This window comes from Streptomyces sp. NPDC032472 (assembly GCF_040636955.1).
Classification (GTDB): Bacteria; Actinomycetota; Actinomycetes; order Streptomycetales; family Streptomycetaceae; genus Streptomyces.
The window spans coordinates 1-57,671 of the sequence record NZ_JBEZVK010000009.1 but is presented as its reverse complement, the minus strand read 5'-3'; the positions used below and the strand labels follow the sequence as shown (position 1 = coordinate 57,671).

The window sequence follows — 57,671 nt, the reverse complement described above, 5'->3', positions numbered from 1 at the left end:
CCTGTACCTGCTCGCCCTCCCGCCCACCGACTCCGTCACCGACGGCTTCCTCCCCGCCGCGGCCCGGCTCGGCCTGGCCGTCACCGTGCTGACCGACCGGCCCGACGCCCACCGCGAGCGCTACGGCGACGCCGTCGAGGTCCTGGAGTGCGACGTGCGCGACTTCCGGGCCGTCATCACCCGGATCGCGACGCACCACAAGCCCGACGCCGTGTTCTCCAACAGCGACCACCTCCAGGTGCAGGCCGCCTTGGCCGCCGAGTACTTCGGCCTGCCCGGCAAGGACTGGCGGGCCGCGCTGCGGGTGAAGGACAAGGCGCACATGCGCCGCCACCTCACCGCCTCCGGCACCGACTCCGTGTGGTCCCTGGAACTCGCCCCCGGGGAACTGCCCGACGCCGCCGAGGTCCCCTACCCCTGTGTGCTCAAGCCGCGCGAGGGCGTGGCCAGCGAGAACGTGGTCATGGTCCACGGACCTGAGGACCTGCTCCTGCAGTGCAAGGAGATACAGGGGAGGCGGCCCGGTGTGCCCCTGGTCGTGGAGGAGCACCTCGCCGGCCGGCTGTACACGCTGGAGACCCTCGGCGACGGCGCCGTCCGCCACGTCCTGGGCGGATTCCGCACCGAACTGACCCCGCCGCCGTTCTTCATCGAGCAGCAGCTGACCTTCGTCCCCGCCCACCCCGAGCCGATCGCCGCCCAGGTCCTCGCCCAGCTCGACGCCCTCGGCATCGGCTTCGGCATCTGCCACACGGAGTTCGTGGTGCACGAGGGCCGCGCCCGCATCATCGAGGTCAACTACCGGGCCATCGGCGACCAGTGCGACCTGCTGCTCGCCGATCTGCTCGGCATCCCGCTCTTCGAACTGGTGCTGCGGACCCACCTCGGCGAGCCGCTCCCGGCCGACCTGGGCGCCCGCCGCGACGGTGCCGCCCGGATCTCGTGGCCGATGGCCGACCGCACCGGCACGCTGACCGCCGCTCCCGCCGCCACCGACCGCGAGGTGGGCGGCGTACGGCTGACGTACCGGCCGATGCGCCCCGTCGGGGAGTGGCGCGAGCTGGCCCACACCCACCGCGACTACCTCGGCGCCGTCCGGGTCGTCGGCACCGGCCAGGAGGCCGTCAACCGCGTCCACGCCGACTTCCTCGCCACCGGGCGCTGGGAGATCACGCCGTGACCCGCGCCGCCACGGCCGCCATGGCCGCCATGGCCGTCGCTCCCAGCGCCCCCGTCGCTCCCGGCGCCCCCGTCGCTCCCGGCGCCCCCGTCGCTCCCGGCGCCCCCGTCGCCGCCGAAGAGACCTTGCTGCTGCGGGTGCTGAGCGCCTTCATCCGCGAGGACGTCGTGGGCCTGCGGACCCGCTCGACCGCGGTCGAGCGCGAGGACGGCCGCTGGCTGCGCCTGCCCCTGCCCCTGCCCGACGGCGGGGACGGGGGCGCCCTGCTCGTCCCCGTCCGCGCGGACGGCTTCCAGGGTGAGGACGCCGCCCGGCTGCCGCTGCTGGTCCGCGAACCGGACGGGCGCCGACTCACCGGATCCGAGGCGGTCCTCGGCGCCCTCACCGCCCTCGCCGACCCCCTCGACCTTCCCGGTTTCGATGCCTTCGCCGAGGAGTGCCGCCAGACACTGGCCACCATGCGGCTGCACGACCGTACGGCCCACGAGGTCTTCGACGACCTGACCGCCCGCTACGGCGGCGACCCCGCCGACTGGACCGGTCCGGCCGCCTCCCTCGCGTACGACACCCTCGCCGCCCGCCTCGACCACCCGGTCTACCCCACCGCGCGCGGCCGCTCCGGCCTGGACGACGAGCAGCTGCGGGCCTACGCACCCGAGTTCCACCCCCGCTTCGGCCTGCGCTGGCTCGCCGTACCGCGGGAGGCGCTCACCCTGCCCGGCGGCCCCGCGGCACTGCCCGCGAGCTGGCCCTCGCCCGCCGGCCTCGGCCTGCCCGAACTGGCCCACACCCACCTCGCGCTCCCGGTCCACCCGCTCACCCTCGGCGCCCCGCTGCGCGACGCGCTGCGCGAGGCGGGCCTGGAGGGCGCGGCCGTCCTCGCCGACGGGCCGTACCTCGACGCCGTACCGACCCTGTCGATGCGTACGGTCGGCCTCGTCGGCGAGCCGGAGCTGCACCTGAAGCTGCCGCTGGCCACCGCCACCCTGGGGCTGCGCAACCGGCGCACCATCAAGCCCGTCACCCTGGCCCACGGCGCCGCCGGACAGCGGGTGGTGGAGGCGGTCATCGCGCGGGAGCCGCGGTTCAAGGACGCCGTCCTGCACGCCGACGAGACGGTCTACGCCCACGCCGGGCACGAGCTGCTCGCGGTCCTGTGCCGCCGCTACCCGGCCGGCCTCGACCGCGCCGTCGTGCTGCCGCTGGCCGCGCTGCTGGCCACCGCCCCGGGCGGGCGGCTGGTCATCGACCACCTGGCCGACCGCTTCCACGGCGGCGACCCGGTGGCCCTGCTCGACACCTGCCTCACCCTGCTGCTCGACTGGCAGGCCACGCTCTACGGCTACGGCATCGCCCTGGCCTCCCACCAGCAGAACGTCTCCCTGGTGCTCGACCGCACCCCGCAGGACGGCCGCACCCGGCTGCGGCTGCTGTTCAAGGACGACGACAGCCCCCGCTTCCACGTGCCGCGACTGCGGCAGACCCTGGGCGCGGAGGCCGACGAGCTGCTGGCCCCCTTCCAGGACCCGCGGATGCTGGGCGAGGACCACCGGGCCGTCACCGACATGCTCACCACCATCACCCTCCACCTCTGCGCGGGCTCGTACGCCTTCGGGCTGGCCGAGCACGGCCGCACCGCCTCGCCGGAGGCCGTGCTGGGACTCGTACGCGAACGGCTGGCCGAGGCCGCCGAGCGGCTCGGGACGGCCCCCGGGGAGCCGGGCGCGGTGCTGCGGGAGCGGGTGCTGGACGCCGCCGAGCTGCCGGTGAAGGCCATGGTCACCGCCGGAACGCTGCTCACCAAGGAGCGCTCGGGCGCCTCAGACGTCAACACGCACTACACGACCGGCCCCAACTACCTGCGACGGCGAGGGAGGGACCTGCGATGAGTGCCACGGCGGCCGCGGTTTCGGTGGTCACCGCGGTGAGGGCGGCGACGCCGCCGCCGGACCCGGCGGAGGGTGATCCGGCGCCGTCCCGGCCGATGCGGTCCCGGCCGATGCCGCTTCGGCCGGCGCCGTTACGGCCGACGCTGGGGCGGCGGCAGGTGCATGCGGTCGCCGGGTGCTTCTTCGTGGCGTCCTTCGCCGCCCTCGGGCTGCCCCCGTACCTCACCGAGATCCTGCCCGGGCTCGGCGACCGCACCGCCCACTGGGCGGGCGTGCTGTACGTCCTGCCGACCGTGTTCGCCGGCCTCGGCGCCCCGCTGTGGGGCCGGCTCGCGGACCGGTTCGGCCGCAAGCGGCTGCTGCTGCGGGCCCAGCTCGGGCTCGCCCTGTCCTTCGTACTGGCCGGGTGGGCCGACTCCCTGGCCGCCTTCACCCTGGCCCTGGCGCTCCAGGGCGTCCTCGGCGGCACCTACGCCGCGTCCAACGGCTATCTGGGCGCCACCCTGGAGGGCTCGGAGCTGTCCCGAGCACTCACCCTGACGCAGGGCGCGGCGCGGGCGGCCCTCCTCGCCGCGCCGATGGCCGTCGGAGCGCTGTCGCCCTGGCTGTCGCCGCACCGGCAGTACGCCCTGCTCGCGATCCTGCCGCTGACCGCAGCGGTGCTGGTCGCGGCCCTGCCGGAGTCGCGGGGGCGGGGGCCGGCTGCTGCTGCCGAGGCGGCTGGAGCGGCTGAGGCGGGCGGAGCAGCTGATGCGGCCCGGGCGGCGGAAGTGGCGGGGGTAGCCGAGGAGCCCTCCCCGGTGTCGGAACTCCGCGCTCTCTACGCCCTCGAATTCGCCTTCGTCTTCTCCACCGTCATCTCCTACCCCTACCTGATCCGGCTGATCGACGAGCGCATACCCGGCACCTCCCCCTTCCTCTCCGGTGTCCTCTTCGCCCTCCCGCACCTCGTCTACCTGCTGGCGGCGATGGCGGTGCACCCCGCCTGCCACCGCCGCCCCCGGCTCGGCCTGGCGCTGGGATTCACCTGCATCGCGCTCGGCCTGGCCGGGCACGGCGCGGCCGACAGCCTGGTCGCGCTGACCGCCGTACGACTGCTGCTCGGCGCGGGCATGACCCTCGGGCTCGTGTGCCTGTCCGTGCTGGCCGCCGCATGCGCCAGGGGACGCGCCCCGGGCCGGCTGTTCGGCTCGCGGGAGTTCTTCTCCAAGGCGGGCGCCGTCGCCGCCGGGGTGGCCGCCGCCGTCGGCACCGGCCACCACGGCCCGGCCGCGCCCGTGCTCACCGGCGGCGCCGCGGCCGCGCTGACCGCGTGCGCCCTCGCCCTGCCCCGCTCTCGTAGCGGTCTCCGTTCCATCCGCACCCGCTGGAGCCGTTGATGCCCCCGCTGAACAAGTCGCTCGCCGCCGTCCCCGCGCCCGCCGGGCATACCGCCGGCGCCGCCCCCGCCGCGTCCGCGGGCCCCGTCGGCCTGCCGAGCGCCGACGCCGTCGTCGCGCACACCCTCCTCAACTGCCTGCTGCGCGAGGTGTCCGGCCCGGAGCACCAGAGCGCCGTCTCCGACGGACACCTGCTGCTGCGCCTGCCCCGCCGCGGCGTGCTGTTGCGGGTCGCCTTGCGCCGCACCTCCCTGCTGGGCGCCCACCGGTTCACCGGCCCGGTGCTGGAGCAGCGCGGCGAGGCCTGGACGGAGATCGACTGGCGCTGCCTGGCCGAGTACACCCAGGACGAGCTGTCGCTGCGTACGGGCGTACGGAACGAGGAGTTCCTGGACCAGATCGCGTCCAGCCACGAGGCCGTCGCCGCGGCCCTGGCGGCCCGCGGCGGCTCCCCGGCCACGGGCCGGGCCGCCGCCGAGGACGCCGGAGCCGACGCCGGCTGCGCCGCCGATGACGACGCCGATGCCGTCCTGGCGACGTACCTCGCCTCGGAGCAGTCCCTCCTCTTCGGCCACCGCTTCCACCCCACCCCCAAGGCGCGCAGCGGCGATGCCGCCTCCTGGCTTTCGTACGCGCCCGAGGCGGGCGCCGCCTTCCCCCTGCGCCACCTCGCCGTACGCGCCCACCTGATCGCCGAGGAGTCCGTCGAGGACGGCGCCACCGCCCCCCTGGACCGGCTGCGCCCCGACGTCCCGGAGGGCTACCGGCTGCTGCCGGCCCACCCCTGGCAGTACGAGATGCTCCGCGAACACCCCTCCCTGCGGGCCGCCTTCGACCGCGGCGACATCCTGGACCTCGGCCGGGGCGGGGAGCGCTTCGCCGCCACCGCGTCCGTCCGCACCCTCTACGACGGCGAGACCTTCCTGAAGTTCAGCCTGAACGTCCGGATCACCAACTGCCTGCGCAAGAACGCCAGTTACGAACTGTCCGGCGCCGTCGCCCTGACCCGCCTGCTGCAGCCGGCGCTGACCGACCTGGCGGCCCGCTTCCCCGGCAGCGCCATGCTCCACGAGCCCGCCTACCGCAGCCTCGCCCTGCCCGGCCCGGACGGGACCGCGGACCGTTCGCTCCTCGAAGGGTTCGGGGTGATCGTCCGCGAGGGCCTGTCGCGCCGGCTCCTGCCGGGTGCGACCCCGCTGCTCGCCGCCGCCGTCGCCGACGAGTACCCGACGGGCCCAGGCCACATCTCCCGCCTGCCGGCGGGCGCCGGCCCGCGGACGGCCCTCGCCTGGTGGACGGCGTACCTCAGGCTCCTGGTCCCGCCGGTCCTGGCCGCCTACTTCGACCACGGCCTGGTGCTCGAACCCCACCTCCAGAACGTCGTCGTCTGCGTCGACGACGAGGGCATGCCCGCCCAGGTGCTCTTCCGCGACCTGGAGGGCACCAAGCTGCTGCCCGAGCGGCACGCCGCCCTCCTCGCCTCGCTGCCCGCCGAGGTCGCGGGCCCCATGACGTACGACGCCCAGCGCGGCTGGGACCGGGTCGTGTACTGCCTGCTGGCCAACCACGTCGCCGAGATGCTCGCGGCCCTCGCCGACCTGCACCCGCAGACCGAGACCGCGCTGTGGGCCAGGGTCCGCGCCACCCTCCAGGCGTACGCCGACCGCAGCGGCTGTCCGCCGCGCCTGGCAGCCCTGCTGGCCGGCGTACCCCTGCCGGCGAAGGCCAATCTCCTGACCCGCTGGGAGCGCAAGGCCGACCGCGAGGCCGGCTACGTACGCCTCGCGTCGCCGTTCGCGGAGGCGGTCCTCTCGCAGGCGGCGCACGACGAGTCCACCTGGAGCGAGACCCGATGACGACGCCCACCGACTCGGTCAAGGACCGCATCCTGTCCCTGGACCCCGCGGACCTGCCCGCCTACGTCTACGACCTCGCGGCGCTGCGCGAGCACGCGGCGTCGGTACGGGCGGCCCTGCCGGCGGGCGTCGAGCTGTACTACGCGGCCAAGGCCAACCCGGAGGCGGAGCTGCTGGCGGCGCTCGGCCCGTACGTGGACGGCTACGAGGTCTCCTCGGGCGGCGAACTCGCCCACGTGGCCAAGGCCGTACCGGGCCGCCCGCTGGCCTTCGGCGGCCCGGGCAAGACGCCGGCGGAGCTGGCGGCTGCGCTGGAGGCGGGCGTGGCCCGCCACCACGTGGAGAGCCTCCACGACCTCCGCGTGCTGGCGACCCTGTCGGCCCGCAGCACCGCCCCCGGATCGCGCATCGGGATCCTCCTGCGCGTGAACCTCCCCCTCGCCGGCTCCTGCCTCGCGGGCAGCTCGCTGGCGATGGGCGGCCGCCCGACCCCCTTCGGCCTGGACCCGGCCGACGCCGAAACCGCGGCGTCCCTCCTCTCGGCCGACACCTGGCCGCACCTCGAACTCCTGGGCGTCCACGCGCACCTGGCCAGCGGCCTGGAGGCCGCAGCCCTCCTGGCAGCCGCCGAGTCGATCGTCACCTGGTCCAAGGCCCTCTCCGCCCGCCACGGCTTCGCCCTCCGCGAGGTGAACGTGGGCGGCGGCATGCACGTGTCGTACGCGGCCCCGGACGTCCTGTTCGACTGGCAGGCGTACGGCGAGGGCCTGGCCCGCATCACGGCCGCCCACCCCGGCCTGACGCTCCGCATCGAACCGGGCCGGGCCCTGACCGCCTACTGCGGCTGGTACGCCACCGAGGTACTGGACGTGAAGGACAGCCACGGCGAGGCCTTCGCCGTGGTCCGCGGCGGCACCCACCACCTGCGCACCCCGGCCACCAAGGGCCACGACCAGCCCTGCTCCGTCCTCCCGTACGAGCCCTGGCCGCGCCCCTGGCCCCGGCCGGCCACCGACCGCCCCGAGACCACCCTCACCGGCCAACTCTGCACCCCGAAGGACCTCCTGGCCCGCAACGTCCCGGCCCCGGGCCTGCGCGCGGGCGACCGCGTGGCCTTCGCCCTGGCCGGCGCCTACGCCTGGAACATCTCCCACCACGACTTCCTCATGCACCCCCACCCCACCCACCACTTCCTCAACGCGTAACCGCCGTCAGTGGGCGCCGCTAGTCTGCGGCGATGGGAGCGAAGACGGCGCTGTTGGCGTACTCGGACGGGAATGCCGCCTCGGCACTACGGGCGGCGGGGGAGCCGGCAGCCGAGGAGACGGCCGCATTGGTGGCCCGGGTTTTCCCGGGCCGGGCGGCTGAGCCGGCCGGGGGGGAGGTCCTGGGGGAGGCGACGTACCCGGCGGAGCGCCTCACGTACGCGGGGAGCTTTCCGAGCCTCTGCGACCGGCACCTGATGTTCGTCCGCCCGTCCGAGGTACCCGTGCACCTGCTGGAGGCCGCGGCGGGGCGTCGCGTGATCCTGCACGCGATGCACAGCGTCAACGACTGGCTCGCCTTCGCGGTCTGGGAGGAGGAGCCGTACGCGCTGCCCTTCCATCCCCTGGAACTCGGCGACGAAGCCCTCCGCGCCTTCTTCGGCTTCCTCCTCGAAGGCTGCGCATCCCCCGAAGACGTGGACCCGGACTGGATCCCCCTCCTCGGCTTTCGCCGTGCCGACGGCATCTGAGTTGGCGGCGTACGGACGGGGGCCGGTCGACGAGGTTGCTCCCGTTCTCGAGCGGGTTCTGCGACCGCCGTTCGGGGATGAGGCTGCCTGGCGGCAACTCTGGCACCTCCTGGCCACCGAAGGGCGCACGGTCTGCGCGGCCGGCTTCGCCGCCCTTCCGTACCTGCGGGACATCGCTCGCGTCGGCGACGCGGCCGCGATGGACCGGGCGCTGGACCTGGCCGGCGCGATCGTGGCCGGAGTCCACCAGGACCACGGCGCCGACGAGCTCGTCCGGGACATGGCACCCGTGATCGCCGAGCTCCGGCGGATGCTCGCCCTGCGCATCGAGGGCGGCAGCCGTTCACCGGCGACCGCGATGGCCCTCTTCAGGGCGGAGCTCGCGTTCGCGGGCGCGAGTGGCTGGAGCGTGGCCGAGTTCGACTTCGAAGACGGCTTCTACACCGTGAGCTGCCCTCACTGCGACCTGCCCGTCACCGTCGCGATCGGTGTTCACGGCCGGTACTCGGGCTATCGGGACTGGGACGAAGGAGACGTCCGCCGCCGCCCTCTCCGTCCCGTGCCCGCTGATGAACTCGGCGGCTTGGGCCGGCGAATGCACGACACGGCTCGCGCCCTCGGGCTCGCCGAGGTGGCCGAAGGGCTCACGTATCTCTTCGGCCGTGCCGAGTGCCCGGACTGTGCCAGCACCTTCGTCGTCGCTGATCAACACGCCGCGGATATCGACCCCCCTCGCTCACTCGACGGCCCGGTGCCGGCCGGCGGCTGGTGACGGAGCCGGCAGAGCCGGTCGAGATCCGGGGGAGAGGGGGCGTTGTCACGATGGCTGGGCCTTTGCCGAGGGGTGGGGGCTTTGTCGGGAGTTGAGGAGTTTCTGCGTGGCAGCGATCAAGAAGGCCGTCGTGGTGGCCGGGGTGGCCGTCGGGCTCGTGGTGGGGGCCGCCGGGGCGTCGAGTGCGGCCGGGTTCTCCGGGATGAGCAAGGAGAAGTGGGACCGGGTCCTGTTCGGGATGACCCGGCAGGAGGTGCTCGACATCGTCGGGCCGACCGCCTGCGCGGACGACAACAAGCCGGCGACCGCGGAGTCGACCGCGCGCTCGTTCACCTGCTGGGCGAACGGTATCGAGGAGTGGGCGCCGTACTCCCACCTCACCTTCAATGACAGCGGCAAGCTCTACATGAAGTCCTTCTCCCGGATGAGCCTGCCCGCGGCCCCGTCCATGACGGCCGCCCAGTACAAGAAGGTCACCGTCGGCATGACCGAGGAGCAGGTGCTCAAGACGGTCGGCAAGAACTCGTGCGTGGTGACCGACGTGGCCCAGCCGGCCTTCCCGTCCACCGCCGGTGCCACGTCCACGCTGACGTGCTGGACCGGCAAGGGCACGGGGATCATCGCCCCGGAGGGCTGGTTCTACTTCAAGGACGGCAAGGTCACCGAAAAGCACCAGCGTGACGTCGTGAGCCGCCCGCCCTTCGGCGGATAAGCGCCCTTTCGTATGTACGTTTACGCAGCAGGAGACCCGTCCATGAAGATGAAGAAGTACCTCGCCGCGTTCGCAGCGACCGGCAGCATTCTCGCCGGCGGTGTCGCCTTCGCCTCGCCGGCCGCAGCCGTCAGCTCGTGCGGCGAGAGCTCCGGGTCCGTGGAGATCGCCTTTCCGGGCAAGAAGCCGCAGTCGCTCTACTCGTTCATGAACTGCGCCGACGTGTCGAACGGGAAGGTGTCGGCCTGGACCTGGACCAACTGGCAGATGATGGTCGACGTGGCCGAGGACCGGGGCAAGCGGTTCACCTCGTTCAAGGTCACCACGCGGCTGGAGAAGCGCGAGTGGGGCGGCACCGACACGGTCGTGACCACCACCACCTGTGACCTGACCAAGATGGTGAACGACAACCTGGGCTGGGCGGCGCTGGAGAAGGAGAACAAGTGCCTCGCTCCGTCCGCGACGTACGACAAGAACATGTGGTGGTCCTCGGACTCCAGCGTGTCGTACGACATCGAGGGTGACGACAAGGGCGTCATCACCAAGCAGCTCACCGGTTCGCCGCTGCTGTTCGGCTGATGTGACATGACAAGGCCAGGGGCCTGACCGCTCGTGCGGTCAGGCCCCTGGTTGTTTATCGGTGCGTGGCTCTCTCTAGCGGGTGAACGCCTTGGCCGCCTGGCGGCGGGACGGTTCGAAGGCGTCGACCGTGCCGGCGCCCTTGCCGGGGGCCTCGTTCCATTCGCGGATCTTGCGGGCCACGTTCTTGATCTTCGGGTGGCCGGGCTTCAGGGCGATGTGGAAGTGCGACTCCTTGGCCGTCTTCTCGTCGCCGCCCCAGGCCACGGTGCCGTCGAGCTCCGTGAGGATGTCGCGGACGATGACCAGCTCGTGCGGGTACAGCCCGCCCTGGGCGCCGGTCGGGTAGGACTGGGGCCGGATGGCGATCGCCGTGCCCGAGAGGTAGTTCGACTCGTACGGCTGGGCCACCTTGCGGTCGCCGGAGTGGCCGGTGACCTCGCCCTGGCGCAGCGAGTCGACCTCGTAGTGGAAGCGGCGGGCCACGTGCAGCAGGATCGCGGCCACGTCGCCGTCCAGGACGGGGACGGAGACCTGGCTGCCCTCGATCAGGTGGGTGGGGACCGACTTGACCACCGGCCAGCCGTTGGCCGTGCTGTTGCCCTTCCAGGACGACGGGTCGTTCGCCGGCTTCGGGGCGGCCGTGGCGGTGCCGGGGGTACCGATGCTCCACAGGGCCGCGGCGCCGGCGACGCCCGCCGCGGTGCCGACGAAGCGGCGGCGCGACAGGTCGCGGATGGGGTTGCTCATGCCTTCTGTTCCCTCTGTTGTGTCTCTTGTGCCGCCTGGACGCGCCGGGCGGACAGTGTGCGGCTGATGCGGGCCACCCCGGTCACCGCGGTCATGGCGAGGCAGACCGCGGTGAGCACGGCGAGGCCCGTGACGGTGGGGTTGACCCATGAGGGGACGAGGTCGTGCTCGGCGTTGCACCAGTTGTGCAGCGGGAACAGCGGATCGTTCTGGTGGGCCGCGACGAACGCGCTGTCGTACTGGTCCTCACCGCAGGTCTCGCCCATGTCCATGCCGCCCAGCCCGGCGAAGGCGCCGGCCAGGTACGCGCCGGTTGTGGCCGCGCCCGCCATCAGCGCTCCGCCGGCCCACAGACCGGGCGCCCGCCAGGCGCGGGCCCGGACGGCCCGGAACACGAGAACGCCTCCCTTGACCAGGCCGTACAGCAGGGCGCAGGCGAATATCCACGCCAGGACGACGATCACGTCTTCTCCTCCGTCTGGGGGACTCCGTGCAGGGAGGAGTCCGTTACTTCTCCTGCTCCATGATCTTCTTGAACACGTCCACGTAGCCGTCGACGAACGGATTCAGCTTGCTGTCGGGAATCACGTTCGGGACGAGGATGGCTCCGCCCTGCGTGTAGAAGAGGGCCTGGCGCATGGTCTGGAGGATGTCGTCCGAGAGCATGCCTTCGAGCATGTGGTTGGCCGAGGCCCGGACGACGTCCATGCTGCCCTGGTAGCGCTTCTGGTAGAAGTCACGGAAGCGACGCCCGTAGCCCGAGGCCTGCGTGTAGTAGGAGCGGAAGAGCTTGTTGATCGGCTGGTCCTTGATGCCTGCGGCCGTGCCGATCAGGTAGCCGTCCACGTCCTCCAGCAGGTCGCCGAAGCTGAACGAGGAGGAGACGTTGATCTTGGCCAGGCGCTCCTGGCAGAACGTGTACCCCGAGGCGTAGGAGTCGGAGGCCTGCCGCCACTCGATGTAGAAGGTGCACAGGTCGCCGCCCCAGCCGGCGAAGTCGCCGCGGTTCGCCGACTTGCCCGAGATGGAGCCCTTGGAGATCACGGTGTTGGCGCAGGCCGCGAGGTGGTCGAGGTTGATGTCCACGCCGTAGCCAGGGTCCTTGAAGTCCTCCATCCGCTTCCCGACCTCCTTCTCCGCGAACTTGAGCCAGTCCGAGTCGGCTTCGTACAGCAGCAGCCACCAGCCGTTCCTGGTGCCGAGCGTGGGGCCGTACTCGCTGTTGTACTTGGGGGAGCGAAGGAACTCGCAGACGAGCTCGTTCGGGTTGCCCTTGCCGTACCGCACCGCGGCGGCGTACAGGGCGTCGATGTAGTCGAGCATCTTGTCGACCGGGGAGCTGGCCCCGCCGATGCCGTCCTTGCCCACGCCCGTGTCATTGCCGCGCATGACGTCGCGGTCGAGGTCGAAGGAGTCGCCGTTTGCGCTGAACTTGAACTCCTTGATCTGCGTGAACGACCAGTTCTTCGGCATGGCGAAGCCGAGGTTGCCGGAGAAGCCCCAGGACATGCCGGAGACGAACGAGTACCGGGCGTAGGCCTCGTCACTGACGCGCTGGCAGACGTTGCGGGAGCCGTAGACACCCGCGATGTACCGCTTGCCCTTGGCGCTGAGGGCGGCCTGGATGCCGTGGAAGTACGGGATGATGTTGGAAGTGATCTCCGGGTCCGTGGCGTCGTAGTCCACGGCGAAGTAGATGACCGAGCCGCGGTTGAACTTGTACACCGACTCGGCCCGGTCGTGCGCCTTCGAGGCGTGCTTGTAGCCCTCGGCGTACGTGAAGTGCTCCAACTTGCGGGCGTGGTACTGGGAGATCGGGAAGACCCGCATGCCGCCGGCGAAGATCTGGTCGAGCTCGCCGGGCTGGAGCTCCTTGTCCAGGTCGTACTTGGGGTCGAGGACCTCCTCGTCCAGGTAGCGCCCCACGACCTCGTAGCCGGCTTCCTTGAGGGCCTTGGCGCGGGCGGTGGTGATGGTGAACCGGGTGTCGCAGGCGTTGGCCTTCCGGTCCGGGTTGCCCATGGAGACCAGGAGCTGGCACCAGGTGTCGTAGTCGCCCCGCCCGTTCACGCGTTCCAGGCAGGAGAACTCCTGGAACGCCTTCACGGCCTTCTCCAGCCCGCCCCCGTACGAGGAGGTGAAGGAGACGGCGGCGATGTCATCGCCGTCCTTGTACTTCAGGTCGTTGAACACACAGGCCGCGGAGAAGAGCTGCACGAAGATCCCGGAGGAGCCAGGGCCTACCTCGTGGGCCTTCAGACCGTTCTGGGTCGTCGGACCCATGTTGCCCGACGCGGCGTCGTCGGCGACGCCGAATTCGTACTGGAGCGCCCTCATCAGCGACTTCTGCACGTCACGCGAGTAGAGGCCGTCGCACGGGCCTATGTTGAACGAGGAGCGCTTGTGGTAACGGCCGTTGAGCCACCGCTGGATTTCGCGGACCTTCTCCGTGCCGCCGGCTACCACGACGTAGGCGTCCATGGTCAGCAGCGCCTTGAAGATCTTGGGCTGCACCATGCCGTTGGTCTCGTCGAGACCCATGTTCGACTTCAGCTGCTTGACGGCCGTCATCGTGGTGATGCTGTACTGGCCGTCCCCGGCCCCGCCCCAGTACCCCTTGCAGAACAGGGCGTGGCCGAGGATGTTCACGATGTTCTTGTTGGAGAACCCGGCGCCGATGTCGCCGAGGGCCGCCAGCTTCGCCTCCGTCGTCGGGCCGAAGCTGTCCGACGGGGTGGCGATGCCCAGTTCTATCTGGAGGGCCCGGGTGAGGGAGAGCATGGTGGGCCAGCCGGTCTGGCCGTTCTCCGGGCACGGGTTGTAGCCCGCCTTGCCCGCGTAGGTCTTGTTGACCCACTGCTGTGCTTCCAGGACTTTCTTGTCCACGTGATTCCCTGTGTTCCTCGTGTCGGCCGTGTCGGCCTTGTGGCAGGCGCGGGCCGCAGCCACCCCCGGTCGGGGCGGGCGCGGCCCGTGGTCGTGCGGTGGTCGGGCGGGGCGCGTCAGCGGCGCGGGGTGAAGGCCACCACGTCGCCCGCACGCTCCTCGCCCGTGGGGAGCTGGCCGTGGGAGTCCGTGCGGATGTAGACGCGGTGCAGCCAGCGGTCCTTGCCGTCCCAGCGCGGGGTGAACGGGGTCCGGGCGTGCGTGGTGCGGAAGTTGTCGATGATCAGCACGTCGCCCGGGACCAGGGAGACGGCCTCGGTGACCTCGTCCAGCGCGTCCGAGAGCCTGGCGACGGCCTCGGCGTCCGCGCCCGCGTTCGGCTTCAGCAGCTCGCGGTCGTAGCCGAGCAGCGGGTCCTCGCGGTCGCCGTACAGCGGCTTGACGTTCGCGATGGCGCCCGGGTCCTCGACCCCGCCGCGGAAGGCCACGTCGACCTCGCACGGCTGCTCGTTGTCGTACAGGCGCTCCACCGTCTCCGCGTCGAGGAGCTTGATCGCCTTGCGGATCGAGCCCACGAGGGTCTTCGCGGTGCGCTCGTGGTCGGCGCGGGAGCACGCCAGCATCACGTAGTTCGGCTGGAGCGTGTGGTACGCCATCTCCGTGTGGAACTCCAGCAGCGTCTCGCTGGTCTCCGACGACAGGTGGTGGGCGCCCGGCGACGGGTAGACGTCGTGGTAGACGGTGCCCGAACGCAGCTCCGCGTAGCCGGTGTGCAGGCCGAGGCGGCGGCCGAACAGGCCGAGGAAGGCCTCCATGTTCAGGCGGCCGCGCTCCACCGGGGCCGGGGTGCTCGTCGGCGTGGCCGGCAGGTCCTCGTCGGCCTCGACGGGCAGGCCGCGCAGCACGAGGTAGCCGTCCTCGTTGCCGCCCCGGTTGAAGGCGTCCAGCGCGTCCGCGACCTCCTGCGGCAGCTCGGCGGAGAGCTTCCCGGCCACCTCCAGGAACTGGTACAGGTCGGCCCGCGGTACGTCGGGGAGCTTCGACGCCAGGTCGAGGAGAGCCTCCCGGTGTGCGGTCACGTCGATGATCGTCATGTCCTGTTCTCCTTCTTCTGGTGGGCGCGGGCGTACTGGAACAGCAGCTCCGCGCCGATCTCGGTCGCCAGGACCGACGTGATCCCGGCGTGGTCGTAGAGCGGCGAGACCTCCATGACGTCGAAGCCGATCGGGTTGAGGTCGCCGATGGTCCGCAGCAGCGCCAGGACCTCGCGGGAGGTCGGACCGCCGGGGGCCGGCGTACCGGTGCCGGGGGCGAAGGCCGGGTCCACGACGTCGATGTCGACGGAGACGTAGACCGGCAGGTCGCCCACCCGCTCCCGGATCAGCCGGGCCGCGCCCGCCGCCCCGAGCTCGGCGAACTCGTCCGCCGTGACGATCCGGACGCCGTGGCCGCGCGCGTAGTCGAGGCTGTCCGGCTTGGGGTTGTGGCCCCGGATGCCGAGCTGGACCATGGCCTCCGGCCGGATCAGCCCCTCCTCGATGCCGTGCCGGAAGGGGGTCCCGTGGTGGAACTCGCCGCCGATCATGGCGGGGTTGGTGTCCGAATGCGCGTCCAGGTGGACCACGGCCACCGGCCCGTGCTGCTCGTGCACGGCGCGCAGCGCCGCCAGGGTCAGCGAGTGGTCGCCGCCGAGCATCAGGAAGGCCGCGTTGTCCTTGAGCAGGCAGGTCAGGTGCCGCTGGGCGGTCTCCATCGCGATGTGCTGGTTGAACGGCGTCAGGTCGATGTCGCCGGCGTCCACGCACTTGATCAGGTCGAAGACGCCCGGGCCGCGGTCGATGCCGACGCCGTGGATCAGCCCCGACTCCGCGCGGATCTCCCGCGGCCCGAACCGGGCGCCGGGGCGGTAGCTGGTGCCGCCGTCGTACGGCGCGCCGATGACCACGACGTCGTTGCCCTTCGGCGCCCGGTCCAGCGGCAGGCGCATGAAGGTGGGGAGCTGGGCATACCGGGGGGAGATGTGCGAGTCGATCCGCTGGGAACCGATCCGCGGGACCTCGGTCATCGCCGTCCTTCCTTCCGTGTGTGGATGCGGATGCGGGCGGCCGCCGCGCGGGCCGTGGCCAGGGCCGCCGCCGCGTCGGCGCCGTGCGCGTACACGAAGCCGACCGAGGCGGAGTTGTCGAGGCGGGTCGCGACGCGGTCGCCGGGCTCGGCGTGCAGGTGCACCGAGGCGCCGAGGGACTCGGCCTCGGGGATGCCGGAGACACCGGTGAACTCACCGGGTTCGTCGGGGAAGAGCACGTGGACGGCGGCGCCGGCGGCGCCCCCGGCACCGGGCAGGCCCGGCTCGGGGGCGGCGCCGAGGGCCAGCAGCTTGGCGTCCAGGTGCGGGTTGGTCCCGCACACGTCGGTGACCATCGTGGAGATCATGTGCGCGGGCAGCCGCGGGTTGACCTCGACGATCCGCGGGCCGTCCGCGGTCACCATCACCTCGGTGTGCGCCGGGCCCTGCCGGTAGCCGATCGCCTTCAGGGCCCGGTCCACGCAGCCGCGGAGCTCCTCCCAGGTGCCGGCGTCCAGCGCCAGCGGGAAGGAGTGGCCCTCCTCCAGCAGGGTGGTGCGGTGCAGGTCCTTGGAGGTGGCGCCGAAGAAGTGCGTGTTCCCGCCCACGGTCATCGACTCCACGGAGACCTCGAACCCGCTCGCGTACTCCTCGAACAGGACGTGGCCCGGGCGGGGCTGGCCGCGCAGGGACTTCCGTACGGCCGACAGCTCCCGCCAGGCCGCGGCCGCGTCGGCGGCCGTGGTGCACTTGCGCACCCCGTAGCTGATCGCCTCCGACGGCGGCTTGGCGATGCAGGGCAGCCCGACGTGCGCGAGCGCCTCCTCCAGCTCCGCCTCCTCGGTGACCAGGCGCCACCGCAGGTTGGCCGGGTCCCCGTCGAGCGCGGCGCGCAGAAGGTGCTTGTGGTTGGCGGCCCGTACGGCCTGAAGTCCCTGCGAGGGCAGGCCCAGGTGCTCGGCCGCCCGGGCCGTGGCCTCGGTGTGGTAGTCGGAGAACGACATCACGCCGTCGACCAGCGGGGCGCCGGAGGCGTCGCCGAGCGCGGCCGCGATGGCCCGCCAGTCGTGCGTGTCGACGTGCAGGACCCGGTCCACGTTCGACAGCGGGTGCTCGGAGAACGGGCGGCCCCCGGTGTACCAGTCCTCGCCCTGGACCAGCAGCCAGATCTCCGCGCCGTGGGCGCGGGCCGCCTGGATGCCGTCGTAGAAGGCGGCGTGGAGCATGGACTCCACCAGCGCCAGCCGCTTGCCCGCGAAACCGGTGTACGCGCTCGCGCTCATCCCCGCAGCCCCTTGAAGTGCGCGGCGACGAGCGAGACCACCTCGGCGACGGGGACCTGGTCCGGGTCCTCGCCGGCGACGACGATCCGGTCGAACAGCTCCTGGACCACCAGGGTCTTGGCGTTGGCCACGTCGGCCTCGCCGACCCCCGCGTCCAGCAGGAGCAGCGAGAACGCGGACGTGGTCCCGGACCCCTCGTGGACGCCGAGCTTGGGCCGGTTCACGGTCTCGGCCGGCAGCAGCTGCGCCATGGCGGCCCGCAGCACCCACTTGTCCCGCCCGTACCGGCGCTTGAGCCCGGCCTCCAGGCCGGTCAGCAGGTCCAGCACGTCGCGGTCCCAGTACGGGTGGGTGGACCAGTGCCCGGCCACCGCCGAGAGCACCGGGCTCATCTCGTTCAGCCCGTCGAAGGTGGCCATGTCGTGCGCGACGGCCGTGTCCAGCTTCGGCAGCCGGTCCTCGCGGTGCATGCCGCCGAGCGGGATGTCGGCCCCGTACCCGGTCAGCACGCGCCGGGCCGGACCGTCCAGGGTCCGGTAGAGGGCGGTGAGCGGCAGCAGGTACTCGATCACGTCCGGGTCCAGGGACTCGGCGGCGTGGATCGTGTGCGGCAGCTGCGCCAGCAGCTCCGCCACCGGGATGGTGATCTCCCGGTGCTCCGAGCCCAGATGGTCGGCGACCACCCTGGCCTGCGGGAACTCGTCCGAGGTGTCGGTGCCCATGGAGAGCGTGTCGAGCGGGCCGGCCACGGCCGCGTGGGCGAGGGCGGCGACCCCGGAGGAGTCGATGCCGCCGGAGAGCACCACCAGCGGGCGCTCCGTGCCCGCGAGGCGGCGCTCGACCGCCGTGCGCAGCGCGGTGCGGACCTGCTCGACGGCCGTGTCCTCGTCGACGATGCGCCGGGACACCGGCGGCACCCACGTCGGGTGGGCGAGCACCGAGCCCGTGGCGATGTCGATCTCCAAGGCGGTGCCGGCGGGCACCTGGTACAGGCCCGGCAGCCGGCGGATCCGCCGGGCCCCCGATATCGGGAAGCCGAGCTGGCCGTCGGAGGGCGCGGCGAGCACCTTGGCCTCGGTCGCGGCCAGCACGTGGCCGGGCACGGGCCGGGTGTACAGCGGTACGGAGCCGGCGTGGTCGGTGGCGAGCAGGACGCGCTGCTCCTGGCAGAGCACCGCCGCGTACCGGCCGTTGAGCAGCCGGAAGGCGTGCAGCCTGTACGTCTCGAACAGGCTCAGCACCAGCTCGGCGTCGGAGGCGCCCGCCCCCGAAGAGGCGGCGAGTACGGAGCGGATCTCGTCGCGGTTGTAGAGCTCGCCGGCGAGCCACAGGACCGCGTCGCCGCCGCGCGCGACCGCGCCGTCGGCCGAGGCGCCCGGGTGGACCAGGGTCGCCTCGACGGTCAGGGAGCGCAGGCGCTCGGCGGTACGGGTGTGCCGGCCCCGCGTTGCGAAGGCCGCCGTGGGGCCCTGGTCCCCGCCCGTGCGGGCGGAGACCAGGAAGCCGTAGGCGGCAGGGAAAACCTGCTCAGCCATGTCAGACCTTCAGCGCCCCGAAGCCGCCGGCGCTGAAGTCGTAGTTGACCGGGACCTCGATGAGGTACGGGCGGCCCAGCTCGGCACCCTTGCGCAGGGCGGCCAGCAGCTCCTCGCGGGTGGCGGCCTTGGTGGCCTCCACGCCGTTGGCCTGCGCCAGCTGGACGAAGTCCACGCCGGTGAACTTCACGGCCGGGTCGTGGCTGCGGTGGTGGCCGATGTTCTGGTACAGCTCGATCAGGCCGTTGGTGTCGTTGTTGACGACGACGGTGACGATCGGCAGGTTCAGGCGGGCGATGGTCTCCAGGTCCGCGCTGTTGGAGTGGAAGCCGCCGTCGCCCGCGATGAGGAAGGTCGGCTGCTCCGGGCGGGCCATCTGGGCGCCGATCGCGGCCGGGATGCCGTAGCCGAAGCTGGAGCAGCCTGCCGAGGTCAGGAAGCCGAACGGCTGGTCGGCGCGGGCGAACAGCACGCCGTAGTGGCGGAAGAAGCCGATGTCGGACACGATCGTGCCCTCGCCCGGCTTGGCGATCTCGGCCATGACGGTGTTCATGGAGTCCATCACCTGGTGGACGCGCATGCCGTCCTCGTAGTGCTTGGGGTCCGCCAGGAACTCGGCGATGCGCTCGCGCAGCGGCGCGATGTCGTGGCGGTCCTTCGCGGCGAGCCCGCCGGTGGCGGCGTCCAGGTGCTCGACGAAGGCCAGGACGTCGGTGACGACGTCGACGTCCGGGCGGTAGATCCGCGGCACCGGGTTGGCGGTGGGGGAGATGCGGACGGTCTTCTTCTCGATGCCGCGCTCCCACATCGAGGGGCGCAGGTCCTCGGCGTAGTCGTAGCCGATGGTCAGGATGACGTCGGCGGGACCGAAGAGGGTCTCCAGCGCCGGGAACGACAGGATGCCGTCCATGTAGCCGGTGACGGCGCCGTAGTTCAGCTCGTGGCCGTGCGGGAGCACGCCCTTGGCGATGTACGTGGTGATGACCGGGATGTTCAGGCGCTCGGCGAGGGCGCGGATGGCCGGGACGGCACCGGCGCGGATGGCGGCGGCGCCGACCACGAACACCGGGTTCTTCGCGTCCTTGACCATCTCGGCGGCCTGGTCGGCGGCCGACTCCCAGCCGGGCTGGACCGCGCCGATCGGCTTCTCGGGGGTCCGGGCCGGGCCGTGGTCCTTCGTGATGTCGATGCCCTCGGAGGAGCCGAGGAGGTCGACGGGCAGGGAGATGAACGAGGGGCCGACCGGCTCCGTCATCGCCGCGGAGACCGCGGAGTCCACCAGGTCGGTGATCTCCGCCGGGCGCTCCAGCTCGACGGCGTACTTCGTCATCGGCTCGGCGATCTTCACCAGGTCGAGGCACTGGTGGGTGTCGTTCGGGAAGATGTCGTGCGACTCGGACTGCGCCGCCAGGGCGATGACCGGGGAGCGGTCCAGCATCGAGGTGGCCATGCCGGTCGACAGGTTGGTCATGCCGGGGCCGAGGGTCGCCCAGCAGGCCTGCGGGCGGCCGGTGATGCGGGCCAGGACGTCGGCGGCGACGCCGGCGGTGAACTCGTGGCGGGTGAGGATGAACTCCACGCCGTCCTGCTCGTCGAACAGGATCGACGCCGCTTCGCGGCCGACGACGCCGAACACCTTCTCGACGCCGTGCTCCTTCAGGCGCTTGAGAAGAGCGTGGGCCGCGGTCGGGTGCTCGCTGGGGCCGGTGGATACGCGGGACATGTAAAACCAGTCTCCTGTCCGAATTTCGGTGTGGTGGGGCCACCTTGGGCTGCCGGTCTCTTTCCGGGCTCTCGTTCCGGTATCCGGGAGCGGACGGAGAGTGACGAAAGAGTGGAGCGGACCAGGATCCATGCGTGAAAACAGATGTTGTGGTGGATGAGTGGCCAACTCCCGAGCACGCGAGGGAAGTCGGCTGGGACGCGCTGGCGGGCGCGGAGGACTTCTTCCTCACCCCGCCCTGGATGCGGGTGCTGCACGATTCGTCCGGCGCCTGGATGCGGTACCTCACCGCCCGCGCCGGCGGTGAACTGCTGGCCGGGCTCCCGCTGGTGCTCGCGACCCGGGAGTCGCCCTGGTCCCTCGGCCGCACCGACCTGCTGATCGCGCACTGCGCCGCCGAGCAGATGGCGGGCGCCGCGGAGGTGTCGGCGGCCTTCGGCGACCTCGACCGGCTGATGCCCTCGATGATGCTGGGCGGCCGCCACCTGGGCCGCACCCGCCTGCTGCTCGGCCCCGGCGCCGACGCGGAGACCGTCCACCTCATGGCCGAGCGGGCCGAGCGCACCGCCGCCGCGGAGGGCTGCCGCTCGGTGTGCTTCCCGTACGTGGACTCCCGCGACACCCTCCAGCAGCAGGTCCTCGCCGAGCGCGGCTACACCTCGCACGTGTCGGGGGAGTTCGCCACCCTCACGCTGCCGGGAGGGGACTTCACCGACTACGCGATGAGCCTGCCCGCCGCCCGTTCCCGCCGGGTACGGTCCGAGCGCCGCCGCATCGAGGCCTGCGGGGCGGAGATCACCCTCGCCCCGCTCGACCCGGCCGACATCCCCCGCCTCGCCGCGCTCGAGACCCAGCTGTTCGCCAAGTACGGCATGGCCGGCTGGGACCCGCGCCGCTCGGAGGCGGTCCTGGAGGCCGCCCACCGGCAGCTGGGGGACCGGGCCCTGGTCTCCAAGGCCGTCCTCGACGGCGAGATCGCCGGCTTCGGGCTGATCCTGGAGCACGGCGAGGACTGGTTCGCCCACCGCGCCGGCTTCGACTACGCCGCCCAGGCCCAGGCCAGGCTGCCCCTGTACTACGAGCTCCTCTACTACACCGTCGCCGACCGGGCGCCCGCGGCCGGCGTGCGCCGGGTCCACTACGGCATCGGCTCCACGGAGGCGAAGGTCTCCCGCGGCTGCGCCCTCTCCCGCCAGTACCTCTACGTCAAGGAGCTCCCCGCATGACCGGCTGGAACGCGGCGATCGGATCGGTGGTCAACCCGTCCACCCGGCGCGGAGGGCGGCTGGAGATGGTCGCCTCCGCCGACGTCGACTCCCTCGACCCCGCCCGCACCTACTACGTGTGGTCCTGGCTGCTGCAGCGCGCCCTGAACCGCACCCTGATGGCCTTCGGCACCGACCCGGAGCGGGCGGAGGTCGTCCCCGACCTCGCCGAGGGTCCGGGCGAGGTCTCCGCCGACGGGCTGACCTGGACCTACCGGCTGAAGCGGGGCATCCGCTTCGAGACCGGCGAGGAGATCACCTCCCACGACGTCGCGTACGCCGTGGAGCGGGTGTTCGCCCAGCACGTCCTGCCCGGCGGCCCCACGTACCTCACCGACCTCCTCGACCACGAGGGCTACCGCGGACCGTACGACGGGCAGCGCTGCCCGGCCGTGGAGCGGCCCGACGACCACACCGTCCGCTTCCGCCTCAGCCGGCCCTTCGCGGACTTCGACTACCTGATGGCCCAGCCGAACACGGCGCCCGTGCCCGAACACCGCGACACCCGCGAGGCGTACGGGTCGCGGCCGGTCTGCTCCGGCCCGTACCGGATCCACCGCTACGAGCCCGGCCGCCTGCTGCACCTGGTGCGCAACAACGCCTGGGAGCGGAGCACCGACCCGGTCCGGCCCGCCCTGCCCGACGAGCTGACCGTGGCCTTCGGGGTCGAGGTCAACGAGATGGACGACCGCCTCCTCGCCGGCGAGTTCCACGTGGACGTGGAGGGCCGCGGCATCCAGCACGCCGCGCGCGACCGGATCCTCGCCGACCCGGCGCTGCGGGCGCAGGCCGACAACCCGGCCACCGGCTTCCTGCAGTACATCACCGTGCAGACCGCCGTCCCGCCCTTCGACAACCTGCACGCCCGCCGCGCCGTCTTCTACGCCGCCGACAAGGCCGCACTGCTCGACGCCCGCGGCGGCGACGGCGTCGGCGGCTCCCTCGCCACCGGCCTGATCCCGCCCAACCTGCCCGCACACAGCAGCCAGGACCGCTACCCGTCCGGGCCCCGCCTCACCGGCGACCTGGACGCGGCGCGCGCCGAACTGGCCGCGGCCGGGCTGCCGGACGGCTTCGAGACCGTGATCGCCACCCAGCCCGGCAAGTTCGAGCTGGTCGCCCGCACCCTCGCCACCAGCCTGGGCCGCGTCGGCATCCGGGCCCGGGTGGAGGTCCTCGACACCGCCTCCTACTACCGCACCGGCCTGGGCAGCCCGCAGACCGTCCGCAGGCTCGGCCTCGGCCTCGGCGTCACCGACTGGGGCGCCGACTACCCCACCGAGTACGGCTTCCTGGCCCCGCTCGTCGACGGCCGGCAGATCAAGCGCGGCGGCGGCAACTTCAACTTCGCCGAGCTCGACGACCCGCTGGTGCGCACCCTCATCGACGAGGCCTGCACCACGACCGGGGCCGCGGCCCGCCGCGCGGTGTGGCGCCGGATCGAGAAGGCCGTGATGGACCGCGCCGTCATGCTGCCGATGGCCCACGACCGGACGCTGCACTACCGCCACCCCGACCTGACGAACGTCTACGTCCACCCCGCCTTCGGCCTCTACGACATCCAGGCCATGGGAGTACTCCGATGAACCTCGACGCCACCCTCCTCGACCCCACCCTCCTCGACCTCACCCCCCTCGACCCCGCCGACCGCAACGCCGTCGACGACGTCTTCGAGCTGCGCACCCTCGTCCACCGGGCCGACACGCCCCACCTGCCCGCCCCCTGCCTCGCCGACTTCACCGGATCGCTGATGGTCCCGCCCCCGGCCACCCGGGTCGAGGAGTGGGCGGGCCGCGACGGCTCGGGGCGGTGCGTGGCCTCCGTACGCCTGGAGTTCCCGCAGGAGGAGAACACCGAGGCCGTCACCGCGGCCGTCCTCGCCGTCCACCCGGCCCTGCGCCGACAGGGTGCCGGGCGCCGCCTCGTGGAGTTCGTACGGGACCGGGCCGGGGCGGCGCAGCGCTCGCGGATCCTCTTCACCGCCGACTCCGGTCCCGCGGGGCCGGCCGGCGACACCGGCACCGCACCGGCGCACCACCTGGCCGCGGCGATCGGCGCGCGGCCGGTGTGGACCCTCGACCACCTGCGCCTCGACGTCGCGGACGCGCCGCTGCCGCAGCCGCTGCCGGAGTCGATGTCCGTCCGGTACTGGGGCAGCGAGGTCCCCGAGGAGCTGGTGGAACAAGCCGCCCGGCTGGAGGCCGCACTGTCGGCCACCGCCCCGACCGGGGACCCGGGATGGCAGCCGCAGCCCGCCGCGATCTCCCGCATCCGGGACTTCGAGCGCATGCGGATCACCCGCGGCCGGCGCGCCCACCAGTGCGCGATCCTCGACCGCACCACCGGCCGGATGGCCGCCTGGACGGCGCTGTCGATGACCCGCGCCAACCCGGACAACGCCCTCCAGGCGATCACCATCGTGGACCCCGCGCACCGCGGCCTCGGCCTCGGCCGCCAGGTGAAGGCCCACAACCTCGCCCGCGCCCGCGCCGCGGAGCCCCGGCTGGCCCACGTCGACACCTGGAACGCCTCGGGCAACGCGCACATGCTGCGCGTCAACGCAGGCTTCGGCTTCGTGCCGGCCGGCGCCCGGTGGGCCTGGGAGCTGAGCACCGCGCGATGACCCCCCAGTTCGGGCGGCTCCTCGCCGCCCACACCGCCTCCCAGTTCGGCTTCAGGATCGCGCAGACCGCCTTCCCGCTGACCGCGCTGGCCGCCTGCGGGGCCTCGGCGGCGCAGGCGGCGGCGCTGATGGCGGTGCAGACCGCCGGCTTCCTGCTCGTCGGGCTGCCCGCCGGGTCCTGGGTCGACCGCTGCCGCAAGGTCCCCGTCATGGTCGCCGCGGACGGGGCGCGGTGCGCCACCGCCCTGTGCGTCGCCCTGGCGTGGGCCGCGGGCCGCCTCGAACTGGGACTGCTGTACGCGGCCGCGTTCGCCGTCGGGGTGGCCTCGGTGTTCTTCGACGTCGCGGCCCAGTCGGCGGTCCCCGCGCTGCTGCCCGCCGGGGACCTGGTCAGGGGCAACGCCCGGCTGTCCGCGGCGGAGTCCACCGCGGCCGTCCTCGGCCCGGTACTCGCCGGCACCCTGGCCTGGACCGCCGCCCCCCTGGGCTTCGCCCTCTCCGCCCTGAGCTACGCCATCTCGGCCGCCTCCCTCCTGCTCACCGTCCAGCTCCGCCGGCGTTTGAGGCGAACGGGGTCCGGGGCGGAGCCCCGAACCCCCCGGCCCCGCCGGCGTTTGAGGCGAAGGGGCTCCGAGGCGGAGCCCCGAACCTCCCAGCCCCGCCGGCGTTTGAGGCGAAGGGGCTCCGGGGCGCAGCCCCGGGAAACGGAGAAAGGGCGGGGCGGGGAGGAGCCCCGCGCAGCGGCCCCGAACCCCCGCCCGCCGGCGCAAGCCGGAGTCTGGCGGGACGTCGCCGAAGGCCTCCGCTTCGTGGCGGCCCACCCCACCCTGCGCCGCATCGCAGCCGCGACCGGCCTGTTCAACGCGGCCTGGTCCGCGGTGGCCGCCCTCCTGATCGCCCTCATGCTCGCGCACGGCCTCTCCCGCACAGCGGCCGGCACGGTCATGGCCGCACTCGGCGCAGGCGGCCTGGCCGGCTCGTTCACCGTACGGCGCCTCGCACAGCGGCTCGGGCCCGGCCGGTCCATCACCGTCGGGTTGATGCTGCCCGCCCCCTTCGCCCTCCTCGCCGGCTTCACCGGCCGCGTCCCGGTCTGGGCCACCGCGGTCGCGCTGTTCGGCGTGGGCGCCGGGGCGGTGGTGTACAACGTGGCCCAGATCAGCCTGCGCCAGTCGGTGACCCCGCCGGAGCTGCTCGGCCGGGTCAACGCCACCCTGCGCACCCTGGTGTGGGGGATGATCCCGCTCGGCGCGGCCCTGGCCTCCGCCGCCACCCGCATCGCGGATCCGGCCGACGTCGTCCTCGCGGGCGGCGGCGCGGCCGCCTGCGCCTGGGTGGTGCTGCTGCGGCTGCGGCTTCCCGAGAGCCGGACGGAGAGTCCGGAAAGAGCAGCGGAACCTAGCGTGGGTGGCACCGCAGAGGACGCCGTGGCCGCGTCCTCGCGGTGAGCCTCCCCGGTCCGCGACCAGGACGGGGAGCCGGGCCGTCCCGGCACTTCCACACCCCCGGTGGAGTGCCGGGACGGCCCTTTTCCGGGTGTCAGCGGGCGGAGGCGAGCGGCAGGGTGACCGCCGAGGCCGCCGGGTCGAGCGTCACGCGGGTCCCCGCCGGGTACCGAAGGGTGTGGTCGCGGTCGGTCGAGGTGAGGACGATCCCGATGCGGTGCCCGGCCGGCACGATGTGCTCGGTCGGCTCCAGGTCCCAGCGGAAGGTGTACGCCTTCCCCGGCTCGACCGGGCTCTGCCAGGCGGCGCTGGTGCGGTTGCGGACGTCCGTCCACCCCCGCGTGATGATCTTGAACGGCTTGTCCTCCCGGCTGAACTCCTTCAGCGGGCGGCACCCGGTGTTGCCCGGGGCGCTGTCGCCGAAGCACCAGTTCTCCTGGCCGGCGTTCAGCTTCACCGGATAGTTCGCCGGGCCGTAGTCGACGAGGAACGCCGACAGGTACGGGGAGGGGCCCTCCACCCCCGCCCGCACGGAGATCCTCGGGGTGCCGGAGATCCGCGTGGCCTCCTTCAGCGGCTCCGTGAGATAGGCGAGCCGCGCCGGGTCCTCGCTTTCCGGGGCGGTGGCCAGCTGGTCGCCGCTGCGCGACGGGTCGTCCGTCCACACGCGCGCCTGCGGGCCCTGCAGGGCGCCGAGCCCCAGCGTCCGGTCGAGGGCGCCGCGGGCGGGCCACCCGCGGTACGCGTCCCACGCGCCCGACGGGCGCTGCACCTGCACCCTCGGCTCGCCGTCGGCGCCGGAGCGCAGGCCCATCAGCTCCTGGTCGAACCACTTGTGGACCGAGTCCAGCCACGCCTGGCGGCGGATGTCCAGCGGGTCGTCGTGCTGGCCCTGGGTGAGCCACAGCCGGGACTTCACGCCCGAGCGCTGGAGCTTCGACCACAGGTCCAGGCTCTGCTTGGGGCGGACGTTCCAGTCGTTCAGCCCGGCCACCAGGAACACCGAGGCGCGGATCCGGTCGGTGCGCGAGCCGAAGTCGCGCTCCCGCCAGAAGGCGTTGAGGTCGCCGTTCTCGTGCCCCATCCGGGCCTGCACGTCCGCGACCGCCTTGGCGCAGGCCTCGGGCCGGTCGCGGGTCAAGACCAGCTTTACGTGCATGTCGGCGTCGTTGCCGGGGTAGCCCTTGGGGCCGACGTTCCCGCCGTTCGCGCGGTAGTAGTCGTACCAGTCGGACACCGGCAGCATCGGCACGACGGTCTTCAGGCCGCGCACGCCGGTGGTGGCGGTGGCCAGCGCGAGGGTGCCCTTGTAGCTGGTGCCGGTCATCGCGGCGGTGCCGGTGGACCAGCCGGTGGCCCTGGCCTCGGTGCCGCTGTCGTCGACGGCCGTGGTGGCGCCGGCCCGGCCGTTCAACCAGTCCACCACCTTCGTCATCGCCTTGACCTCCTCGGGGGAGACGGTGCCGGGGCAGCCGGTGGAGCCGCCGGTGCCGAGCGTGGAGACCGCGAGGGTGGCGTAGCCGCGCGAGACGAAGTAGTTGTCCCAGTACGGCGGGTACTGGTCGACGTCCCTGGCGGCCTCGCCCGGCGCCCAGGGGGCCAGCTGCGGGGTGCCGGTGACGTCGGCGGGGTGGAAGTCGGCCTTCGCGAAGCCGCCGTGGTACGGGGAGGCCTCGATGATGGCCGGGACCTTGCGGGGGGTGTCCGGGCGGATCACCTGGACCCGGACCTTGTCCTTGCGGCCGTCGCCGTCGGTGTCCGTGTCCGTGGTCACGAACACCGTTTCGCGTATGGCCTTGCTGAAGTCGTGCACCGGCTGCGTGCCCTGTGCCTGCTGTGCGTACGCCATGGCCGGCGTTCCGGTGAGCAGGGAGGCAACGGTTGCGGTGAACACGACGGTACGTCGTGCGATTTGCATGGATGCACTCTCGGTAGAGGCTGGGACGAGGGGTCGCGCGCGGCGGAGCCGGGGCGGTCGGCCCGGCCGGGCCGCACGGACGACCCGCTGGCGAACCTGCGCGCAGCGGCGGCCGGTTCGCGGTGGGGCCACCCCAACACGTCCCCCGGCACAAGATCAAGTACCCGGGCGGGCCGGGAGAGCACCGGGAGACCGGCGAGAGAGCCCGGAGACGGCCCCTGCCTACCCTGACCGACATGTCTGACCATGCGGTTGACCAGAACGTCTCCTCCCGCCGCAGAACGGGCCGGGGCAAGCGCGCGGGCGCAGCCGTGGCGGCCGCGGCCGTGCTCGGCGCGGGAGCGTACGCGGGCCACCGCTTCCTCTCCCCGGCGCCGCAGGACAAGGACGTGGCCGCGGCCGCGGGCCACCTCCAGCAGTTCCTCGACGCGTGGGCGGCGAACCGGCCCGCGGACGCGGCGGGCCTGACCGATTCGCCGGACAGTGCCGTGTCGTTGCTGCAGTCGGTGATGAAGAACCTCGCGCCGACGAAGGCCGTCATCACCGCGGACCGCGACCAGGCGTCGAAGGGCGGGAAGGGCGGGAAGGGCGCCGTCAGGGTGCCGTTCAAGGTCTCGCTGCAGACCGCGGGCGCCGGGGAGCTGGTGTACGACTCCGAGGCGAAGGTGGTCAAGGACGGCGCCGGAGCCTGGAAGGTGCAGTTCTCCACGCCCGTGGTCCACCCGCAGATGGAGGCCGGCCAGACCCTCGCGCTCGCGGCGAACACCGGCCGCGGCCGGATCCTCGACAAGGACGGCGCCCCGCTGGAGGCCGCGTCCCTGACCGGGGCGGTCGACGAGCAGGGCAGGGGCGTCTCGGGGCTCCAGGCCCGCTACCAGAAGGAACTGTCCGGCGGCGCCTCGTACGGCAAGTCCGTGGTGGTCGCCGACCGCCGGTCCGGGGCCGTGGTCAAACCGCTGACGCAGGGCCCGTCCGGCAAGGGCGAGGACATCCGCACGACGATCGACCAGAAGGTGCAGCGGGCCGCCTCGGGCGCCCTGGAGGGCCTGGACAAGAACGCCTCGATCGTGGCGATCGACCCGCGCACCGGCGCCGTCCTCGCCGCCGCGAACCGGCCCGGCGGAATGAACCGGGCGCTGGAGGGCCGCTATCCGCCCGGCTCGACCTTCAAGGTCGTCACGGCGGCGGCGCTGCTGAAGGCCGGCATGAAGCCGACGGACGTGGCGGCGTGCCCGAAGTACGCCTCCGTCGACGGCCAGCGCTTCGAGAACCAGAACCAGTTCGTCCTGCCGGAGGGCTCGCTCCTGCGGGACTCCTTCGCCAAGTCATGCAACACCTTCTTCGTCGAGGCCCGCCGCAAGGTGGCCGGGCCGGCCCTGCCGGAGACCGCCAAGTCCTTCGGCATCGGCAGCCCGTGGGACATCGGGGCCGTCTCCTACGACGGTTCGGTCCCGCTGCCCGCCTCCGACAACGAGCTGGCTGCCAGCACCATCGGGCAGGCCCGGGTCCAGGCGTCGCCGCTGGTGATGGCCTCCATGGCGGCCACGGTGAAGGAGGGCGCCTTCAAGCAGCCCGTCCTCGTGCCGGACCACGTCGGCAACCGGCACACCGCCCCGGCCCTGGAGGCAGGCGTGGCCGAGGGACTGCGGGAGATGATGCGCGCCACGGTCACCCACGGGGCCGCGGCCGCACTGAAGAACGTACCGGGCACGGCGCACGCCAAGACCGGCACGGCCGAGTACGGCGAGGCCAAGCCGCCGCAGACGCACGCCTGGATGATCGGCTACCTCGGCGACCGGGACGTGGCCTGGTCCGTCCTGATCGAGGACGGCGGCTCGGGCGGCAAGGACGCCGGCCCGGTGGCCGCCCGGTTCCTCGAAGCCCTCCGCTGACCACGCTGCACGCCCCGCGCCACCCCACGGCACCGGGCGGATGCCGCCTGCACCCCCAAGACCGCACCACCTGCAACACAGTTGGGACTGAGACCCTGTGGCTTTCGACGCCGCGTCGCACGGGACCGTGAACCCGTCGGACAGCACGGGCGGAACGCTCCGCTTCGTCCGCACCGACGACTTCGACTCCCTCGACCCCGCCGACACGTACTACGCGTACACCTGGAACTTCATCCGCCTCCTCGGCCGGCCCCTGGTCGGCTACGGGACCGGGGAGGACGGCCGGCCACAGCCGGTGCCGGACCTCGCCGTCTCGCTCGGCGAGCCGTCCGACGGCGGCCGCACCTGGACCTACCGGCTGCGCGAGGGCGTGTGTTTCGAGGACGGCACCCCCGTCACCTCGCAGGACGTCCGCTACGCCGTCCTGCGCGCCAACTTCCCCGAGGAGGTGTACGGGGGTGCGGTGACCCGCGGGGGCCCGGCCTACTTCCGCCAGTACCTGACGGGGCCGCAGGGCATCGCGACGCCCGACGAGCACACCGTCGTCTTCCGGCTGAAGGAGCCGTTCGCGGGCTTCGACTACCTGGCCGCGCTGCCCACCACGATCCCGGTGCCGCAGCGGGCCGACACCCATCCCGAGTACCGGTGGCGGCCGGTCTCCTCGGGCCCGTACCTGATCGAGGAGTACCTGCCCGGGGACCGCCTCACCCTGGCCCGCAACCCGCACTGGGTCCGCGAGACCGACCCCGTCCGCACGGCGCTGCCCGACGCGGTCACCGTCAGGCTGGGGGTGTCCGGCCCCGAGGTGGACCGGATGCTGCTGGCGGGGGAGGCCGACATCGACCTGGCCGGGGTCGGAGTGCAGCCCGAGACCCAGGACCGGCTGCTGGCTGATCCGGCGGCCCGGGAGGGCGTGGACAACCCGCACACCGGGTTCGTGTGGCTGTACTGCATCAACCAGAACGTCGGGCCGCTGCGGGACGTCCACGCGCGGCGCGCGGTGCAGTACGCGACGGACAAGGCGGCGATGCGCGCCGCGTACGGCGGGGAGCCGGCCGGGGACATCGCCACCACGCTCCTGCCGCCCACGGTGCTGGGCCACGAGCCCCACGACCGGTACCCGGTGGGCCCCGACGCCACGGGCGATCTCGACGCCGCCCGCCGGGAGCTGGCGCTGGCCGGGCTGCCGGAGGGCTTCCGGACCCGGATCGCGGCGCGCGAGGACCGGCGCAAGGAGTGGAACGCGGCGCTCGCGCTGGCGCGGGGCCTGGCCCGCGTGGGCATCGAGGCGGAGGTGGTGCCGTTCACCTCGGGCGGCTACTTCACCGAGACGGCGGGCGTTCCGGCGTACCTGCGCGAGCACGGCATCGGCATCGTCATGTTCGGCTGGGCGGCGGACTTCCCGGACGGCTTCGGCTACCTGCAGCAGATCGCGGATTCGCGCGCGATCAAGGAGGCGGGGAACCAGAACCTGGGTGAACTGGCGTCCCAGGAGATCGACGCCATGCTCGACGAGGGGGCGCGGACCTTCGACGCGCAGGCGCGGGAGGCCCTGTGGGCGGCCGTGGACCGGGAGGCGATGGAGGCGGCCGTGATGTGCCCCTACATGTACGTCAAGTCCGTGGTGGTCAGGGGGAGTCGGGCTGCCAACGTACGCATGTCCCAGGTGTACGGAATGTACGACTATGCTGCGATTTCGCTGAGCGACTGATCCCCGTTTGCGAAAGAGGATCTTGAGTAATAACCTGGTCAAGTCATCCGGAAGACGACTTTTCGACCAAAAGTCGCTTGCGGGTGCGGGAATACGATGATCAGGGGGATGACATCGATACTGCGACGCGCGTGACGGTCCGGCTCCTCGGACCGGTAACCGCCTTCAATGCAGAAGCCCGGGTTCCGGTACAGGGTCAGCGTCAGTTGAAGTTCCTGGCCAGCCTCGCTCTGAATGCGGGACAGATGGTGACGAAGGAGTCGATCGTCGAGGATTCGTGGGACGCGGATCCCCCGAAGACGGTCTCCGGACAGCTGCAGAACAGCGCATGGATGATTCGCACCGCATTCGAGGGGGTGGGCGTGGGGCGGGAGATCCTCGCCTCCCACGCCCTCGGCTACCAGCTCCACGTCCCGGCGGGCCGGGTGGACGTGTACGTCTTCCGCGACATGGTCCGGGAGTCGAAGGAATCGGGCCAGGCCGGCCGGTACCGGGAGGCGTCCGACCGCCTCGACGAGGCCCTGGCCCTGTGGAAGGGGCAGGCACTCGCCAACATCACCTCCGCCCGGCTCCGGGCCCGCGCCGACGGGCTCGACCGGGAGCGGCTCGCCGCGCTGGAGCAGCGGGCGCGGCTCGACATCAAGCTCGGCCGGAACGAGGAGGCGATCGCCCGCCTGGACGGGCTGATCGCCGGGGATCCGCTGCGCGAGGACCTCTACGTGGCCCTCATGCACGCGTACTACGGCGCCGACCGCCAGGCGGACGCGCTGAACGTGTTCCACCAGGCCAAGCGGACGCTGATGGACGAGATCGGCATCATGCCGGGGCGCCGGCTGCGCGAGACGATGCAGTCGATCCTGGCGCAGCAGCTCCAGATCGCCGCATAGGGCTTGAAAGGGCCGGCACGGTCATGTCCGTGCCGGCCTGCTTTCGGCCCGCATTGCATAGATTTTCAAGATCGCGCATACTGATGCATATCAGATCCGCTTCGCATCCATCCCAGGGAAGGACTGCCGTGACGCACGCACTGCCGAAGGGCTTCGTCGTCCACACCGCGCCGGTCGGGATCGCCGACGACGGCCGCGACGACCTGTGCATCATCGCCTCCGAGGTCCCCGCGAAGACGGCGGGCGTCTTCACCCGCTCCCTGTTCGCCGGGCCGTCGGTCCTGCTGTCGCGCGAGGCCGTCGCCGACGGCTCCGCCCGGGGCGTCGTGGTCGTGGCCCGCAACGCCAACGTGGCCACGGGCGCCGAGGGGGCCCGCAACGCCGCCGCGGTCCGCGACGCGGCCGCCCGCGCCGTCGGCATCGACCCCTCCGAACTGCTCATCGCCTCCACCGGCGTGATCGGCGTGCAGTACCCGCTGCCGTCGATCCTCGGCCACCTCGAAGGCCTGGCCTGGCCGCCGCAGCAGCCGGCCGCCGGCATGGACGCGGCCGCGCGGGCCATCATGACCACCGACACCCGGCCCAAGTGCGTCTCCGTACGCGTCGGCGACGCCGTGCTGACCGGCATCGCGAAGGGCGTCGGGATGATCGAGCCCGACATGGCCACCCTGCTCACCTTCTTCGTGACGGACGCCGAGCTCGACGGCGCGTGGCTGACCGCCGCCTTCAAGCGGGTGATGGACGTGACCTTCAACGCGGTGTCCATCGACACGGACACCTCCACCTCCGACAGCGCCGCGCTCTTCGCCAACGGCCTGGCCGGCCCGGTGGACCCCGAGGCCTTCGAAGAGGCCCTGCGCGAGGTGGCGTTGGCCCTGGTCAAGATGATCGCCTCGGACGGCGAGGGCGCGTCCAAGCTGATCCAGGTGACGGTCACCGGGGCCCGCGACGACGCCCAGGCCAAGCGGGTGGGCAAGGCCGTGGTCAACTCGCCCCTGGTGAAGACCGCCGTGCACGGCGCCGACCCCAACTGGGGCCGCGTCGTGATGGCCGTCGGCAAGTGCCAGGACGACACGGACATCGCGCCCGACCGGGTCCGCGTCTCCTTCGGCGCGGTCGAGGTCTACCCGCCGGGCGGCGACGAGCAGGTCCGGCGCGCCGAGGTCGCCGACTACCTGAAGGCCGCCGACGAGGTCCTGATCGGGGTCGACCTGGGCATCGCCGACGGCTCCTTCACCGTCTACGGCTGCGACCTGACCGAGGGGTACGTCCGCCTGAACTCGGAGTACACCACCTGAGCCCCGGCCGGGGCCGGGGGTACGGGTCCACGCCGCGTACGGGTCCACGCCCGCGCTGAGCGCGCGGCCGGGCCGGGCGCCCGCCCGGCCGCGCGCTCACCGGGAGCCGGTCAGCCGGCGGAAGCGCTCCGGCAGGGCCCGCAGCCAGGCCGCGCGGTCCGCGGCGACCTCGCGCAGGCGCGCCTCGCCGCTGCGGGCCACGAGATGGCCGAGGTAGCGCTCGTTGAACCGGGCGAACTCCTGGTGCAGGGTGCGCAGGGCCGGGGCCACCTCCTCCGGCTCGGCCCCGGTGAGCCGGGCCAGCGGGACGGTGTACTGCTTCCAGCGGCCCTCCACCGCCGCGCGCAGCAGGGTGAGGAGCTCCCCGTCGCGGTCGAGGATGCGGTGCAGGGCGTCGGGGGCCAGGCCCAGGGCGTCCGCCAGCAGCAGGGTCTGGTGGTCGCTGCCCGGCCAGGGCCGCCCGGCCTCGGCCCGGCCGTAGTCCTCGGCCGGCATGCCGATGCGCCGGGCGAGCCGCTCCCGGGTGAACTGCCGCGCCAGCCGGTGCTCGCGCAGCGTCCGGGGCCGCAGCGCCATGAGTGCCGGGACCGGGCACCACAGGGCGTCGGCCAGGGCGAAGAGGTCGGCCTCCGAGGGGGCCGCCGTGCCCGACTCCCAGGCCAGGACCGTCTCGGGGCTGTGGGGCAGCCCCAGTTGGGCCAGCTGCCCCGCGACCTGCTGCGGGGTCAGGCCGATGCGCAGGCGGGCGGCCCGGGCCTCGGCCGGGGAGAAAGGGGGGAGGTCGGGGTCCGGGTGCATGCCCGCGGTCACCGGGTCGCCGGGGCGTCCGGTTCGGCGAGGGCGTCCCAGTCGATCTCCTCACGGGCCCTGCGGGCGGTGAACCCGTGGAAGAACAGGTTGAGCAGGACCGCCGTGAGGCTGCCGAGGGTGATCCCGCTGCCCAGGACCGCCCGCAGTTCGGTGGGCATCCGCTCGAAGAACGGGCTGACGACGGTCGGCAGCATGGCGGCGCCGAGGCTGACCGCCAGGATCAGGGCGTTGCGCTCCTCCTTGAGGTCGACCCGGGCGAGGATCTGGATGCCGACGGTGGCGACCATGCCGAACATCGCGACGGCCGCGCCGCCGAGCACCGGGTGCGGGATCGAGGCGACGACCGCGCCGGCCTTGGGCACGAGCCCCAGCGCGATCATGAACAGCCCCGCCGCGACCACGACGAACCGGCTGGTGACGCGGGTGATGCGGACGAGGCCGATGTTCTCGGCGAAGGCCACGTACGGGAAGGAGTTGAAGAGGCCGCCCAGGACGGTCGAGACGCCGTCGGCGCGCAGGGCGCGGGCGACGGTCTCGCCGTCGACGGGCCGGCCGGTGATCTCGCCCATCGCGTACACGTCGCCGGTGGTCTCCACCGCCGTGATCATCATGACGACGACCATCGCCAGGATCGGGAACAGCGAGAAGTGCGGCAGGCCGTAGTGGAAGGGCGTGCTGACGCCGAGCCAGTCCGCCTGGTCGACGGCCCCGAGGTCGGCGTCGCCGAGCAGCCAGGCGGCCAGGGTGCCGCCGACCAGCCCGAGCAGGACGGCGACGCTGCCGAGGAAGGGCCCGCCGAGCCGGGAGACGAGCAGGATGAACAGCAGGGTGCCGACGGCGTACGCGAGGTGGGAGGGGTCGCCGTAGCCGGGGGTGCCGATGAGGCCGGCGCCGCCGCCGACGTCCTGGAGGGCGACGGGGATGAGGGTGACGCCGATGACGGTCAGCAGGGTGCCGGTGACGACGGGCGGGAAGTACGGGGCCAGCCGGCCGGCGAAGGGTGCCAGCAGGAAGGTCGCGAGCCCGGCGGTGATCACGGCGCCGTAGACCACCAGCAGGCCGGCGGTGCCGCCGCCGGCGCCCTGGCCGATGGCGATCATCGGGGAGACGGCCGTGAAGGTCGCGCCCTGGACGAGGGGCAGGCGGGAGCCGATCCGCCAGAAGCCCCAGGCCTGGATGACGGTGGCGATGCCGGCCGTGACGAGGTCGGCGTTGATGAGGTAGACGAGCTCCTGGCGGGAGAGCCCGAGGCTGCTGCCGAGGAGCACGGGGACGAGGACGGCTCCGGCGTAGAACGCGAGGACGTGCTGGAAGCCGTAGAGCGCGAGCCGTGGGAGCGGGAGGACCTCGTCGACGGGGTGCTCGGTCGTGCGGGGTCTGCGGCGCGATGCCAGTGGTGCCATCTCTGCCTTGCCTTGAGGTAGGTGAATGAGAGGGCCTCGGAGGCGGGCGGGCGGCCGCGCGGATGGGGCGGGCGGAGCCGGCGGCCGACGGCACGGGATTGCCGGTGCACGGACGGGAGTCGAGGCGGAGCGGGCCGTTCCGGGCCCGGTCGGCACTGATCCTGGCGGACGCACCCGCCGACATGCAAGGCCGCGGACAATGTTTTTGAAAGCAAAACCGGCCGGTAGCTTGCGATTCCATGGGTCTTGAGGGGTTGCTGCTACGGATTTCGTAGCACGCATCCCACTGTGGGGGACGTCTTGCGCGGGCCGCGCCGCGGACGGCTGCGGAATCCGGCCCCGCCGGCGGCCCGGACCGCGCCGCCCGTCAGCGCGGCCGGCGCTCGCCCTGGGCGATCTCGATGCTCGTGTGCAGGTCGCCGGCGGCGTCCACGGCCGACAGCGCCGACAGCGCCAGGCACGACAGCAGGGCGCAGGCCGGGGCGAGCCCGGTCGCGCGCCGGTTGCGGGCGGAGCCGGAGGCGGCCCCGTGGTCGAGCAGGGCCGCCACCCGGCGCGGGACCGGGCCCGCGGTGGCGGCCAGCGCGAGGCCGGGGCGCCCGCCGGAGCCGGGAGTACGGGCGGCCAGCGCGGCCTTGGCGATCGCACGGGCCGTCAGACGCCGGTCTCCGACGGCGCGGGCGGCGTCCTCGTCGGCGCAGCGCTCCAGGGCGTACGCCAGCGGCTCGCGCAGCGCCCCGAGTGCCGGGTGGCACAGGGCGGCCAGCGTCATCACGGCGGTGTGGCGGTGGTGGCGGCCGCGCAGGTGGGAGCGTTCGTGCGCGAGCAGCGCCTCGCGCTCCCCCGGGGACAGGGCGCGCAGCATGCCCGCGGTCACCACGATCCGGCCCGGGCGGCCGGGCAGGGCGTACGCGTCGGGGGTCTCGTCGGGCAGGACGAGGAGCTCGCCGCCGGCGCGGGCCGCCAGCCGCCGCGCCCGCAGCAGTTGGGCGCGGTGCCGCAGCAGCCCGCGGACCAGCAGGCCCGTGCACATCACGAGCAGGACCAGGGCGACGCACGCGCCGGCGACCGCCGGGGCGCCGGGCGCGACCGCCGCGTGCACGGTGACCGGGGTGAGCAGCCGGCCCAGCTCGGCGACGGCGGGCACGTGGGTGGCGCCGGGGACGACGAGCAGGGCGAGTGCGGCGGTGCTGCCCGCAGCGAGGCCCGCCGCGGTGAGGGCCAGCACCCGGACCGCCTGCCGCGGCGCGAGGCGGGAGACCAGTCGGCGGGCCGCCGGCCCGGCCAGGAACGGCAGGAGCAGGGGCAGCCACACCGTGTAGATCACGCTGGGCCGCCCTCGGCGTCGAGGAGCGCCCGCAGAATCCTTTCGTCCTCCTCGCTGAGCTTGGACACGAAGCGGCTCAGGACCGCGCCGCGGTCCTCGTTGCGCTCCAGTTCCGAGTGCATGCGGCGGGCGGTCAGGCCGGAGGCGTCCTCCGTCGGGAGGTAGGCGAAACCGCGGCCGCAGCGGGTGCGGGTGACCGTGCCCTTGTCGTACAGGCGGGTCAGGATCGTCGTGACGGTGGTGCGCGCGTGCGAGGTGTTCAGCGCCTCCTGGACCTGGCCCGGCGTCAGCGGGCCGCCGGCCGCCCACAGGGTCGCCAGCACACTCGCCTCGAGCTCGCCCGGAGGCCGCCGATCCGCGTTCGCGTCTCCCATGGGAACGATCCTCCGCACGTCGTGCATGAACAGGACTGCAGTCGACCGGGGCGTCGTTGCCCCGGTCCGCCTCCTCACATTAAGCGAGGGGCGCGTGATCGTCGCCACCCCGAACGGGGCTTCAGGGCAGGTGCGTTCGCCGCACGGGGTCGCGGCGGCGGCCGTCGGGTCCGGCGGAGGGCCGTCAGCCGTTGGTGTTGAGGAAGCCGATCACGACCGCGCCCCACCAGCACGCCTGGGATATGAGGGCGGTCGCTCCGCCCCAGGCGAGCCTGCCGCGGCCGACCTCCCCGCCGGAGGCTTCGAGGCGGCGGCCGAGCAGGCCGGCCTGGAGACCGTTGAGGGTCAGGGCCAGGACGAGGCCGATCTTGACCAGGGTCACGGGGGAGCCGAGGTCGGGGTGGAGCAGCATCCCGCTGGCGACGAGGCCGCCCAGCCCGGCCCAGATCGGGACGTGCAGGCGCGCGGTGGCCGCGAGGACCTCCTCGAAGGAGCAGCGGCGGGTCGCCCACAGCAGGCCGTAGTAGTCCGCGGAGAGCACGGCGCCGAAGCCCAGCACCAGCGACGCGAGGTGGACGAAGAGCGCGGCGGTGTGCAGGGACTGGTCGGTCTGGACGTGGGCGGAGCACCACAGGGCGCCGGTCAGCACGACCACCGCCACCAGGGCCGCGGCCGACACCGTCCACCAGGAGTCGTACAGGCGGACGGGCCGCGCCTGCAGGGCACGGGGGGCCCGGGCCGGGGCGGGACTGGAGGCGACCGGGGACAGCATGGCAGGAGGGCTCCGGAGACGAACGGGCGGAAGCGGGGTCCTCAGCGGAGTCCCGCGGCAAGCGAGGTAAGGCTTACCTAAAAGTTCCCGCAGGTCAATGCAGGGCCGCAGCCCGAGACGGCGCCGGGGCCGCTACGCGGCGCTAGCAACCGGTTCCGTCCCGTCGCGGGCGCTCGGGACGGTGTGTGGCCGTCGCCCCGCAGGCGGCCCGCCGCGCAAAACCCGCGACCCGCCGGAAGCCCGCGAACCCTCCGCACCCCCGGACGCGGCCGCGTCCCGCGCCGCCGGAAAACACGGGGCGGCCCTGGCTTCGGGCAGCGCCACGGCGGCGACCGCACCGCGACAGGCACGAGCTGGACGCCGCCACCCTCACCGACCTCCTCGCCGCGGCCGAGGCGGCCGTGCGCGCGCACAGCAGCTCACCAAGGCGGCCCGCCACCCGCACTTGCCCTGCGGCGCGACCCCGACCCCTCACCCCGGCCCCCGCGGAGGCCGCCCGCGGCCCGACGCCGCCGACCCCGGCGGAGCCTTGGGCGGCCGCGGCGCCATCGTCCCCTCCAACCCCCGCCCGGCAGCAGGACCTTCGCCGACGGGATCGTGGAACCGGCCGCGCAAGCACCTCCGGTGACTGGCCGTCATGCCGACGGGCAAGTCGCCCCCGCCATCGGGCACATCACCGACGCCGCCGGCGTCGGCAAGACCGGCCTCGCCGTGCGCTGGGCGCGCCGGGTGGCCGAGCAGTACCCCGACGGTCGGCTCTTCGCCGACCTGCAGGGCTACGACGAGCACCAGCCGTCCACCGCCGCCGGCGACATACCGGTGCCGATACCGGGCCACTTCCTGCGCTCCCTCGGCGCCGCCGGGTGCGGGCCGGCGTCGGCGGTCACACGGGGAGCCCGGTCGGCCCCTTGATCCGCTTCATGATGATCTGCGAGTTCACCTCGGTGACGCCCGACAGCGCGGTCAGCTTCTCGATCCACAGCCGCTCGTACGCGCGCAGGTCGGCGACGGCGATGCGCAGCAGGCAGCCGGGGCTGCCGAAGAGCCGGTAGGCCTCGATGACGTCGGGGATGTCCTGCAGGGCCGCCTCGAAGGCCTCGACGGCCTCGCGGTCGCGTCGCACCTCGACGGAGACCAGCACCTCGAAGCTGCGGCCCACGGCGTCGGGGTCGATCACCGCCCGGTAGCCCTGGATCACCCCGTCCTGTTCGAGCTGGCGCACGCGGCGCATGCAGGGGGAGGGGGTGAGGCCCACGCGCTGGGCCAGCTCCTGGTTGCTGAGCCGCCCGTCGGCCTGGAGCTCACGCAAGATTTCGCGATCGATGGCATCCACGACGCAATTATCCCCCACGGACCCTACCCGGAATCTGTCAAACCGGCAATCGAATTGCGCACGGAACGCCCTATCATTGCTGACTTCAGCACATCAGCACACGTGTACGAGGTATCACCCGTACTGGGGAAGGGTGGCCATGGGGCGGATCGTCGTCATCAGCACCGGCGGAACGATTGCCAGCCGCTGGCAGGGCACCGGCTTCGCGGCCGACGCCGACGGACGCGAGGTCATGGCCACCGCGCCGCTGCCCGAGGGCACGACCGTCGAGGTCGTCGACCTGTTCCGGGTGAACAGCCCCCGGCTGACCACCGCCCACCAGCTGACCCTGCTGCGCACCGTGCACGAGGTGCTCGCCGACCCCGGTGTCGACGGCATCGTCGTCACGCACGGCACCGACACACTGGAGGAGTCGGCCTTCCTGGTCGACCTGCACCACCACGACGAGCGCAGCGTCGTCTTCACCGGCGCGCAGCTGCCCATGGGCACCGCCGAGGGCGACGGACCGGGCAACCTGTACGACGCCCTGCTCACCGCGGCCACCACCCGCGGCCTCGGCGTCCTGGTCAGCTTCGCCGGGCGCGTGCACGCGGCCCGCGGCACGGTCAAGACCCAGGCCGTCGCCCTGGACGCCTTCGCCGACCCCTCCCGCGAACTCCTCGGCAAGGTCGGCTTCGGCAAGGTCACCCTGCTGCGCACGCCCCGGCGCCCGCAGCCGCTGCCGGTGCCGGCGATGCCGGAGGTGCCGCCGCGGGTCGACATGGTGATGCACCACGCCGACGGCGACGCGGTGCTGTTCGAGGCCGCGGTCGCGGCCGGGGCCCGCGGCATCGTCCTGATCGGCACCGGGGCGGGCAACGCCACCCCGGAGATCGTGGACGCGGTCCGCGCCGCGGTGGAGCGCGGCGTCCTGGTGGCCCTCACCACCCGGGTCGCGGCCGGCCCGGTCACCGAGATCTACACGCACGGCGGCGCGGTGGACCTGGTCGCGGCGGGCGCCGTCCCGACGGGCACCCTCCGCGCAGGCCAGGCCCGCATCGCGGTCCTGTCGGCCCTGCTGGCCACCGACGACACCGCGGAGCGCGTCCGCATCCTGCGGGAGTCCCTCACCCCGGCGGAACGGGAAGCCCTGGTCGAGGCGTAGCGGCCTGGGCCAAAGCCCGGCGGAGCCGGACCCGGGCACCCTAGGATCCCCGCAACGGACTCGACGTTGCGGGGGGATGCATGGAGCCCGGGATCATCGGCACCCGACTGGCGTCGGCGGCCATCGGACCCCTGGTCAAGAGGCTGTTCGTGGCCGAGGGCAGCGGGGCGGGCCTCGTCGACAAGCCGATCCGGATCTCCGGCTACGTCTCCTTCAAGGGCGAGAAGCGGTCCTTGACGGAATCCGACCTCCGCGCCCTGTCCGCCAAGCTGGTCCGCCAGGCGCTCCGCACGGGCGGCGAGCGGCCCATCGCCGCCGAGGAGCAGCAGGCGGTCGCCGACGCCCTCGCCACCACCCTGCACGCCCTCGGCGACCTGACGCTGACCGACCTGGAGGCCGTACGCCTCGGTGCCGCAGCCTTCGCCAGGGAGCTGCGCCGCGCGGGCGACCGCCCCGAGCGCCACCTGAGCGCCGACGCCACCCACTTCTACGAGCGCCTGCTCGACGCCGCGTGCCTGCACATCCTGCACTTCTTCACCCAGCGCTCGACGTTCGTCGCCCACGCACTGGTGCAGCAGACCCGTGGCATCGCCGAACTGACCGCCAAGGTCGACGAACTGATCCGCCGTGACCCCCTGCCGGGCACGGAGGACGCCGCCTTCGAGCAGCAGTACCTGCCGTACGTGGCCCAGCGGCACGGGAAGCTGACGATCTACGGGATCGACCTCGGCAACTCGCCGAAGCGGTGGCCGCTGGACGCGGCGTACCTGAGCCTCGAAGCGATGCCGTGGTGGGGGGTCCGGGCTTCGACGGCACCGTTGAGCGCGTACGATGCGCAGCTGTTGACCGCTCTCGAAAAGGCGGCAGCCGCCGAGCCGGTCAAGTCCGTGCGCATCGGCGATGCAGCCGAGTGGAACCGGCTGAAGCAACATTTCAGCGACCTTTTCGGGTCGCCCCAGCCCGCGGATCAGGCCCTGGCCGGCAGCCCCCGTGTCCTGCTGCGCGGCGAAGCGGGATCCGGCAAGAGCACCCTCGTGCAGTGGCTCGCCGTCTCCGCCGCCCGCCAGGACCTCACGCCGCAGATGGCGTACCTGGAGGACCGCATCCCCTTCGTCCTGCCGCTGCGCACCCTGACCCGCCACGGCGAACGGCTCCCCGCACCGCGGGACTTCCTGACCACCGCGGGCTGTGCGCTCGGCGGCGTCCAGCCGGAGGGCTGGGCCCACCGTGTCCTCGCCGCAGGGCGAGGGCTGGTCCTGGTCGACGGCATCGACGAGATCCCCGAGCGGGAACGGGAGCGGGCCCGCGGCTGGCTCAGAGACCTGATGGACACGTACGGCGGCGACAACCGCTGGCTCGTCACCTCCCGCCCCTCCGCCGTCGGAGCGGACTGGCTCACCGAGGACGGCTTCACCGAGCTGACCCTGTCCGCCATGGGGCCGGCGGACATCACCACGTTCATCAAGCGGTGGCACGGTGCAGCCCGCACGGGCACCTACGAGGACGCGGACCTCCCGACGTACGAGGCCCAGCTGCTCGCCGCCGTACGCACCAAGCCCGATCTCGGCCGGCTGGCCACCAACCCCCTGATGTGCGGGCTGATCTGCGCCCTTCACCGGGACCGCCGCGGCTACCTCCCGCACGGCCGCAAGGACCTCTACGAGGCAGCCCTCTCCATGCTGCTCAGCCGCCGCGACCGCGAGCGCGACATGCGCGGCCCGGACCTCCGGGAGGAACCGCAGCTCGACCTGCTCCAGCGCCTCGCGTACTGGCTCATCAGGAACGGCCGCACGGAGATGGACCGCTCCCAGGCGGAGGACATCATCGCCCGGGCCCTGCCCGCCGTCCCGGAAGCGGCGGCCCTCGGCGAAGCGCCCGTGGTCTTCGAGCACTTCCTCCAGCGCAGCGGTCTGCTGCGCGAGCCGGCGCCCGACACCGTGGACTTCATCCACCGCACCTTCCAGGACTTCCTCGGTGCCCGGGCGGCCGTGGAGGAGGGCGACTTCGGACTCCTCACGGACCAGGCCGGCAACGACCAGTGGGAGGACGTGATCCGGATGGCGGTCGCGCTCGCCCGCCCCGCCGAGCGCGTCCGGCTCTTCCGCGACCTGCTGACCCTGGGGGACCGGTCCACCGACCGGCGCACCCGGGCCCGCATCTACCTGCTGGCCGCGGCCTGCCTGGAACACGCCACCACCCTCGACCCCGAGGTGCGAGCAGCTGTGGAGGAGCGCACCGCCACCCTCATCCCGCCGCGCAGCGAGCAGGAGGCGCGCGCCCTGGCGGAGGTCGGCCCGCTGGTCCTGGGCCTTCTCCCCGGCCCTGAGGAGCTCACCGATACGGCCGCTTACCACGTGGTGATCGCGGCCTCACACGTCAAGTCGGAAGCCGCGGTCTCCTTCCTCGCGAGGTTCGTCGGGCATTCCCACCTGCCGGTCCGCTCCCAGCTCATGTGGGCCTGGTCCCGGTTCGACGGCGCGGATTACGCCGATGAGGTCATCGCACGGCTGGATCCGACCGATCTCCGTTACACCGTCGGGTCCGACGACCAGCTCCGCCATCTGGAGCGCCTCGGACTCCGCCCGGACCGCCTGGACATCAGGAGCGGCGTTTCGGGGCGGGCCCTGGAGGCGTTCCTCGGCAGGCGCAGTGTCAAGGAGATCGAGCTCACACGTGCCACGCTGTCCGATCTGAACTTCCTGGCGGGGCAGTCCGCCCTGCGGGCCCTGACCGTGAGCGATTGCACGGATCTGACGGATCTCTCGGCGATCAGCGGCCTGCGGATCCGGCGGTTGACCATCACACACCCCGGACCGGCCCTCGATCTGCGGCCGGTGTCAGGGCTGCCTGAGTTGAGGACCCTCGCCCTCCGGGGTCCAGCGGCCCTGCGCTGGTCCGCGGAGAACCTTCCGCCAGACCTGACCACGCTGATGGTCGCGGGCGAGACGGGTCCTGCGCAGGCGCTCAAGGGCCTCGGAACGCTGTCCGAGCTCAGTCTCCTGCTGCTCAACCCCGCGTCGAGCCCGGCCTCGGCTTCCGACTGGCAGGAGCTTCCGGCCCTGTCCCTCGTCCACCTCCGGGTGTCCGCTTCCTCGTTCGAGACCCTTCCGACAGAGGTGGTCCTGCCCGGTGTCAAGACGCTGGAAGTCTGGGAGGGGGGAGGAGAACCGGTGATCCAGGAGGCGGTGCGCCGCCTGCCCTCGGCGTTTCCCGCGGTGAAGAGCCTCGCCCTGAACGGGGACTTCAGCGCGGAAGAGTGCATCGACCTCGCACCGCTCGCCGGGCTGCCCGGCCTCCGGGAGCTCCACGTCGAGACCAGCCTCCCTCTCATCCGCGGTGTCGAGGCCCTCCCGCCGCAGGTGCGTCTGTACACCAGGCTGACCGACGACCCGCGGGGCCAATCCAGCCCGCGCGGCGTTTGAGCGCACCGGGCGCGAAGCGCCCGGGTCTTTCAGCCCCGCCGGCGTTTGAGGCGAACGGGGTCCAGGGCGCAGCCCGCCACGCGGCGGAGCCGCATATCCGGCACAGCGGGAAGGGGCGGGACTGGGGAACGGCTCCGCGCAGCGGCACACCGGCCGTCGCCCAGGCCCGGCGGAAGGCCCGGCCGGAGCGGCGCAAGCGCGCCCCCGGCCGGGATCCGCTACGCCCGGCCGAACGCGGCCAGTATCCGGTCCGCCGCCAGGGTCGGGGTCAGGGACCCCTCCCTGACCCGGGCCTCCAGGCCGGGGGCCAGGTCCCGTACCGCCGGATCCGCCCGCAGCCGCTCCAGCAGCTCGTCGCGGACCATCGACCAGGTCCACTCCACCTGCTGCGCAGCCCGCTTCGCGGCGAGCCGCCCACCCGCCTCCAGCAGCCGCCGGTGCTGCTCCAGCCGGTTCCACACCTCGTCCAGCCCGCTGGACTCCCGCGCGCTACACGTCAGGACCGGCGGCGTCCACGCGGCGTCCACCGGGTGCATCAGCCGCAGCGCGCCCGACAGTTCGCGGGCGGCGGCCTTGGCGTCGCGCTCGTGCGGGCCGTCGGCCTTGTTCACGGCCAGGACGTCGGCCAGTTCCAGGACGCCCTTCTTGATGCCCTGCAGCTGGTCGCCCGTACGGGCCAGGGACAGCAGCAGGAAGGAGTCCACCATCCCCGCCACCGTCGTCTCCGACTGCCCGACGCCGACCGTTTCGACGAGGACGACGTCGTAGCCCGCCGCCTCCATCACGATCATCGACTCGCGGGTGGCCTTGGCGACTCCGCCCAGCGTCCCCGCCGACGGCGAGGGCCGGACGAACGCGGCCGGGTCCACCGACAGCCGCTCCATCCGCGTCTTGTCGCCGAGGATGGAGCCGCCCGTACGGGTGGAGGACGGGTCCACGGCGAGGACCGCCACCCGGTGCCCCAGCCCGGTCAGCATGGTGCCGAACGCGTCGATGAACGTGGACTTCCCCACGCCGGGCACCCCGCTGATCCCGATGCGCCGGGCCCGCCCCGCGTGCGGGAGCAGCTCCGTCAGCAGGGTCTGCGCCAGCGACCGGTGCGCGGGCAGGGTGGACTCGACGAGCGTGATCGCGCGCGCGATGAACGCGCGCTTGCCGTCGAGCACCCCCTTCGCATAGGCCTCGATGTCGATCTTCGGCACCGGCCCCCGCCTACAGCTCGTGGCCCAGATCCGCGGCCAGCCGCGTCACCAGGTCGTGGGCCGCGTCCGGGATGACCGTGCCCGGCGGGAACACCGCCGCCGCGCCCATCTCCAGCAGCGTCGGCACGTCGGCCGGCGGGATCACCCCGCCCACCACGATCATGATGTCCTCGCGCCCCTCCTCCGCGAGCTGCTCGCGCAGCGCCGGGACGAGGGTCAGGTGGCCGGCCGCCAGCGACGACACGCCCACCACGTGGACGTCCGCCTCGACGGCCTGGCGGGCCACCTCCGCCGGGGTCTGGAACAGCGGGCCGACGTCGACGTCGAAGCCCAGGTCGGCGAAGGCCGTGGCGATCACCTTCTGGCCGCGGTCGTGGCCGTCCTGGCCCATCTTGGCGACGAGCACGCGCGGACGGCGGCCCTCCGCCTCCTCGAACCGGTCGACGAGCGCACGGGTGCGCTCCACGGACGGGGACTCGCCTGCTTCGGTGCGGTACACACCCGAGATCGTACGGATCTGGCTCGCGTGCCGCCCGTACACCTTCTCCAGTGCGTCCGAGATCTCACCGACGGTGGCCTTGGCCCGGGCCGCGTCCACCGCCAGGGCGAGCAGGTTGCCCTCCAGGTCCCGGCCCGCGCCCCGCTCGGCCGCGTTTGTCAGCGCCCGCAGCGCGTCCTGGCAGACCGCCTCGTCGCGCTCCTCGCGCAGCCGCCGCAGCTTGTCGATCTGCTGGGCGCGCACCGCCGAGTTGTCGACCTTGAGGACCTCGATCTGCTCGTCGCTGTCGACGCGGTACTTGTTCACGCCGATCACCGGCTGGCGCCCGGAGTCGATCCGCGCCTGCGTGCGGGCCGCGGCCTCCTCCACGCGCAGCTTCGGGATGCCGGCGTCGATGGCCTGCGCCATGCCGCCGGCCGCCTCGACCTCCTGGATGTGCTGCCAGGCCCGGCGCGCCAGGTCGTACGTCAGCTTCTCGACGTACGCGCTGCCGCCCCACGGGTCGATCGACCGGCAGGTCCCCGACTCCTGCTGCAGCAGCAGCTGGGTGTTGCGGGCGATGCGCGCCGAGAAGTCCGTCGGCAGCGCGAGGGCCTCGTCGAGGGCGTTGGTGTGCAGCGACTGGGTGTGGCCCTGGGTGGCGGCCATCGCCTCGATGCACGTGCGCGTGACGTTGTTGAAGACGTCCTGTGCGGTCAGCGACCAGCCCGAGGTCTGCGAATGCGTGCGCAGCGACAGCGACTTGCTGTTCTTCGGGTCGAACTGCTTGACCAGCTTCGCCCACAGCAGGCGCGCCGCGCGCAGCTTGGCGACCTCCATGAAGAAGTTCATGCCGATCGCCCAGAAGAAGGACAGGCGCGGCGCGAACGCGTCCACGTCCAGGCCCGCTTCCTGCCCGGCCCGCAGGTACTCCACGCCGTCGGCGAGGGTGTACGCCAGCTCCAGGTCGGCCGTGGCCCCGGCCTCCTGGATGTGGTAGCCGGAGATGGAGATGGAGTTGTACCGCGGCATCTTCTGCGAGGTGAAGGAGAAGATGTCCGAGATGATCCGCATCGAGGGCTTCGGCGGATAGATGTAGGTGTTGCGGACCATGAACTCCTTGAGGATGTCGTTCTGGATGGTCCCGGCGAGCTTGTCGGGGGAGACGCCCTGCTCCTCCGCCGCCACGATGTAGAGGGCGAGGACCGGCAGCACCGCGCCGTTCATCGTCATCGACACCGACATCCTGTCGAGGGGGATCCCGTCGAACAGCTGGCGCATGTCGTAGATCGAGTCGATCGCCACGCCCGCCATGCCGACGTCGCCGGTGACGCGCGGGTGGTCGCTGTCGTAGCCGCGGTGCGTCGGCAGGTCGAAGGCGACCGACAGGCCCTTCTGGCCGGCCGCGAGGTTGCGCCGGTAGAAGGCGTTGGACTCCTCGGCCGTGGAGAAGCCCGCGTACTGGCGGATCGTCCAGGGCTGGTTGACGTACATGGTCGGGTACGGGCCGCGCAGGTACGGGGCCACGCCCGGGTACGTCTGCAGGAAGTCCAGACCCTCCAGGTCCCGCCCGGTGTACAGCGGCTGCACGCCGATGCCCTCGGGCGTCTCCCACACCAGGTCCGCGGCGGCCGTGCCGGTGGACTCCTTGACGGCGCTGCGCCACTGGTCCTCGGAGGCGGCAGCCGCGGCGCCGCGCAGCGGGAGGGCGGAGAAATCGGGGATTCCGGGGTTTCCGGTGCCGCTCACTGCGCGACTCCCATCCGGTCGAGAACGTTGGACAGCACCGCGACCGCGTCGCAGCCGGCGAAGACGTACTCGTCGACGGCGCCGGCCGCCGTGCCGGGCCTGCCCGCGAGGAAGACGGTCGTCGCACCCGCCGAGCGCAGCGCCGCGGCGACCGCCTCGGCCTGCTCCTCGTACAGGGCGTCGCTGGAGCAGAGCACGGCCGTGCCGTCCGCGCCGCTCGCCGTGTACGCGGCGGCGGCCGTGGCGGCGTCCACGGACACCGGGTCGTGGACCGGCTGGATCCCGCCCGCCTGGAACAGGTTCGCGGCGAAGGTGGCGCGCGCGGTGTGCGCGGCGGCCGTGCCGAGGGCGGCGAGGAAGATCCGCGGCCGGGCCCCGGTGGCCTCCAGGTGCCGGTCGCTGCGGGCACGCAGCGCCTCGTACGCCTCGTCGCGCCGTACGCGCGGCAGCCCGCCGGAGGGCGCGGCCGGGGCGGCCTCGCGCTCGGGCAGCTGCTCGGCCAGCAGCGGGAACTCGCTCACGCCGGTGATGGGTTCGCGGCGCTTGGCCAGCTTCGCGGAGCGCTCGGCCCAGGTGGCGGCGAGCCGCTCGGCGACCAGGCCCGAGCGCAGGGCGGCGGGCAGGCCGCCGGCCCGTTCGACGGTCTGGAAGAACTCCCAGGCGGCGTCGGCCAGTTCGGAGGTGAGCCGCTCCACGTAGTAGGAGCCGCCGGCCGGGTCGATGACGCGGGCCAGATGCGACTCCTCCAGGAGGACGGAGGAGGTGTTGCGGGCGATGCGGCGCGAGAACGCGTCCGGCAGGCCCAGCTCGTGGTCGAAGGGCAGCACGGTGACCGCGTCCGCCCCGCCCACGCCCGCCGCCATGCAGGCGACGGTGGTGCGCAGCATGTTCACCCACGGGTCGCGGCGGGTCATCATCACCGGCGAGGTGACGGCGTGCTGGCGCTGGGCGCCCGCGGCGGGCGCCCCGCAGGCCTCGGCGACGCGGGCCCACAGCAGCCGGGCGGCGCGCAGCTTGGCGATGGTCAGGAACTGGTCGGCGGTCGCCGCGTAGCGGAACTCCAGCTGGCCGAGGGCGGCTTCGATGCCGAGCCCGGCATCGGTCAGCGCACGCAGGTAGGCGACGCCGGTGGCCAGCGACAGGCCGAGCTCCTGGGCCGCCGAGCCGCCCGCCTCGTGGTACGGCAGGGCGTCCACGGACAGGGCGCGCACGCCCGGCCAGTGGGCGGCCGCCTCCCGGGCCAGGGCGACGGCGGCTTCGAGGCCGCTGTCGGGGTCGGGATCGGAGTCGGTGCCGGTGTCGGCGGGCCGGCCCGTGCGGGCCTCGTGGCCCAGCGGGTCGGCGCCCAGGACGGCGCGGGCGTCCTCGGGGGCCACGCCGCGCTCGGCGTACAGGGCCAGCAAGGCGCGTCCGGCGGCCGCGAATTCGGCTCCGGCGTCGAGGGCCAGGGGCGCGAGGTCGAGGTAGACCCCGTCCAGGGCCTTCGACAAGGCCTCCACGGGCAGCCCGCCCTGGCCCAGGCTCAGCCACAGGGAGGTGACGCCGTTCTCCAGGTCGGCGAGGACGGCCTCGTTCACCCGCGCGGGGTCGGTGCCGAGGTGCCGCTGGCGCACGTCCCAGCCGGAGGCGGAGCCGCCGGCGGGCGTGCCGCCCCGTACGAACGGGGCGAACCCGGGAAATCCGGTGTCGGCGGGCGTTTCGGGCGTGGTGTACAGCGGGCGGGTGATGAGCCCGTCCTCGAGCTTCGTGGACAACGCGTCTTCCGCGGCCTCGCCGGATGCGTCCTTGCCGGACTTGCGCAGTACGCCCTCTACCAGGCGCTGCCACTGCTCATGCGTCGCGTCAGGGAACTCGGCGGCCAGGGAGAGCCCGTCATCAGGCAGGACCGTCATGGCTCGAATGCTAGGGGGGTCACCTTGTGAACGACCATAAGCACCGCATGTGATCTCCCCCTCTCATGTGAGACGGGAGGGGGCACGGACGAGCGGGGCCAGGGGCGCGTCGAACAGCCGATCGAGGAGAACGGCCGCCGCCGCCCCCGGAAGTACGGCCGTGCATCCTTGGCCCGGAGGCCCGCGCCGGAGTCCGCTGCGTTGTCAGTGGCGGCCGGTAGGGTGTTCGCATCGGCTGTGACCTGGGGAAACGTGAGGGGATGGGCTGCGTTGATCCGTGCGTACAAGTTCCTCATGCGGCCCACCGTGGGCCAGACGATCGCGCTGGGCGAGATGCTGGGCGATCACTGCTCGCTCTACAACGGGGCCTTGCAGGAACGACGCGACGCCTACCGGCACGCCTCCAAGACGAGCATCAAGTACGGGCAGCAGTCCGCGCAGCTCAAGGAGATCCGGGCATTCGACCCGGAGCGGCAGGGCCGCTGGTCGTTCTCCTCCCAGCAGGCCACCTTGCGCCGCCTGGACAAGGCGTTCGCCGCGTTCTTCCGCAGGATCAAGTCCGGCGACACGCCCGGATACCCGCGCTTCAGGGGCGTGAACTGGTTCGACACGGTCGACTTCCCCAAAGACGGCGACGGCTGCCGCTGGGACTCCACCCCCCACGACCCGGTCACCCGGGTCCGCTTCCAGGGCGTGGGCCACGTCAAGGTCAACCAGCACCGGCCGGTCGTCGGCAAGGTCAAGACCGTGTCGGTCAAACGCGAGGACAAGCGCTGGTACGTGGTGCTGACCGCTGAGCAGGACCGGACCGAGCCGCTGCCCGCGACCGGGTCCGTGGTCGGCATCGACCTGGGCATCTCCAACTTCCTCACCACCTCCAACGGTGAGCACGTGCCCAACCCGCGCCACGCCCGCACGGCCGCCGGAAAGCTCGAAGCCGCACAGCGGGCGCTGTCGAAGTTCCCCCGCGTCCGCCGCGACCGCCGCACCAAGAACCACCAGCGGGCCGTGCAGCGCGTCGCCGGCCTGCGCCGCAAGGTCCGACGCCAGCGTCTCGACCACGCCCACAAGACCGCCCTTGACCTCGTACGCGAACACGATGTCATCGCGCACAAGACCTCAAGATCCGCAACATGGTCAAGGCCCCCGCGCCGAAACCCGACCCCGACCAGCCGGGCAGCTTCCTCCCCAACGGGGCCAGCGCGAAGGCCGGGCTCAACCGCTCGATCTCGGATGCCGGATGGGGGGTGTTCCTCGCGATCCTGCACGCCAAGGCTGAAAGCGCCGGACGGGAAGTGATCGCCGTGGACCCCCGCAACACCTCCCGGACCTGCCCCGCATGCGGGCACGTCTCAGCGGAGAACCGGCCCACCCAGGAAAAGTTCCACTGCGTCTCGTGCGGCCACCAGGCACACGCGGACACCGTGGGCGCCCTGAACGTCCTACGGGCCGGGCTGGTCCGTCGCGACGCCGCACCGGCATAGCGAGAAGCCCCCACGTTTACGCGGGGGAGGAGTCACGTAGCCCTCGTGGAGGAAACGGCGGAAACGGCTGCCCGGGCGGTGCGTAGCGGGCTCGTTGCGAGGGCATGAAATCCGGCCACGGTTTCAAGCCGTTCCGGGTGGCGGTGCGGTTGCCCGGACGGCCAGGAAAAGAGCAGGTCGCAGCGGGTGCCGGGGGTGCGCGAGGGGGGTCGGGCGGAGGCCGGCCGGCCGGGTCGAGCAGGGCTTGACCGGGGCCGGGGGCGCTGACAGGCTCCGTGCCATGTCCGCGAACGAGCTTTCCGCCTCGCGGCTCCACACCCCCGGCTGCTCCTGTACCGCGCCGGGTACGTGTCCGGGCCGCTGTCCGGCCCCGCGCCGCGCCTGAGTCCGTACCGCCCCTCCTGCGCGTCCGGCCCTCGGCCGCTCGGCAGACCGGCCGCTTCGTGGACTGGCCGCTCCGCAACCGGCCGCTCTGCAGACCGGCTGCTCGGCAAACCGTCCGGCCGCTCGGCGGGCCAGCCGACCGCCCGGCCCGCCTCTCGACCTCTCGGCACCGCTCGACCTCCCGGCACCCCCGATCCCGCGCGGCCGATCCTCAAGCTCACGGCCTCTTCCGCCCGTCCGCCCACGCTCGTCCCCCGCACCTGCGGGCTCGCACTACCGGGCGTGCCCCTCCTGCGTCCCCGTCCGCCCGTTCAGCCTCGCCGGCGTTTGAGGCGCGGGGTCCGGGGCGGAGCCCCTGGGGGCACCTCCCAGCGGTAGCCGGGGGAGGAACGGGGAAAGGCGGGGCGGGGAGAGGCCCCGCGCAGCGGCAGTCGGCCCGGCTTCCCCGCACCTCCATTTCTTCCGCTGCGGAAATAAACCGCTCATGTCCTGACAGGGAGTCCACCATGACCACCGCCACCGCCACCGCCACCGCCACCGCCACCGCCACCGACGAGACCGAGACAGAGACTGAGCCCACCATCACCGTGAGGAAAATCGGCGGCCGCATCGGCGCCGAAATCTCCGGCGTGCGCCTCGGCGGCGACCTCCCCGCCGGAACCGTCGCCGAGATCCGCGCCGCGCTCCTCACCCACAAGGTCGTCTTCTTCCGCGGCCAGACGCACCTCGACGAGGCCGCCCACGAGGCCTTCGCCGAACTCCTCGGCACGCCCGTCGCCCACCCCACCGTGCCCTCCGCCGACGGGCGCTACGCCCTCGGCATCGACTCCCACCACGGCGCCCGCGCCAACCAGTGGCACACGGACGTCACCTTCGTGCCCGCCTACCCCGCCTTCTCGATCCTCAGGGCCGTCACCATCCCCCCGTACGGCGGGAACACGCTCTGGGCCAACACCGCCACCGCCTACGCCGATCTGCCCGAACCGCTGCGGGCGCTCGCCGACGGCCTGCGCGCCCTGCACTCCAACGAGTACGACTACGCCGCGCTCAAGCCGGACGCCCTGCCCGAGGCGCTCGCCCAGTTCCGCGAGGTGTTCACCTCGACCGCCTTCCTCACCGAGCACCCCGTGGTCCGCGTCCACCCCGAGACAGGCGAACGCACCCTCCTGCTCGGCAACTTCGTCCAGCGCATCGCCGGCCTGACCGGCCGCGACTCCCGGCTCCTGGTCGACCTGTTCCAGGCGCACATCGAGAGCCCCGAGAACACCGTCCGCTGGCAGTGGCAGCCGGGCGACGTCGCGATCTGGGACAACCGCGCCACCCAGCACTACGGCGTCGACGACTCCGACGACCACGAGCGCACCCTGCGCCGGGTCACCGTCGACGGCGACGTCCCGGTCGGCCCGGACGGGGTTGCCTCGCGGCTGCTGAGCCCGCAGAGCGTCCCCGCCCCGTCCTTCGGCATCCCGTCGGGCGCGTCCACGGCCACCGTCTGATCAAGGAGCCTCCCGTGCCCACCCTGCTCGCCATAACCGGCAGTCCCTCCCCGCACTCCCGTACCGCCGTCGTCGCCGACCACGTGCTGCGCCGGCTCTCCCACGCCGGCTTCGACACCGCCCACCTCGCCGTCCGCGAGCTGCCCGCCGCCGATCTGCTCGCCGCCCGGCGCGGCGTGCCCGAGCTGCGGCGGGCCCTGGAGGCGGTGGCCGGGGCGGACGGGGTCGTCGTCGCGACCCCGGTCTACAAGGCCTCGTACACCGGTCTGCTCAAGGCCTTCCTCGACGTGCTGCCGCAGGACGGGCTGGCCGGGAAAACGGTCCTGCCCCTCGCCACCGGCGGGAGCCTCGCCCACGTCCTGACCCTCGACTACGCCCTGCGCCCCGTCCTCGCCGCCCTCGGCGCCCGGCACGTCGCCGCCGGGCGGTTCGTCCTGGACTCCTCCGTCGAGCGCGGCTCCGGCCCCGACCGGCTCAGGCCCGAGGCGGAGCTCGACCTCTTCCACGCCGTCGACGAGTTCGCCGACGCCGTCCGCGCCGCCGCCCCTGCCGCCGCCCGGGCCCTCGCCCCGTAACGAACGAACGACAAGGAACAGCAGCCATGTCCGCAGTCCTCGCGCCCACGACCCGACGCCAGTTCCTGACCCTTCTCGGCATCTCGGCGGCCGCGGTGAGCTGCGGCACGGCCACCGCGGGCGGCGGCTCCGGCCCCTCCGGCAGCCAGGTCACCACGCTCAAGTACCAGGGCAACGTCGGGGCGGTCACCCTCCCCGAACTGGCCGCCGACCTCGGGTACCTCGGCGACCTGAAGCTGGAGTGGGTCGGCAACACCATCAGCGGGCCCCAGGACATCCAGTCCGCCGCCACCGGCCAGATCCACTTCGGCGGCGCCTTCAACGGCGCCATCGTCAAACTCGCCGCGAGCAAGGCCCCCATCAAGGCCGTCGTCTCCTACTACGGCGTCGACGAGCACGCGTACAGCGGCTACTACGTCCTGGAGGACAGCCCGATCCGCTCCGCCCGCGACCTGCTCGGCAAGAAGGTCGGCATGAACACCCTGGGCGCGCACTCCCAGGCCCTCCTGGACATCTACCTCAGTCGGGGCGGCATCTCCAAGGCCGACGCCGCCAAGGTCGAGGCCCTCGTCGTGCCGCCTGTCAACACCGAGCAGGTGCTGCGCCAGAAGCAGATCGACGTGGGCGTGCTGGGCGGCGTCCTGCGCGACAAGGCGCTCGCCGCGGGCGGGATACGCCCCCTGTTCAGCGACTACGACCTGCTCGGCCGGTTCAGCGCCGGCTCGTACGTCATGACCCAGAGGTTCATCAAGGAGAACCCGGACACCGTCCGCACCTTCACCACCGGCGTCGCCAAGGCCATCGAATGGTCGCGCAGCACCCCGCGCGAGGAGGTCATCGCCCGCATGACCGAGATCGTCAAGAAGCGCGGGCGCAACGAGGACACCGCGACCCTGCAGTACTGGCGCTCGTACGGGGTCGGCGAGACGGGCGGCCGCATCCAGGACAAGGAGTTCCGGCTCTGGCTGGACTGGCTCGCCGACCGCGGCGAGCTCAAGCAGGGCGGCCTGAAGCCGGCCGACCTCTACACGAACGAGTTCAACGGCTACGGGAAGGGCTGAAGCGGCATGGCGAAGATCGAGTTCCGGTCGGTGACGAAGACCTTCCCGGCCAAGGACAGGAAGCGGGAGGAGTTCACCGCGCTCGACGGGATCGACCTGGAGATCGAGGCGGGGGAGTTCCTCGTGGTCGTGGGCCCCAGCGGCTGCGGCAAGTCCACCCTGCTCGACCTGCTGGCCGGGCTGACCCGGCCGACGTCCGGCCGGATCCTGCTCGACGGCGCGCCCGTCACCGGGCCGGGGCCGGACCGCGGGATCGTCTTCCAGCAGTACGCGCTGCTGCCGTGGCGGACGGCGCTCGGCAACGTGGAGTTCGGACTGGAGGCCACCGGGGTCCCGCGCAGGCAGCGCGCGGAGCGGGCCAGGGAGTTCCTGGACCTGGTGGGCCTCGCCGGCTTCGAGGACCGGCACCCGCACGAGCTCTCGGGCGGCATGCGCCAGCGGGTCGCCATCGCGCGCTCGCTGGCGTACGACCCGGACGTCCTGCTGATGGACGAGCCGTTCGCGGCCCTCGACGCGCAGACCCGGGAGTCCCTCCAGGACGAGCTGCGCCGGATCTGGCAGCGCACCGGCAAGACCGTCGTCTTCATCACGCACGGCATCGAGGAGGCCGTGTACCTCGGCGGGCGCGTGGCCGTCATGACCTCCCGTCCCGGCCGCATCAAGGAGGTCGTCCCGGTCTCCCTCGGCAGCCGCGGGGGCGGGTCCGGGGGCGGGGCCGCGGCGCAGGGGGAGGAGCTGCGCTCCAGCCCGGAGTTCGCGCGCCAGCGGCACGAGATCTGGACCCTGCTGCACGACGAAGTGGCGCGCGCCCGCCAACTGGAGAAGGAGGAGGCCGTCGCATGAGCACCACCACCCACACCGACAACACTGCCGTGGCCGTTCCGGCGGATGTCCCGGCAGCCGGGGCCGGGGCCGGGGCGCCCTCGCCCGCGCAGCGCACGCAGCCGCCGCCGGCGGACCGGGCGGCGGCGGACGTCCCGGGCGCCCTCGAGGCGAGCAGCCCCCACAGAGCGGGCCCGGGTCCCCTCCGGGCGGTCGCCCGGTGGGCGCGGGCCGTGCTCTGGCGGTCCGTGGCCGTCCTGGCGCTGCTCGCGCTCTGGGAGACCGCGCCCCGGATCGGGCTCGCCGACCCCACCTTCCTCCCGCCGGTCAGCGAGGTCGCCGCCGCCTGGTGGGAGCTGCTGGCCGACGGCCAACTCGGCGAGCACGCCCGGGCCAGCCTCGTCCGCTCCTTCGGCGGATTCGGCATCGCCGTCGCCGTCGCCGTCCCCCTCGGCCTGCTCATCGGCTGGTACCGCCCCGTCGCAGCCCTGCTCGGCCCGCTGCTGGAGGTGTTCCGCAACACCGCGGCCCTCGCCCTGCTGCCGGTCTTCGTGCTGCTGCTCGGCATCGGCGAGACCTCCAAGGTGTCGATCGTCGTCTACGCATGCGTCTGGCCGATCCTGCTGAACACCATCAGCGCCGTCGGCAACGTCGACCCGACCCTGGTCAAACTGGCGCGCTCCGTGGACCTGTCCACGCCGCGGCTGTTCCAGAAGGTGATCCTGCCGGCCTCCGTCCCGGCCGTCTTCACCGGCATCCGGCTGGCCGGAGCCGTCTCGATCCTGGTCCTCGTCGCCGCAGAGATGATCGGCGCGAAGGCCGGCCTCGGCTACCTGATCAACGCCTCGCAGTTCAATTTCGCGATCCCCCAGATGTACGCGGGCATCATCACCATCTCCGCGATCGGTGTGGCGTTCAACCAGCTCCTGGTCACGATCGAACGCCGCCTCAGCCTCTGGCGCATCCCCACCACCTGACGCCGCCTGCGCACCAGGCGGCCCTTGCCGCCGATCCCCGAGGAGACGAACCACCATGACCACGACCACGACCACAGCCCGGACGCTCCACCTCAACGCCTTCCTGATGAACGCCGGCCACCACGACGCCGCCTGGCGCCACCCGGACAGCAGCCCCGAACGGGTCACCGACCTGGGCTACTTCCAGGAGCTGGCCCGTACCGCCGAGCGCGGCCGGCTCGACTCGATCTTCTTCGCCGACGGCCTCGCCCTGTGGGGCAAGGCCCGCTACAACGCCCTCGGCGGCTTCGAGCCGCTCACCCTGCTGTCCGCGATCGCCGCCGTCACCGAGCACATCGGGCTGATAGCGACGGTCTCCACCACCTTCAACGAGCCCTTCCACCTGGCCCGCAAGTTCGCCTCGCTCGACCACATCAGCAACGGCCGTGCCGGCTGGAACATCGTCACCTCCGGCAGCGTCGACGAGGCCCGCAACTTCGGCCGGGAGGAACACCTCGAACACGGCCTCCGCTACGAGCGCGCCCGCGAGTTCCTCGACGTGGCCACCAAGCTGTGGGACAGCTGGGAGGACGACGCGATCGTCCTCGACAAGGAGCGCGGCGTCTACGCCGACACCGACAAGCTCCACCCGGCCGCCCACCGCGGCGAGCACTTCGCCGTCGCCGGGCCGCTCAACGTGCCGCGCTCCCCGCAGGGGTACCCGCTGCTGGTCCAGGCCGGCTCCTCCGAGGACGGCAAGGAGTTCGCCGCCCAGTACGCGGAGGCCGTCTTCACCGCCCAGCAGACCCTCGCCGACGCGCAGACCTTCTACAAGGACCTCAAGTCCCGCCTGTCCCGGTACGGCCGCAGCGAGGCCGACCTGCTCGTCCTGCCGGGCATCGCCCCCGTCATCGGCTCCACCGAGGCCGAGGCCAAGGCCCTGGAGCGGCAGCTCACCGAGCTCCAGGTGCCCGAGTACGGGCTCGCCCAGTTGTCCGGGATGCTCGGCGTCGACCTGACCGGGCTCCCGCTCGACGGGCCGCTGCCGGACCTCCCGGAGGAGCGGGACATCAACGGCAACAAGAGCCGCTTCACGCTCGTCGCGGAGCTGGCGCGCCGCGACGGCCTGAGCCTGCGCGAGCTGATCGCCCGCCTCGGCGCGGGCCGCGGCCACCGGGTGTACGCCGGCACGCCCGAGCAGGTCGCCGATCAGCTCGAGGAGTGGTTCACGCAGGGCGCCGCCGACGGCTTCAACGTCATGGCGCCTGTCCTGCCGACGGGGCTCACGGACTTCGTGGACCACGTGGTGCCGATCCTCCAGCGTCGGGGCCTGTTCCGCACGGAGTACACGGGCGCCACCCTGCGCGAAAACTACGGCCTCCCCCGCCCGGCCAACCGCCACACCACGGCCCGACCCTGACGCCTCCGGCCTCCGCCCCAGGGATCCCGACTCCGCCGGCCACCGGGCTCTGCCCGGCCCCGTGCCTCAATCGCCGGCGAGGCTGGATTGGCCGGCCCCCCGCTTCGAACGCCGCCTGAGGTTGTGCTCGCCTCGCCTCGAACGCCGCCTGCAGGATCGGCCCACCCCCCGCTTCAAAGCCGGG

General features: G+C 72.9%; 44 protein-coding genes and 1 pseudogene (1 of these 45 running past the window's edge). 27 read left to right on the top strand and 18 right to left on the bottom strand.

Translation table 11 applies throughout. The annotated features are described in order from the left end of the window. The 9 genes from AB0F11_RS08035 to AB0F11_RS07995 all read left to right on the top strand — a co-directional run. Nucleotides 1–1,180: the 3' portion of a siderophore biosynthesis protein gene (locus AB0F11_RS08035; protein WP_362169594.1), read on the top strand. 5 nt of this gene lie to the left of the window's left edge; the window shows 1,180 of its 1,185 coding nt (coding positions 6–1,185); its start codon lies beyond the left edge, outside the window; it ends in the stop codon at nucleotides 1,178–1,180. After that, nucleotides 1,177–3,069: an IucA/IucC family protein gene (locus AB0F11_RS08030; RefSeq protein WP_362169592.1), complete on the top strand. Its 1,893-nt coding sequence runs from the start codon at nucleotides 1,177–1,179 to the stop codon at nucleotides 3,067–3,069. Before AB0F11_RS08035 ends, AB0F11_RS08030 begins: the two co-directional genes overlap by 4 nt. A 110-nt stretch (nucleotides 3,070–3,179) precedes the next feature. Then, a complete protein-coding gene (locus AB0F11_RS08025) occupies nucleotides 3,180–4,448 on the top strand; it encodes an MFS transporter (protein WP_362169727.1) in 1,269 nt (422 codons plus the stop codon). After that, nucleotides 4,448–6,304: an IucA/IucC family protein gene (locus AB0F11_RS08020; RefSeq protein ID WP_362169590.1), complete on the top strand. Its 1,857-nt coding sequence runs from the start codon at nucleotides 4,448–4,450 to the stop codon at nucleotides 6,302–6,304. Before AB0F11_RS08025 ends, AB0F11_RS08020 begins: the two co-directional genes overlap by 1 nt. Next, nucleotides 6,301–7,509 carry a type III PLP-dependent enzyme gene (locus AB0F11_RS08015; RefSeq protein ID WP_362169588.1) on the top strand — a complete coding sequence of 403 codons (1,209 nt, stop codon included), beginning with the start codon at nucleotides 6,301–6,303 and terminating at the stop codon, nucleotides 7,507–7,509. The genes AB0F11_RS08020 and AB0F11_RS08015 overlap by 4 nt, the downstream gene beginning before the upstream one ends. Before the next feature lie 32 nt (nucleotides 7,510–7,541). Then, a complete protein-coding gene (locus AB0F11_RS08010) occupies nucleotides 7,542–8,039 on the top strand; it encodes a hypothetical protein (protein WP_362169586.1) in 498 nt (165 codons plus the stop codon). Beyond that, nucleotides 8,023–8,811, top strand: a complete 789-nt coding sequence (locus AB0F11_RS08005) for a hypothetical protein (RefSeq protein ID WP_362169584.1) — start codon at nucleotides 8,023–8,025, stop codon at nucleotides 8,809–8,811. The genes AB0F11_RS08010 and AB0F11_RS08005 overlap by 17 nt, the downstream gene beginning before the upstream one ends. A gap of 106 nt (nucleotides 8,812–8,917) precedes the next feature. Beyond that, the gene (locus tag AB0F11_RS08000; protein ID WP_362169582.1) at nucleotides 8,918–9,523 is read left to right on the top strand and encodes a hypothetical protein; all 606 of its coding nucleotides are present in this window, start codon (nucleotides 8,918–8,920) and stop codon (nucleotides 9,521–9,523) included. Nucleotides 9,524–9,565: 42 nt separating this feature from the next. Then, the gene (locus tag AB0F11_RS07995) at nucleotides 9,566–10,102 is read left to right on the top strand and encodes a hypothetical protein (protein WP_362169580.1); all 537 of its coding nucleotides are present in this window, start codon (nucleotides 9,566–9,568) and stop codon (nucleotides 10,100–10,102) included. Nucleotides 10,103–10,177: 75 nt separating this feature from the next. Here the strand turns inward: AB0F11_RS07995 and AB0F11_RS07990 are convergent, their stop codons facing one another. The 8 genes from AB0F11_RS07990 to AB0F11_RS07955 all read right to left on the bottom strand — a co-directional run bounded on the left by AB0F11_RS07990 (nucleotide 10,178) and on the right by AB0F11_RS07955 (nucleotide 20,344). Then, the gene (locus tag AB0F11_RS07990) at nucleotides 10,178–10,852 is read right to left on the bottom strand and encodes a hypothetical protein (RefSeq protein ID WP_362169578.1); all 675 of its coding nucleotides are present in this window, start codon (nucleotides 10,850–10,852) and stop codon (nucleotides 10,178–10,180) included. Then, nucleotides 10,849–11,316: a hypothetical protein gene (locus tag AB0F11_RS07985; protein WP_362169576.1), complete on the bottom strand. Its 468-nt coding sequence runs from the start codon at nucleotides 11,314–11,316 to the stop codon at nucleotides 10,849–10,851. The genes AB0F11_RS07990 and AB0F11_RS07985 overlap by 4 nt, the downstream gene beginning before the upstream one ends. 43 nt (nucleotides 11,317–11,359) lie before the next feature. Continuing rightward, nucleotides 11,360–13,738, bottom strand: coding sequence for a glycoside hydrolase domain-containing protein (locus tag AB0F11_RS07980; protein ID WP_362169574.1), 2,379 nt, complete (start codon nucleotides 13,736–13,738; stop codon nucleotides 11,360–11,362). A 116-nt stretch (nucleotides 13,739–13,854) separates the two neighbouring features. After that, on the bottom strand, nucleotides 13,855–14,832 hold the full coding sequence (gene cs1, locus AB0F11_RS07975; RefSeq protein ID WP_362169572.1) for a clavaminate synthase Cs1: 978 nt from the start codon (nucleotides 14,830–14,832) through the stop codon (nucleotides 13,855–13,857). Beyond that, nucleotides 14,829–15,803 carry an agmatinase gene (speB, locus tag AB0F11_RS07970; protein ID WP_361902884.1) on the bottom strand — a complete coding sequence of 325 codons (975 nt, stop codon included), beginning with the start codon at nucleotides 15,801–15,803 and terminating at the stop codon, nucleotides 14,829–14,831. The genes cs1 and speB overlap by 4 nt, the downstream gene beginning before the upstream one ends. Continuing rightward, on the bottom strand, nucleotides 15,800–17,086 hold the full coding sequence (locus AB0F11_RS07965) for an ATP-grasp domain-containing protein (protein ID WP_362169570.1): 1,287 nt from the start codon (nucleotides 17,084–17,086) through the stop codon (nucleotides 15,800–15,802). The genes speB and AB0F11_RS07965 overlap by 4 nt, the downstream gene beginning before the upstream one ends. Then, nucleotides 17,083–18,621 carry an asparagine synthase-related protein gene (locus tag AB0F11_RS07960; RefSeq protein WP_362169568.1) on the bottom strand — a complete coding sequence of 513 codons (1,539 nt, stop codon included), beginning with the start codon at nucleotides 18,619–18,621 and terminating at the stop codon, nucleotides 17,083–17,085. Before AB0F11_RS07960 ends, AB0F11_RS07965 begins: the two co-directional genes overlap by 4 nt. Before the next feature lies 1 nt (nucleotide 18,622). Beyond that, a complete protein-coding gene (locus tag AB0F11_RS07955) occupies nucleotides 18,623–20,344 on the bottom strand; it encodes a thiamine pyrophosphate-binding protein (protein ID WP_362169567.1) in 1,722 nt (573 codons plus the stop codon). Nucleotides 20,345–20,478: 134 nt separating this feature from the next. Between AB0F11_RS07955 and AB0F11_RS07950 the strand changes: the two genes are divergently transcribed. Genes AB0F11_RS07950 through AB0F11_RS07935 form a run of 4 tightly spaced genes read left to right on the top strand, consistent with a single transcriptional unit; the run spans nucleotide 20,479 to nucleotide 25,680 of the window. Further along, nucleotides 20,479–21,570, top strand: a complete 1,092-nt coding sequence (locus AB0F11_RS07950) for a GNAT family N-acetyltransferase (protein ID WP_362169565.1) — start codon at nucleotides 20,479–20,481, stop codon at nucleotides 21,568–21,570. Continuing rightward, on the top strand, nucleotides 21,567–23,195 hold the full coding sequence (locus AB0F11_RS07945; RefSeq protein ID WP_362169563.1) for an ABC transporter substrate-binding protein: 1,629 nt from the start codon (nucleotides 21,567–21,569) through the stop codon (nucleotides 23,193–23,195). The genes AB0F11_RS07950 and AB0F11_RS07945 overlap by 4 nt, the downstream gene beginning before the upstream one ends. Beyond that, nucleotides 23,192–24,232, top strand: coding sequence for a GNAT family N-acetyltransferase (locus AB0F11_RS07940; RefSeq protein WP_362169561.1), 1,041 nt, complete (start codon nucleotides 23,192–23,194; stop codon nucleotides 24,230–24,232). The genes AB0F11_RS07945 and AB0F11_RS07940 overlap by 4 nt, the downstream gene beginning before the upstream one ends. Further along, nucleotides 24,229–25,680, top strand: a complete 1,452-nt coding sequence (locus tag AB0F11_RS07935) for an MFS transporter (protein ID WP_362169559.1) — start codon at nucleotides 24,229–24,231, stop codon at nucleotides 25,678–25,680. Before AB0F11_RS07940 ends, AB0F11_RS07935 begins: the two co-directional genes overlap by 4 nt. A gap of 91 nt (nucleotides 25,681–25,771) precedes the next feature. On the opposite strand, the gene AB0F11_RS07930 is transcribed toward AB0F11_RS07935, so the two are convergent. Next, a complete protein-coding gene (locus AB0F11_RS07930) occupies nucleotides 25,772–27,595 on the bottom strand; it encodes a CocE/NonD family hydrolase (protein WP_362169557.1) in 1,824 nt (607 codons plus the stop codon). 236 nt (nucleotides 27,596–27,831) lie between these two features. Here AB0F11_RS07930 and AB0F11_RS07925 point away from each other — a divergent pair, with 236 nt between their 5' ends. From AB0F11_RS07925 to argJ, 4 genes are all read left to right on the top strand, one after another. Beyond that, nucleotides 27,832–29,487 carry a penicillin-binding transpeptidase domain-containing protein gene (locus tag AB0F11_RS07925; protein ID WP_362169555.1) on the top strand — a complete coding sequence of 552 codons (1,656 nt, stop codon included), beginning with the start codon at nucleotides 27,832–27,834 and terminating at the stop codon, nucleotides 29,485–29,487. 97 nt (nucleotides 29,488–29,584) lie between these two features. After that, entirely contained in the window at nucleotides 29,585–31,198 is a 1,614-nt protein-coding gene (locus tag AB0F11_RS07920; RefSeq protein ID WP_362169553.1) for an ABC transporter substrate-binding protein, read from the top strand. A gap of 245 nt (nucleotides 31,199–31,443) precedes the next feature. Continuing rightward, nucleotides 31,444–32,085 carry an AfsR/SARP family transcriptional regulator gene (locus tag AB0F11_RS07915; RefSeq protein WP_362169551.1) on the top strand — a complete coding sequence of 214 codons (642 nt, stop codon included), beginning with the start codon at nucleotides 31,444–31,446 and terminating at the stop codon, nucleotides 32,083–32,085. A 128-nt stretch (nucleotides 32,086–32,213) separates the two neighbouring features. After that, nucleotides 32,214–33,383 carry a bifunctional glutamate N-acetyltransferase/amino-acid acetyltransferase ArgJ gene (gene argJ, locus AB0F11_RS07910; protein ID WP_362169549.1) on the top strand — a complete coding sequence of 390 codons (1,170 nt, stop codon included), beginning with the start codon at nucleotides 32,214–32,216 and terminating at the stop codon, nucleotides 33,381–33,383. A 96-nt stretch (nucleotides 33,384–33,479) separates the two neighbouring features. On the opposite strand, the gene AB0F11_RS07905 is transcribed toward argJ, so the two are convergent. The 5 genes from AB0F11_RS07905 to AB0F11_RS07885 form a co-directional block, all read right to left on the bottom strand. Beyond that, a complete protein-coding gene (locus AB0F11_RS07905; RefSeq protein ID WP_362169547.1) occupies nucleotides 33,480–34,193 on the bottom strand; it encodes a helix-turn-helix transcriptional regulator in 714 nt (237 codons plus the stop codon). Then, nucleotides 34,190–35,596 carry a nucleobase:cation symporter-2 family protein gene (locus AB0F11_RS07900; protein WP_362169545.1) on the bottom strand — a complete coding sequence of 469 codons (1,407 nt, stop codon included), beginning with the start codon at nucleotides 35,594–35,596 and terminating at the stop codon, nucleotides 34,190–34,192. Before AB0F11_RS07900 ends, AB0F11_RS07905 begins: the two co-directional genes overlap by 4 nt. A gap of 367 nt (nucleotides 35,597–35,963) precedes the next feature. Beyond that, a complete protein-coding gene (locus tag AB0F11_RS07895; protein WP_362169543.1) occupies nucleotides 35,964–36,923 on the bottom strand; it encodes a M56 family metallopeptidase in 960 nt (319 codons plus the stop codon). Further along, the gene (locus tag AB0F11_RS07890) at nucleotides 36,920–37,297 is read right to left on the bottom strand and encodes a BlaI/MecI/CopY family transcriptional regulator (protein WP_362169541.1); all 378 of its coding nucleotides are present in this window, start codon (nucleotides 37,295–37,297) and stop codon (nucleotides 36,920–36,922) included. Before AB0F11_RS07890 ends, AB0F11_RS07895 begins: the two co-directional genes overlap by 4 nt. Before the next feature lie 184 nt (nucleotides 37,298–37,481). Continuing rightward, nucleotides 37,482–38,069 carry a hypothetical protein gene (locus tag AB0F11_RS07885; protein ID WP_362169539.1) on the bottom strand — a complete coding sequence of 196 codons (588 nt, stop codon included), beginning with the start codon at nucleotides 38,067–38,069 and terminating at the stop codon, nucleotides 37,482–37,484. Between the two features lie 624 nt (nucleotides 38,070–38,693). Here AB0F11_RS07885 and AB0F11_RS07880 point away from each other — a divergent pair. Further along, nucleotides 38,694–38,981, top strand: a complete 288-nt coding sequence (locus tag AB0F11_RS07880; RefSeq protein WP_362169537.1) for a hypothetical protein — start codon at nucleotides 38,694–38,696, stop codon at nucleotides 38,979–38,981. On the opposite strand, the gene AB0F11_RS07875 is transcribed toward AB0F11_RS07880, so the two are convergent. After that, nucleotides 38,953–39,402, bottom strand: a complete 450-nt coding sequence (locus tag AB0F11_RS07875) for an Lrp/AsnC family transcriptional regulator (protein WP_361902725.1) — start codon at nucleotides 39,400–39,402, stop codon at nucleotides 38,953–38,955. The two genes, AB0F11_RS07880 and AB0F11_RS07875, sit on opposite strands and share 29 nt — an antisense overlap. A gap of 139 nt (nucleotides 39,403–39,541) precedes the next feature. Between AB0F11_RS07875 and AB0F11_RS07870 the strand changes: the two genes are divergently transcribed. Together AB0F11_RS07870 and AB0F11_RS07865 are read left to right on the top strand one after the other, a co-directional pair. Then, complete coding sequence (locus AB0F11_RS07870) at nucleotides 39,542–40,546, top strand: asparaginase (protein ID WP_362169535.1); 1,005 nt, start codon at nucleotides 39,542–39,544, stop codon at nucleotides 40,544–40,546. A gap of 80 nt (nucleotides 40,547–40,626) precedes the next feature. Next, nucleotides 40,627–43,968 carry an NACHT domain-containing protein gene (locus tag AB0F11_RS07865; RefSeq protein ID WP_362169533.1) on the top strand — a complete coding sequence of 1,114 codons (3,342 nt, stop codon included), beginning with the start codon at nucleotides 40,627–40,629 and terminating at the stop codon, nucleotides 43,966–43,968. 218 nt (nucleotides 43,969–44,186) lie between these two features. Here the strand turns inward: AB0F11_RS07865 and meaB are convergent, their stop codons facing one another. From meaB to AB0F11_RS07850, 3 genes are read right to left on the bottom strand one after another with little or no spacing between them, the layout of a single operon-like run. Continuing rightward, nucleotides 44,187–45,170, bottom strand: a complete 984-nt coding sequence (gene meaB, locus AB0F11_RS07860) for a methylmalonyl Co-A mutase-associated GTPase MeaB (protein ID WP_362169531.1) — start codon at nucleotides 45,168–45,170, stop codon at nucleotides 44,187–44,189. A 10-nt stretch (nucleotides 45,171–45,180) separates the two neighbouring features. Then, nucleotides 45,181–47,373 (bottom strand): methylmalonyl-CoA mutase, encoded by a 2,193-nt coding sequence (gene scpA, locus AB0F11_RS07855; RefSeq protein WP_362169725.1) that lies wholly within the window; start codon nucleotides 47,371–47,373, stop codon nucleotides 45,181–45,183. 20 nt (nucleotides 47,374–47,393) lie between these two features. Continuing rightward, complete coding sequence (locus AB0F11_RS07850; RefSeq protein WP_362169529.1) at nucleotides 47,394–49,289, bottom strand: methylmalonyl-CoA mutase subunit beta; 1,896 nt, start codon at nucleotides 49,287–49,289, stop codon at nucleotides 47,394–47,396. A gap of 270 nt (nucleotides 49,290–49,559) precedes the next feature. On the opposite strand from AB0F11_RS07850, the pseudogene AB0F11_RS07845 reads away from it, so the two are divergent. The 7 genes and pseudogenes from AB0F11_RS07845 (at nucleotide 49,560) to AB0F11_RS07815 (ending at nucleotide 57,487) form a co-directional block, all read left to right on the top strand. Next, nucleotides 49,560–50,773 (top strand): annotated as a pseudogene (locus AB0F11_RS07845) (transposase). An 890-nt stretch (nucleotides 50,774–51,663) separates the two neighbouring features. Next, entirely contained in the window at nucleotides 51,664–52,653 is a 990-nt protein-coding gene (locus AB0F11_RS07840; protein WP_362169528.1) for a TauD/TfdA family dioxygenase, read from the top strand. A 14-nt stretch (nucleotides 52,654–52,667) separates the two neighbouring features. Next, complete coding sequence (gene ssuE / locus AB0F11_RS07835) at nucleotides 52,668–53,228, top strand: NADPH-dependent FMN reductase (protein WP_362169526.1); 561 nt, start codon at nucleotides 52,668–52,670, stop codon at nucleotides 53,226–53,228. A gap of 26 nt (nucleotides 53,229–53,254) precedes the next feature. After that, nucleotides 53,255–54,289 (top strand): ABC transporter substrate-binding protein, encoded by a 1,035-nt coding sequence (locus AB0F11_RS07830; protein WP_362169524.1) that lies wholly within the window; start codon nucleotides 53,255–53,257, stop codon nucleotides 54,287–54,289. A 6-nt stretch (nucleotides 54,290–54,295) separates the two neighbouring features. Then, nucleotides 54,296–55,132, top strand: coding sequence for an ABC transporter ATP-binding protein (locus tag AB0F11_RS07825; protein ID WP_362169522.1), 837 nt, complete (start codon nucleotides 54,296–54,298; stop codon nucleotides 55,130–55,132). Continuing rightward, entirely contained in the window at nucleotides 55,129–56,088 is a 960-nt protein-coding gene (locus tag AB0F11_RS07820; protein WP_362169520.1) for an ABC transporter permease, read from the top strand. The genes AB0F11_RS07825 and AB0F11_RS07820 overlap by 4 nt, the downstream gene beginning before the upstream one ends. A gap of 55 nt (nucleotides 56,089–56,143) precedes the next feature. Next, on the top strand, nucleotides 56,144–57,487 hold the full coding sequence (locus tag AB0F11_RS07815) for an LLM class flavin-dependent oxidoreductase (protein ID WP_362169518.1): 1,344 nt from the start codon (nucleotides 56,144–56,146) through the stop codon (nucleotides 57,485–57,487). Nucleotides 57,488–57,671 lie beyond the last annotated feature (184 nt).

What these genes read in the sequence shown, in the direction of transcription:
- AB0F11_RS08025 (WP_362169727.1), top strand. Translation starts at nt 3,180, where the DNA reads ATGCCGCTTCGGCCGGCGCCGTTACGGCCGACGCTGGGGCGGCGGCAG.
- AB0F11_RS08020 (WP_362169590.1), top strand. Translation starts at nt 4,448, where the DNA reads ATGCCCCCGCTGAACAAGTCGCTCGCCGCCGTCCCCGCGCCCGCCGGG.
- AB0F11_RS08015 (WP_362169588.1), top strand. Translation starts at nt 6,301, where the DNA reads ATGACGACGCCCACCGACTCGGTCAAGGACCGCATCCTGTCCCTGGAC.
- AB0F11_RS08010 (WP_362169586.1), top strand. Translation starts at nt 7,542, where the DNA reads ATGGGAGCGAAGACGGCGCTGTTGGCGTACTCGGACGGGAATGCCGCC.
- AB0F11_RS07995 (WP_362169580.1), top strand. Translation starts at nt 9,566, where the DNA reads ATGAAGATGAAGAAGTACCTCGCCGCGTTCGCAGCGACCGGCAGCATT.
- AB0F11_RS07990 (WP_362169578.1), bottom strand. Translation starts at nt 10,852, where the DNA reads ATGAGCAACCCCATCCGCGACCTGTCGCGCCGCCGCTTCGTCGGCACC.
- cs1 (WP_362169572.1), bottom strand. Translation starts at nt 14,832, where the DNA reads ATGACGATCATCGACGTGACCGCACACCGGGAGGCTCTCCTCGACCTG.
- speB (WP_361902884.1), bottom strand. Translation starts at nt 15,803, where the DNA reads ATGACCGAGGTCCCGCGGATCGGTTCCCAGCGGATCGACTCGCACATC.
- AB0F11_RS07965 (WP_362169570.1), bottom strand. Translation starts at nt 17,086, where the DNA reads ATGAGCGCGAGCGCGTACACCGGTTTCGCGGGCAAGCGGCTGGCGCTG.
- AB0F11_RS07960 (WP_362169568.1), bottom strand. Translation starts at nt 18,621, where the DNA reads ATGGCTGAGCAGGTTTTCCCTGCCGCCTACGGCTTCCTGGTCTCCGCC.
- AB0F11_RS07955 (WP_362169567.1), bottom strand. Translation starts at nt 20,344, where the DNA reads ATGTCCCGCGTATCCACCGGCCCCAGCGAGCACCCGACCGCGGCCCAC.
- AB0F11_RS07945 (WP_362169563.1), top strand. Translation starts at nt 21,567, where the DNA reads ATGACCGGCTGGAACGCGGCGATCGGATCGGTGGTCAACCCGTCCACC.
- AB0F11_RS07940 (WP_362169561.1), top strand. Translation starts at nt 23,192, where the DNA reads ATGAACCTCGACGCCACCCTCCTCGACCCCACCCTCCTCGACCTCACC.
- AB0F11_RS07935 (WP_362169559.1), top strand. Translation starts at nt 24,229, where the DNA reads ATGACCCCCCAGTTCGGGCGGCTCCTCGCCGCCCACACCGCCTCCCAG.
- AB0F11_RS07930 (WP_362169557.1), bottom strand. Translation starts at nt 27,595, where the DNA reads ATGCAAATCGCACGACGTACCGTCGTGTTCACCGCAACCGTTGCCTCC.
- AB0F11_RS07925 (WP_362169555.1), top strand. Translation starts at nt 27,832, where the DNA reads ATGTCTGACCATGCGGTTGACCAGAACGTCTCCTCCCGCCGCAGAACG.
- AB0F11_RS07915 (WP_362169551.1), top strand. Translation starts at nt 31,444, where the DNA reads ATGGTGACGAAGGAGTCGATCGTCGAGGATTCGTGGGACGCGGATCCC.
- AB0F11_RS07900 (WP_362169545.1), bottom strand. Translation starts at nt 35,596, where the DNA reads ATGGCACCACTGGCATCGCGCCGCAGACCCCGCACGACCGAGCACCCC.
- AB0F11_RS07890 (WP_362169541.1), bottom strand. Translation starts at nt 37,297, where the DNA reads ATGGGAGACGCGAACGCGGATCGGCGGCCTCCGGGCGAGCTCGAGGCG.
- AB0F11_RS07885 (WP_362169539.1), bottom strand. Translation starts at nt 38,069, where the DNA reads ATGCTGTCCCCGGTCGCCTCCAGTCCCGCCCCGGCCCGGGCCCCCCGT.
- AB0F11_RS07870 (WP_362169535.1), top strand. Translation starts at nt 39,542, where the DNA reads ATGGGGCGGATCGTCGTCATCAGCACCGGCGGAACGATTGCCAGCCGC.
- AB0F11_RS07865 (WP_362169533.1), top strand. Translation starts at nt 40,627, where the DNA reads ATGGAGCCCGGGATCATCGGCACCCGACTGGCGTCGGCGGCCATCGGA.
- AB0F11_RS07850 (WP_362169529.1), bottom strand. Translation starts at nt 49,289, where the DNA reads ATGACGGTCCTGCCTGATGACGGGCTCTCCCTGGCCGCCGAGTTCCCT.
- AB0F11_RS07840 (WP_362169528.1), top strand. Translation starts at nt 51,664, where the DNA reads ATGACCACCGCCACCGCCACCGCCACCGCCACCGCCACCGCCACCGAC.
- AB0F11_RS07830 (WP_362169524.1), top strand. Translation starts at nt 53,255, where the DNA reads ATGTCCGCAGTCCTCGCGCCCACGACCCGACGCCAGTTCCTGACCCTT.
- AB0F11_RS07825 (WP_362169522.1), top strand. Translation starts at nt 54,296, where the DNA reads ATGGCGAAGATCGAGTTCCGGTCGGTGACGAAGACCTTCCCGGCCAAG.
- AB0F11_RS07820 (WP_362169520.1), top strand. Translation starts at nt 55,129, where the DNA reads ATGAGCACCACCACCCACACCGACAACACTGCCGTGGCCGTTCCGGCG.
- AB0F11_RS07815 (WP_362169518.1), top strand. Translation starts at nt 56,144, where the DNA reads ATGACCACGACCACGACCACAGCCCGGACGCTCCACCTCAACGCCTTC.